Annotated in this window: 36 protein-coding genes and 1 riboswitch; of the genes, 16 read left to right on the forward strand and 20 right to left on the reverse strand. The window is 54.9% G+C overall.

What is annotated here, in order from left to right; all coding sequences use genetic code 11:
• Positions 1-225: 225 nt before the first annotated feature.
• The 3 genes from QEH57_RS23585 to QEH57_RS23595 all read right to left on the reverse strand — a co-directional run bounded on the left by QEH57_RS23585 (position 226) and on the right by QEH57_RS23595 (position 2,002).
• Positions 226-504 carry a type II toxin-antitoxin system RelE/ParE family toxin gene (locus QEH57_RS23585; protein ID WP_309009266.1) on the reverse strand — a complete coding sequence of 93 codons (279 nt, stop codon included), beginning with the start codon at positions 502-504 and terminating at the stop codon, positions 226-228.
• Entirely contained in the window at positions 501-908 is a 408-nt protein-coding gene (locus QEH57_RS23590; protein WP_309009267.1) for a HigA family addiction module antitoxin, read from the reverse strand. Before QEH57_RS23590 ends, QEH57_RS23585 begins: the two co-directional genes overlap by 4 nt.
• Before the next feature lie 239 nt (positions 909-1,147).
• Positions 1,148-2,002: a helix-turn-helix domain-containing protein gene (locus tag QEH57_RS23595; RefSeq protein ID WP_309009268.1), complete on the reverse strand. Its 855-nt coding sequence runs from the start codon at positions 2,000-2,002 to the stop codon at positions 1,148-1,150.
• Positions 2,003-2,229: 227 nt separating this feature from the next.
• Here QEH57_RS23595 and QEH57_RS23600 point away from each other — a divergent pair, with 227 nt between their 5' ends.
• From QEH57_RS23600 to QEH57_RS23615, 4 genes are all read left to right on the forward strand, one after another.
• On the forward strand, positions 2,230-3,219 hold the full coding sequence (locus QEH57_RS23600) for a zinc-dependent alcohol dehydrogenase family protein (protein WP_309009269.1): 990 nt from the start codon (positions 2,230-2,232) through the stop codon (positions 3,217-3,219).
• A 66-nt stretch (positions 3,220-3,285) separates the two neighbouring features.
• The gene (locus QEH57_RS23605) at positions 3,286-4,305 is read left to right on the forward strand and encodes an LLM class oxidoreductase (protein ID WP_309009270.1); all 1,020 of its coding nucleotides are present in this window, start codon (positions 3,286-3,288) and stop codon (positions 4,303-4,305) included.
• Positions 4,302-5,120 (forward strand): SDR family NAD(P)-dependent oxidoreductase, encoded by an 819-nt coding sequence (locus QEH57_RS23610; RefSeq protein ID WP_309009271.1) that lies wholly within the window; start codon positions 4,302-4,304, stop codon positions 5,118-5,120. Before QEH57_RS23605 ends, QEH57_RS23610 begins: the two co-directional genes overlap by 4 nt.
• A gap of 3 nt (positions 5,121-5,123) precedes the next feature.
• Positions 5,124-5,993 (forward strand): DUF4437 domain-containing protein, encoded by an 870-nt coding sequence (locus QEH57_RS23615; protein ID WP_309009272.1) that lies wholly within the window; start codon positions 5,124-5,126, stop codon positions 5,991-5,993.
• A 229-nt stretch (positions 5,994-6,222) separates the two neighbouring features.
• Here the strand turns inward: QEH57_RS23615 and QEH57_RS23620 are convergent, their stop codons facing one another.
• The 4 genes from QEH57_RS23620 to QEH57_RS23635 form a co-directional block, all read right to left on the reverse strand.
• Entirely contained in the window at positions 6,223-7,200 is a 978-nt protein-coding gene (locus QEH57_RS23620; protein ID WP_309009273.1) for an NAD(P)-dependent alcohol dehydrogenase, read from the reverse strand.
• 216 nt (positions 7,201-7,416) lie between these two features.
• Positions 7,417-9,510 carry a TonB-dependent receptor gene (locus tag QEH57_RS23625; protein ID WP_309009274.1) on the reverse strand — a complete coding sequence of 698 codons (2,094 nt, stop codon included), beginning with the start codon at positions 9,508-9,510 and terminating at the stop codon, positions 7,417-7,419.
• A gap of 69 nt (positions 9,511-9,579) precedes the next feature.
• Positions 9,580-9,712, reverse strand: a riboswitch (TPP riboswitch).
• Positions 9,713-9,974: 262 nt separating this feature from the next.
• On the reverse strand, positions 9,975-12,071 hold the full coding sequence (locus QEH57_RS23630; protein WP_309009275.1) for a TonB-dependent receptor: 2,097 nt from the start codon (positions 12,069-12,071) through the stop codon (positions 9,975-9,977).
• Complete coding sequence (locus tag QEH57_RS23635) at positions 12,064-13,182, reverse strand: PepSY-associated TM helix domain-containing protein (protein WP_309009276.1); 1,119 nt, start codon at positions 13,180-13,182, stop codon at positions 12,064-12,066. The genes QEH57_RS23630 and QEH57_RS23635 overlap by 8 nt, the downstream gene beginning before the upstream one ends.
• Positions 13,183-13,315: 133 nt before the next feature.
• Between QEH57_RS23635 and pnuC the strand changes: the two genes are divergently transcribed.
• The 3 genes from pnuC to QEH57_RS23650 all read left to right on the forward strand — a co-directional run bounded on the left by pnuC (position 13,316) and on the right by QEH57_RS23650 (position 14,887).
• Complete coding sequence (gene pnuC, locus QEH57_RS23640; protein ID WP_309009277.1) at positions 13,316-13,930, forward strand: nicotinamide riboside transporter PnuC; 615 nt, start codon at positions 13,316-13,318, stop codon at positions 13,928-13,930.
• A complete protein-coding gene (locus QEH57_RS23645; RefSeq protein ID WP_309009278.1) occupies positions 13,920-14,450 on the forward strand; it encodes an ATP-binding protein in 531 nt (176 codons plus the stop codon). Before pnuC ends, QEH57_RS23645 begins: the two co-directional genes overlap by 11 nt.
• 62 nt (positions 14,451-14,512) lie before the next feature.
• Positions 14,513-14,887, forward strand: a complete 375-nt coding sequence (locus QEH57_RS23650) for a hypothetical protein (RefSeq protein WP_309009279.1) — start codon at positions 14,513-14,515, stop codon at positions 14,885-14,887.
• 29 nt (positions 14,888-14,916) lie between these two features.
• Here the strand turns inward: QEH57_RS23650 and QEH57_RS23655 are convergent, their stop codons facing one another.
• Positions 14,917-16,230 carry a DUF2254 domain-containing protein gene (locus QEH57_RS23655; RefSeq protein ID WP_309009280.1) on the reverse strand — a complete coding sequence of 438 codons (1,314 nt, stop codon included), beginning with the start codon at positions 16,228-16,230 and terminating at the stop codon, positions 14,917-14,919.
• A gap of 182 nt (positions 16,231-16,412) precedes the next feature.
• On the opposite strand from QEH57_RS23655, the gene QEH57_RS23660 reads away from it, so the two are divergent.
• Positions 16,413-17,489, forward strand: a complete 1,077-nt coding sequence (locus QEH57_RS23660; protein WP_309009281.1) for a PAS domain-containing sensor histidine kinase — start codon at positions 16,413-16,415, stop codon at positions 17,487-17,489.
• Positions 17,490-17,536: 47 nt separating this feature from the next.
• Here QEH57_RS23660 and QEH57_RS23665 read toward each other — a convergent pair whose 3' ends face one another.
• Positions 17,537-17,920 carry a group III truncated hemoglobin gene (locus QEH57_RS23665; RefSeq protein WP_309009282.1) on the reverse strand — a complete coding sequence of 128 codons (384 nt, stop codon included), beginning with the start codon at positions 17,918-17,920 and terminating at the stop codon, positions 17,537-17,539.
• A gap of 25 nt (positions 17,921-17,945) precedes the next feature.
• A complete protein-coding gene (locus tag QEH57_RS23670; RefSeq protein WP_309009283.1) occupies positions 17,946-19,640 on the reverse strand; it encodes an NAD-dependent malic enzyme in 1,695 nt (564 codons plus the stop codon).
• A gap of 177 nt (positions 19,641-19,817) precedes the next feature.
• Here QEH57_RS23670 and QEH57_RS23675 point away from each other — a divergent pair, with 177 nt between their 5' ends.
• Entirely contained in the window at positions 19,818-20,297 is a 480-nt protein-coding gene (locus QEH57_RS23675) for a hypothetical protein (protein WP_309009284.1), read from the forward strand.
• Positions 20,298-20,728: 431 nt separating this feature from the next.
• Positions 20,729-21,334 carry a hypothetical protein gene (locus QEH57_RS23680; protein ID WP_309009285.1) on the forward strand — a complete coding sequence of 202 codons (606 nt, stop codon included), beginning with the start codon at positions 20,729-20,731 and terminating at the stop codon, positions 21,332-21,334.
• Between the two features lie 327 nt (positions 21,335-21,661).
• On the opposite strand, the gene QEH57_RS23685 is transcribed toward QEH57_RS23680, so the two are convergent.
• The 10 genes from QEH57_RS23685 to QEH57_RS23730 form a co-directional block, all read right to left on the reverse strand.
• Positions 21,662-23,500, reverse strand: a complete 1,839-nt coding sequence (locus QEH57_RS23685) for a right-handed parallel beta-helix repeat-containing protein (protein ID WP_309009286.1) — start codon at positions 23,498-23,500, stop codon at positions 21,662-21,664.
• 45 nt (positions 23,501-23,545) lie between these two features.
• Positions 23,546-24,778, reverse strand: coding sequence for a hypothetical protein (locus QEH57_RS23690; protein ID WP_309009287.1), 1,233 nt, complete (start codon positions 24,776-24,778; stop codon positions 23,546-23,548).
• A complete protein-coding gene (locus QEH57_RS23695) occupies positions 24,775-25,800 on the reverse strand; it encodes a glycosyltransferase (protein ID WP_309009288.1) in 1,026 nt (341 codons plus the stop codon). The genes QEH57_RS23690 and QEH57_RS23695 overlap by 4 nt, the downstream gene beginning before the upstream one ends.
• A gap of 95 nt (positions 25,801-25,895) precedes the next feature.
• The gene (locus QEH57_RS23700; protein WP_309009289.1) at positions 25,896-26,954 is read right to left on the reverse strand and encodes a glycosyltransferase family 1 protein; all 1,059 of its coding nucleotides are present in this window, start codon (positions 26,952-26,954) and stop codon (positions 25,896-25,898) included.
• Positions 26,951-27,868: a glycosyltransferase gene (locus tag QEH57_RS23705; RefSeq protein ID WP_309009290.1), complete on the reverse strand. Its 918-nt coding sequence runs from the start codon at positions 27,866-27,868 to the stop codon at positions 26,951-26,953. Before QEH57_RS23705 ends, QEH57_RS23700 begins: the two co-directional genes overlap by 4 nt.
• Positions 27,869-27,871: 3 nt before the next feature.
• Positions 27,872-28,858: a glycosyltransferase family 2 protein gene (locus QEH57_RS23710; protein ID WP_309009291.1), complete on the reverse strand. Its 987-nt coding sequence runs from the start codon at positions 28,856-28,858 to the stop codon at positions 27,872-27,874.
• A 2-nt stretch (positions 28,859-28,860) separates the two neighbouring features.
• On the reverse strand, positions 28,861-29,856 hold the full coding sequence (locus QEH57_RS23715; RefSeq protein ID WP_309009292.1) for a hypothetical protein: 996 nt from the start codon (positions 29,854-29,856) through the stop codon (positions 28,861-28,863).
• Between the two features lie 48 nt (positions 29,857-29,904).
• Positions 29,905-31,152, reverse strand: coding sequence for an oligosaccharide flippase family protein (locus QEH57_RS23720; protein ID WP_309009293.1), 1,248 nt, complete (start codon positions 31,150-31,152; stop codon positions 29,905-29,907).
• A 16-nt stretch (positions 31,153-31,168) separates the two neighbouring features.
• On the reverse strand, positions 31,169-31,423 hold the full coding sequence (locus tag QEH57_RS23725; RefSeq protein WP_309009294.1) for a hypothetical protein: 255 nt from the start codon (positions 31,421-31,423) through the stop codon (positions 31,169-31,171).
• Between the two features lie 570 nt (positions 31,424-31,993).
• Entirely contained in the window at positions 31,994-33,421 is a 1,428-nt protein-coding gene (locus QEH57_RS23730) for a sugar transferase (protein ID WP_309009295.1), read from the reverse strand.
• A 662-nt stretch (positions 33,422-34,083) separates the two neighbouring features.
• Here QEH57_RS23730 and QEH57_RS23735 point away from each other — a divergent pair.
• The 6 genes from QEH57_RS23735 (at position 34,084) to QEH57_RS23760 (ending at position 43,694) form a co-directional block, all read left to right on the forward strand.
• Positions 34,084-35,265: a hypothetical protein gene (locus QEH57_RS23735; RefSeq protein WP_309009296.1), complete on the forward strand. Its 1,182-nt coding sequence runs from the start codon at positions 34,084-34,086 to the stop codon at positions 35,263-35,265.
• Positions 35,266-35,327: 62 nt separating this feature from the next.
• Positions 35,328-35,936 (forward strand): polysaccharide biosynthesis/export family protein, encoded by a 609-nt coding sequence (locus QEH57_RS23740; protein WP_309009297.1) that lies wholly within the window; start codon positions 35,328-35,330, stop codon positions 35,934-35,936.
• A gap of 50 nt (positions 35,937-35,986) precedes the next feature.
• Entirely contained in the window at positions 35,987-38,158 is a 2,172-nt protein-coding gene (locus tag QEH57_RS23745; RefSeq protein WP_309009298.1) for a GNVR domain-containing protein, read from the forward strand.
• Positions 38,159-38,195: 37 nt separating this feature from the next.
• A complete protein-coding gene (locus QEH57_RS23750; protein ID WP_309009299.1) occupies positions 38,196-40,463 on the forward strand; it encodes a hypothetical protein in 2,268 nt (755 codons plus the stop codon).
• Entirely contained in the window at positions 40,429-42,057 is a 1,629-nt protein-coding gene (locus tag QEH57_RS23755) for an exosortase/archaeosortase family protein (RefSeq protein ID WP_309009300.1), read from the forward strand. The genes QEH57_RS23750 and QEH57_RS23755 overlap by 35 nt, the downstream gene beginning before the upstream one ends.
• A gap of 140 nt (positions 42,058-42,197) precedes the next feature.
• Positions 42,198-43,694, forward strand: coding sequence for a hypothetical protein (locus tag QEH57_RS23760; RefSeq protein WP_309009301.1), 1,497 nt, complete (start codon positions 42,198-42,200; stop codon positions 43,692-43,694).
• The last annotated feature ends 675 nt before the right edge of the window (positions 43,695-44,369 follow it).

A 44,369-nucleotide genomic window follows, 5' to 3' on the forward strand; every position in this document is an offset into this window, starting at 1 on the left:
CCCCAAGGCTTCCCCACCCATTGCACCCCCCCCTTTTGAAAATATGAAATAATCAGATCCAACGCGACTTGACAATTTAACCCATAGCAGGGGTCAGACCGTAATACTTTAACTCGGAGGGGAACTAAAGGGGTAGAGGGGAACTAAAGGGGTCAGACCGTAATACTTTAACTCGGGGAGTGCAAATGGAATCAAACGTCGGAAGTCAAATTCACTCAACATCCATTAGTGGTAGTCGACTATTTCGACGTTCACTGGACCTTCGTCTGTCCAAGAAAAGCAAATACGATATTGCCGATTAACGCGCATCGAATGCTGCCCTTCTCGGTCGCCGCTGAGTGATTCGAGGTGGTTGCCCGGAGGCACGCGTAGATCGTCCAACGACTCCGCGGCGTTTAGCTGAATGAGGCGTCGCAAAGCGACTCGGGCAACGGAAGCGAAGCGCCGCGATTTCTCGTTCTCCCAAAGTTCACGCGTCGCTTTGTCGGAAAAGGAACGGATCATCTCTTGCCGTATTCAGTTGAGGATTCAGCAACCGACTCCATGGGCTTGATATGCGCGGTGAGTTTTTTCTGCTCTCGCATGGCATTGCGAATGTCACACTCGGTCTGGATATTCAGCCAGAAGCGAGGCGACTGCCGGAAATAAGCGCCCAGACGAATCGACATCTGGGCGGTAATCGAGCGTCGCCCATGCACGATCTCATTGATCGCCCGAGGCGAAACGCCAAGCGCCCGCCCCAACGCGTTCTGAGAAATCTCGAGCGGATCGAGGTAGTCGTCCTTCAGAATCTCCCCAGGTGTAATCGGCTCCACGCCATAACGCATAGCGTTATAGGCAACACAGTCAACTGCAAACTTTTCACACGACGAGAGCGCAAAACGGGTCAATCTTTGTTGGGGATCCATAGCAGGGTCAGCTCTTAAATCTTAACAGTCTACACAGCAAAGAATATTGGGATCCGTATTTGGCAGGACAATTCAGTGTCACTCCTTGCCCCTTCCTTGCGGTTAGTGGGGAGTCAAAAACGAGTCACGCGGAGGAGGTCTGGGCTTCAAGGATTGGCGACGGCAAAACATAAACCAATCCGTACTGAAGCTCGAGAAAGGAACGACAACGGGGCCGCTCCCCAAAAGCCCCTAGGGTCTCAGCGACACGGAACCTTGCCGGCCTGCTTGAACTCCGAAACGGTCATCCCGTAGGTCTTCTTGAAGGTTTTCGCCAAGTGGCTGCTGTCGGTGAAGCCGAGCTGGTACGCGACTTCCTTGAGCGACAAGTCCGTATGCAAGACCTTCGTTTCCACCACCCGCAGCTTCGCCTCCATGATGTAGTCCTTCAGGCTAACCCCGGCGTTTTTCTTGAAGTATTCGGAAAAGTATGACGGCGAAATTCCAAAGCGATCCGCCAGAGCCTGGGCCTTGAGCTTGTTCGAGTCGCCGATATTCGTATTGATAAAGCGCAGGACTTCGCCAAAGCGATTGTCGACCGAGTTGGCCTGATCGACGTAGCGCTTCTCGATGCTGCGGGCTAAGAGGTTCAGTATGGATGCGACCGTGCCGGTGATGATCGACTCCGAGTAACCGTCCGCCGTGAGGTACTCCTGGTAGATGGACTTGATACTGTCTATGATGAACTTGCGCTCTCGCTCAGATGCGATGATGTCGCCCGGCACCTTGTTGTAGTTGGCGAGTATATACGCCACGCGATCAAACCAAGCGTTGTAGTCGGTCAGGCCTTCGCTGTTCAAAAAGTAGTGGTCCGTGAAGCGTACGAAGTAGAAGCGCGACGGCTCCTTGATGCGGAACGAATGGCAGTCCAACGGAGGCAGCAAGAAGATGTTCCCCTCGCGATACTCGAACTCGTGGTGATTGATGCATTGGAAACCCGAGCCCTTCTCCACGTAGACGATTTCGAAGAAGTTGTGCTTGTGCGGGCGCTTGCCCCACTCCGTGAGCTCTTCCACGTGGATCTCGAATACTTTGCGTGCGGTTTCAGTGATCATTGTAATTTTGCTGGTTCTTTCTGGCGAACAGGTCGCCCGTTTCGCCTAAAACTCCCATCTCACCCCGAAATAATCCAGCCTAGACTCTAGAAACCCGCCAAATCTACCAGACAAACCAATTTTCATACAACCCATTCAAATTGCGAACCGAGGCTGCCTGCCTCTTCATTTCAACCATCGAGTCACTCACTCAACCTTTCGAAACACTCAGAAACGAATACACCATTATGAAAGCAATGCTCCTACGCTCTTACGGCGAAAACTCAGAATTCGAAGCGACAGACGTCTCAACTCCCGAGGTCAAGCCAGGGCACGTCCTCGTTAAGATCGCTGCCTCCAGCGTGAACACGGTGGACACCATGATCCGCAACATGGGAAAAGACCTCCCCCTCTCCCCCGATACGCCCGCAATCCTCGGCATGGACTTCGCCGGGACCATCGAGGCGATCGGAGAAGGCGTCGACTCTTTCGCAGTTGGCGACGAAGTCTATGGATGCGCCGGCGGACTCGCCGACCTCCCGGGAACGCTGGCCGAGAACATCGTGGCCGACGCTAAACTCATCGCCCGCAAGCCCAAGAACCTGTCGATGCGCGAAGCCGCTGCCATCCCGCTGGTTGGAATCACAGCCTACGAAGGCCTCAAGCGAGCTGCGATCAAGGCGGGCCAAAAGGTTCTCGTACACGGCGGCTCCGGTGGCGTGGGACACCTCGCCATCCAACTGGCAAAGCACTTCGGAGCGGACGTCTACTCTACCGGTGGCGGCGAAAAGCAGAAGGCGCTCATCGAGGGATTCGGCGCCACCTTCATCAACTACAAGACCGAAAGCGTGGAAGACTACGTGGCCAAGCACACCGACGGAGCGGGCTTCGACCTGGTCTTCGATACGGTTGGCGGAGCCAACATGCTCAATTCGTTCAACGCCGCCGCTCTGAACGGACAAATCGCGTCTACCGTCTCCATGTGCGAGATCGACCTTTCCGTCGTCCACTTCAAGGGACTCTCGCTGCATGTAGTCTTTATGCTAATACCGATGTTGCACGACTACCGCAGAGAAGAGCACGCCCACATCCTCAGCGAGCTAGCCAAAATAGCCGAGTCCGGCGAGCTCAAGCCAGTACTGGACGAAACCAACTTCTCGCTCGAGGAGGCTGGCTTGGCCCACGCGCGCCTGGAAAGCGGCCAAGCCATGGGCAAGGTCGTCATCGAAAATAGATAAGCGATCGGAGGCCGCCCACGCTACAAGCGTGGGTGGACTCTCCCTTCACTCAAACCACGAACGAAAATGCCCACCACCGCGCCCACAACAGAGCCGACTCGCGACGATCCCTCAGAACGCCCCGAAGCCTTCCAGAAGCTCAACCGCGCCTACAACTCCGTTTTCAAACCGGATCGCTTGAGCGTCGGCTTGGTCGTTCCCCTCGAAAGCTATGGGCACGGTCCGGTTCCCAGCATGGAAGGCCATCTCCAACGCGTGCAGCTCGCCGAATCGCTGGGCTTCGCCGCGGTGTGGCTACGGGACGTTCCCTTCAACGTTCCTTCGTTTGGCGATGCCGGACAGCTATTCGATCCCTTCGCCTACTTGGGCTACCTGGCGGCGAGCACCCAAGGCATCGGCTTGGGCGTAGCCAGCATCGTGCTCCCGTTGCGCCATCCCGCCCACGTCGCCAAAGCGGCGGCAAGCGTCGACCAGTTGTCCAACGGGCGCCTCCTGCTCGGCGTCGCGTCTGGCGATCAACCCGAAGAGTATGCGGCCTTGAACCTGCCGTTCGAAAACCGCGGCGAACGCTTTCGCCAAAGCTTCGAATACATCCGGCGCCTGAGCGAATTCGCCCCTCAATTCGAAAACGCGTTCGGCGCCCTCGGGGCCGGAATGGACCTGCTCCCGAAACCGACTTCCGGAAAACTACCGCTGCTGATCACGGGAGGAAGCCAGCAATCGCCCGAGTGGCTCGCCAGGCATGGCGACGGCTGGATGACCTACCCTCGCCCGCTAGCGGTACAGGCAAAGTTGATCCAAGATTGGCGCCTGAGGACTCAACAATCCGGAAGGCCCGTTCAACCGGTCATGCAACCGCTCTACATCGACCTCGCCAGCGATCCCGACGCAGCGCCGCAGCCCATCCATCTCGGCCTCAGACTGGGCCTCAACCGCCTCAACGACCACCTGAAATCCTTAGAGGAGATCGGAATCAACCACATCGCCTTGAACCTCCGTTTCAACCAAAGCCCCGTGGAAGCGACACTCGAAAAACTCGCCAACCACACGCTGCCACACTTCAACCACAGGGACTCCAACCCATGAAAAAGACGATTCTCATAACCGGATCCACCGACGGCATCGGCCTGGCGGCCGCCAAAACGCTGTATTCACAGGGTCACCACATCCTCCTCCATGGTCGAAGCCAAACCAAGCTCGAAAGCGCCAAGGAGGAACTGAAAGCGGCCGGAGGCAACGGCGAAGCCCAAGGATTCCTGGCCGATCTTTCCCAGCTCTCCGACGTTGAACGCTTAGCGAATTCCGTACCCGAAACCATCGGAAGGCTCGACGTTCTAATCAACAACGCGGGAGTCCTAAGCGTAGCGGACAGCTCTACGAGCGTCGGCTTGGACATCCGCTTTCTGGTCAATACCATCGCTCCCTTTTTGCTCACCCGAAAACTCCGCCCACTGCTCGGCAACCACGGACGCGTGATAAGCCTCTCGTCCGCCGCCCAATCGCCGGTCAACCTGCAAGCGCTTGAACGGCGTATTCAACTCTCGGATATGGAAGCCTACGCCCAGAGCAAGCTGGCATTAACCATGTGGACGCGTCACCTAGCCCAGACCGCAGGCGACAACGGCCCAGCTTTTATCGCGGTCAACCCCGGCTCCTTGCTCGGAACAAAAATGGTTCAGCAAGGGTTTGGAGTCAGCGGAAAAGACATCGGCATCGGAGCTGATATTTTGGCGAGGGCCGCAGTCTCGGAAGAATTCTCAAACGCCTCCGGGCTCTATTTCGACAACGATGTCGGCAAGTTCTCATCGCCTCACTCCGATGCTCTCGACGCCGAAAAATGCGCGTCGCTTGCGCAACGCATCGAAACCACCCTTTCCAAGCTCAACCATTCTGAGAACTAAATCATGAACATCCTCGTAAAAGCTAAACGAACTTCAAGCATTCTCCTTTTATCGCTTACCGTATTCCTCAGCCAACTACAGGGACAAGAGGTCATAATCACCCAAGCATCCGAAGTCGAATGGACCCATCTCAATCCGAAGCGCGGCGATCTCGCCCCGAAGGCGGGCACGCTCTGGGGCGACCGCAATAGCGACCAGCCAACCGGCTTCCTGCTCAAACCCTCCGACGGCTTCGAATCGCCGCCGCACATCCACAACGTATCCTACCGCGGCGTCGTCATAAGTGGTCTCATACACAACGACGATCCCGAAGCCGCCGAGATGTGGATGCCAGCTGGCTCCTTCTGGACCCAGCCCAAGGGCGAGGTCCACATCACCGCCGCTCAAGGCACGAACTCCCTTGCCTACATTGAAATCGAAGAAGGCCCCTACCTGGTGCATCCCTCCGAACAAGCCTTCGACAGCGGCGAGCGCCCAGTCACCGTCGATCCTTCAAACATCGTCTGGCTCACGCCCTCGGATTTGACCTGGATCTCCCAAAGCAAACAAAGCCGCGCAAACGCAAGCGCCCCCGCGATCGCCTACCTCTGGGGAAGCACGGGGCCGGGCGAACTCAACGGCTCCTTTCTCAAGCTGCCAGCCGGATTCTCAGGCACGCTCAGCGCCAACAGCGCCAACCTGCGAGCCGTCGTCGTCAAAGGCCAGCTCACCCACCAAGTGAACGGGAAAACCAACGCCTCCCAGCTCGCTCCTGGCAGCTACTTCAGCTCCACAGGCCAAACCGAGCACAGCCTCACAAGCAAAACGGAAACCACCCTCTACCTCCGCACCGAAGGAAAGTACCGCGTGAGCGCCGACGAGCGATCCGACTAGAGCATTTTTCGTTTGATCATTCGCATAAGGTAGGGCGGGACCGCCGGACACGCCGCGTTTCCCTCATCACACAGTACGACTAACTAGACGAAAAACGCTCTAGCTTGGCCTCACACCAGTAGAATACGGCGATCCGGGCTTACCCATGCGAGCATAGGCAGGATCGCCATCACCAAAAAACGGATACTTTTTCCAAATTCGAATTCGCGCGGACCGACAGGCTCATTCCTCAGGAGATCGAGAGAACCACGTTTCCTCGCTTGCGTCCACTTTCTGAATACTCGTAGGCCGCCACAATATCATCGATGGGGAAGCAGCGGTCGATGACCGGCTTCAAAACGCCGGAAGACAACAAGTTGGCGAGATACTCGAGATCCGCCTTCTTCTCCCCTGCCATTCCAGCGGACACCCTTCGGCCGCTACCGAACTTCGACCTTCCGATTTTCAAGTAGTCCGGGATGCCCGCTACCGTCAAAAGAAAGGTCCCACCCCGCTTCGTTAGATTCATTCCATTCTCAAATCCAAGCTTCCCGACCGTATCGAACACGACGTCGTAGCGACCTTCGAACCGACTCATATCTTGGGTTTGATAATCGACCACATTCGCGGCGCCCAAGGACCTCACGAGTTCGCTATTTCTACCGCTGCACACGCCCGTCACCGTCGCCCCCATGGATGAGGCCAGCTGCACCGAAGCAGCCCCCACCGCGCCGGACGCTCCGTAGACCAAAACCGACTGCCCCGAGCGAAGCTTCGCCTGGTCCCTTAGAAACGACAAGGCGGTCAAATAGCCAAACGGAAACGCCGCCGCCGATTCGTAGGAAATCCCCTCCGGCTTCCTTACAATCGCGGAACGAGCCGGGACCCGCACAAACTCCGCGTGGCAGCCCATCCGTATCCCGGTGCTGCCCAAAACCGGATCCCCCACTTCAAAGCCCTCCACCTTCGGACCCACTGCTTCAACGACCCCCGAAAAATCCACTCCGAGCACAGGGTTCCTCGGCCGCGCAAACCCGAGCGCCATCCGCATCAAAAGCGAAAATCCGGTAGGGACATTGAGAGACCGGATCCGACAATCCGCCGACGTGACCGAGCTCGCCTTGACCGCAACCAAGAGCTCGTTCCCCTTCGGGGTCGGTCTATCTCTTTCACCGATCCGGACCACCTTGGCAGCCGGACCATACTTTTCGCATACAACCGCTTTCATTCCTTCGACCTTCGAACATCAAAACAGCACCCATGGCGCCAATCTGCGATGCCATTTTTCACCAATCGCTACCAAGCGAGACGGTGAGCAAAACGGGCAGCGCCCCAGAATACCTTCGAAAAGGGTCTCGAGCCTAAACCCGCGCCCTACCCTCACAAAAAAAGGATCCCCCGAAGCGGGGATCCTTTGTATTAGAAAAGTGGTTACGCTAAGAGCTTAAAACGCGTACCGCACGGTCGCGCCGAGCTGGCGGGGATCCGCTGGATCTTCGTAGCGAGTCGGAGTCCAGTCGGGCTGGGCGTTGCCAAAGTAGAAGAGGCGCTTCTGGTAGTTCTCGTCGAAGACGTTCTTGGCCCAGATGGAGAAGCTCCACGCTTCGTATTGGTAGCCGATCGTGGCGTTCACCAGCGAATAGGCGTCGCGTTGCTCGTCGTTGCCTGAGCTGTTGGACTCGTAGTACTCGTCGCGGCCGCTCAGCTGCAGATTGCCAAACACGCCGTTGTTTCCGCTGTAGCTCAAACCGGCATTATAGGTGTAGCTAGGCGAGTTCGAGAGTTCGCGGCCCGTGGCGGCGTGCTCCGTATCGAGCAAACCAATACCGGCGTTCAGAGTCCAGTTTTCGGATACATACCAGCGTGTTTCGGCTTCGAGGCCGATATGCTCGGCGTCGCCCTGATTGGACGTGAAGTAGCGGAAGAAGCCGCCAGCGCCAGCCGAGTCGCGCAGCTGAGCGTCGCGGCGGTCGAGGTAGAAGGCGGTCACCGAGGAAGTCAGCTTCCCGTCGAGCCAGTTGCTGCGCAAGCCGAGCTCGTAGTTCCAAAGGGTCTCGTCGCCGTAGGTCAGCGGATCGCCTTCTTCGAGGAAGGCAGCGATGTTAGCTCCACCCGCCTTGTAGCCGCGGGCAAGGGTGGCGAAGAACAGGTGGTTCTCGGCGAAGTCGCTCTCGAAGGTCAGGTTTCCGCCAAACACCGTGCCGGACTCCTTGCCTGTTCCGCTCGGAAGTGGAGAACCGTAGTAAAGCCCTTCCGAAGCGGCTTCGATGGAGTAGTACTCGCTGCGCAGCCCGAGGATGAGGCGCGAGGTTTCCGACAGGGATTTTTCGACCTGGCCGAACAGGGCGAAGTTTTCGCTCTCGTAGCTGGAGTCGGCCAAGACGGGCCACTCCGGACTGCTCCACATGTCGCGGTACTCGATGTCGCTCGTCTCGTCGAGCAAGCCGACGTAGCCGCCGAGCGTCCAGCGATCGATGGCCCCGGAAGCAAGCGAGTCGTAGCGAAACTCTTGGGAGAAGGCTTCGCGCTCGCGAGCGATCTCCATGTAAGCGTCGTAGGAACGCGGGTCTTCGCTATTGAGCGTGGTCCAGTCGGAGTCGTAGCTGTAGTAGGAATCGCTGGCGCTGAAGCTGGTGATCGTGGTGAAGCTGGCATCCTCCGACTGCTTCCAAGTGCCGCGAAGGCTGCTCGCGAATGACTCCTGCTCGTCGCGGCCGGGCTCGTCGGAGTAGACCTCGAAACCGGTGTTGTCCAGGGACCACTCGTCGTAGCCGTTGTTCGCGTCGGCATAGAAAAGCGTGCCGTCCCAGGTCCAAGCGTCCGAGGCGAGCCAGCGGAGCTTCAACCGGGAGGTGAGCTCGTCGCGTTCGTTGGTGTCGTCGCGATCGAGGGTCTTGTTCAAGCGCCAGCCGTCCTGGGAGAGCTGGTGAACGGAGATGCGGTAGGTCAGCTCCTCGCCTGCCAGAGCTCCGCCGAAGGCGACGCCGCCGGAAAGGAGATTGTCCTCGCCGATGCTGGTTTCGACCAGACCAGACTGGTAGGGAGTCGGGTCCGCGGAAACGAGCTTGATAACGCCCCCCGCCGCATTGAGGCCGAAGGAACCGGCTTGCGGGCCGCGCAGCACTTCCACCTGCTGCATGTCGAAGAGGCTGCCGATGGTGCCGAGGCCCGTGAAGTCGAGGTCGTCGACCACGAAGCGGACCGAAGAGTCCGGAGTCTCGCCCTCGAATTGGGAATTCTCGCCGATACCGCGAATCTGCAGGTAGCGGGGACGCGAAGTGCCGCCCGTCCAGGTCAGGTTCGGGATGGCGTCGATCAGGTTTTCGAAGTGCTGGGAACCGTCGCCGGAAAAGCGAGCAGCATCGAGCACGGTTACGCTAGCGGTCGTGTCCAGCAGTTCGGACTGCCAGAGCGAGCCGGTCACGAAGAGCTCGGGAAGCTCTACTACGGCCATGGGTTCAGCGTCGCGCGTCCAAGCGCTGCTGCCGAGGCTGGCCGCCGCGAGGGCCAGCATGAGTTTGTTTCTACGTTGTGACATTTTGGATCTCAATAGTTTGCGTTTGAGATCCGGCCATGAGCGAAGAAAAGCGAGTCTCCCTCTCCTCAGAGGTCGGCCCTTACCTTTTCCTACGCCGGTATTAACCGGATCAGGTTCAAAGGGACCGCATCTGCGCCGACAGCTATTCACCGCCGGCAAGGAAGCATCTCAGACCCATGCCAGGTCGCCCCTAAGGATGGCTTCCGGAGTAGACGGCGGATTGCCCTTGTCAACAACAAGCCGAAGGCCCGCGCTCACTTCCGCGGTCGACGGCGACCCGTCGGCCCGCTTCTGAGCGCAAATCCCCAAACACGGGCTCGCGCCGCCCCAACGGGGCAAGCTTCTCTCTCGGAGCAGCTTGCCCTCGCCAGCACGGCCGCCTTCCCCGCGGTCGCCCCACAAAAAAGACGCCCGGGAAATCCCGGACGACTTTGAGAAGGAAAATTCGGCTTGGCTACTAAACCTTAAAACTCGAACGAGTACTTCGCAGTGAGCGTCCGGCCTCGACCCGCGAAGTATCGACTGTCGTTTCCAACGGTCTGGGAATAGTAGGTAATGTATTGCTTATCGAATACGTTTTCGAAACCGACGGTCAGCAGCCCCTCGTTCAGCTCGTAGGAGAGCAGGAAGTCGAAGAGAGTGTACCCGCTGAAGCCACGGCTATCGCTGTCAAAATAGTTGGATGCCTGCAGGCGCGAGCGCAGGCCCTCGCTCCAGTCGCGATTCCAGTAAAGGTTCAAGCGAGCAGGTGGAATATTCGCTCCGTCCAAGCGCGTATCCACCGATCCATCGCCATCGGTATCGGACTTTCCGTCCACCCAAGCGAAAACGCCGCCTAGCTCGTCGTACTCTCCGAGAGAGCGTTCGAGTTCCGCTTCCGCGCCCCAGATTTCCGTCTGCTCGCGACGAACCGTGTAGATGCCGTCCTCGTTCGCCTGCAAACGGCTGCCGAGATCCGAGGTCGACCAATAAGCGCTCAGCGACGCCTTCCACCCTTCGGATACCCAGCGGGCACCGAGCTCGTAGTTGTCCGTCACGACCGGTTCGAGATCGAGAAAATCGTCCACGTCCTGGTCCGGTATATTGATGCCTCGCAGCACGCGACCGACGTCTGCCATGCCAAACCCTTGCGTATAGCTGGCGAACACCGTCAAAGGATCGTTCACTCGGTACGTCGTTCCCAGGTTGAAAAGAACCTCCTCGAAATCTGGGCTGCCGCCAGCGACGTCATGGCTTCCGTAGGATTCGAGCGTAGTGAAATCGCCGACTTCGAGCTTCGCGTTCTCGAAGCGTATTCCCGAAGTCACTACAAAATCGCCTACGAGGCGATCGAATTGCAAGTACGGAGCCCAGCTCTTGTAGGTCGTCTCGGGAACCCACTGGCGATTCGTCTGCACCAAGACTTGCTGGGTGGTGTCCTCGAAGAAGTCGATTCCCGTCACCATGCCCAAGTCGCCGAGGTAATCCAAATCGCGAACGAAGGTTACCTTCGCGCCCTTCTTATCGGACTGGTTCTCCGACTGGTCGAAGATCAGCTCGCCTTCGTAACGGAAGGTTCCGAAGGCGCCGCCCCCGTAGGTAGCGGCGAAATCGTTGGCGAACAAGTCGACCGAAAGCTTACCGCCGCCCAAGTCGTTGTGGCGATAGCTCGCCGAAATGGTTTCGACGTCATTCTGCGTCGCCTTGCCTGGAGTTTCCCCTTTGATCGAAGTGGTCGGAACTCCTTCGGAGCTGTCGCCTGCCACCTGAACGTATTCAAGATCTTGTTTCATCTCGAACTTGTTCACCATCACTCGGATCTCCTGGTTCTGATCCAGATTGTAGGTAACCTTTCCATACAAGTCCAAAGAGCTGGAGTTCATGGTATCGCCTTGAGTGTTGTCGATCCCCACGAGATTCCCTTCCGCATCGAAGGACATAGGCCGCCACTCGTAGGTGACTCCTCCGACGAAGCCAAACGCACCCTCGCGATAGCCAACGCCGTAGGCGGAACGATAGCCCACGCCTGCCGACTCACGCTCTTCGCTGGTATTGACGCCGAATTCAGCCCACTGGCGCAATCCGTCCATCGCGGGAGCGCGCTTGGTGACGTAATTGATGATGCCGCCCGTCGCTCCCATTCCTTGAGCCGCGGAAGCGCCGTGCACCAGCTCGACTCGCTCGATCATCGCAGGATCGATCGTGTAGCCATCACGACTTCCGTCGCGCAGGGGATTCGACTGCGGCACGCCATCGATCATGAAAAGCGGGCTGCGACCGCGGAAGGTCTCCCCGGCTCCCGTCATCTTGCCGCGACTCGGAGAGTAGCTCGGCGCCATCTGGGAAAGAGCGGAAATCAAATCGCTCGAAATCGAAAGCTGGTCCTGTAGGGACTGCTCGGATACGATCGAAACGCTTTGCGGAATCGAGCTAATCTGCTTCTCCACCCGAGTCGCAGTCGTCACCGTAAACGCGTCGAGCTCATGGGCAGCGCCGAGATCCTCCTGGGCCGAGAGAGACAGCGCTCCCACGGCAGCGAGTGCGACCGTGCAAGTCGCTTTGATGTTAGTTCGCTTATTCATCATTATTCGTAGTTTCAAATTTTGCAGCTCGAGCTTTTCGCTTCCGGGCTAAGTAGAGGTAGAGCCCCGTCCCGAAGAAAAAGGGCATCGTGAGCGATCCGAAAAACGCCACCGTCTGCCCCGCCACTCCAGCGATCCGTCCCGTATGCAGCGGATACGCCCAGCGCACCAATTGCTCCCCTGCGCTGAACTCCTCCCACGGATGCTCCTCAATCACGTATCCAGATCCTGGATCTAGGAATAGCTTCGATCGCATGGCAAACGAGGCGACTCCCTCCGGACTCCATTCGAAGCGGACCGGCTGCCCGGGCTTCGTCGGCATCATCAGCCGCATCGTGGTCTGGCTTGGCACCTTCTCCAGGCAGCGCTGCCAGATTTCGTCCCAGGCCACGCTCTCCTGCTCGAGATTCGACGCCAAGCTCGGATAGCTGGGAAACCGCGGCGGACCGCCGAGATGCTTCAGAAAGCCAGCATAGGCGTCAAAGCTCCAAACCATTCCCGTCAAGGGCATCAGCAAAAACCAAGGCGTCGCCCACGCTCCCACCATGCGATGCAGAAAGCGCCACCGCACTCGCGGCGCCTTAGCGCGAGACTCGCTCTTCGCGGGTATCCAAACCCGCTTGGCGTCACGCCAACGGCGTACCGCGATAAACAACCCGCTCAAGGTCAACACAAGCAACGACGCGGCGGATGCTCCCACGATCTTCGTGCCGGCCTCGCCTAGCGTGAGGGTTCGATGGATGGACAGAACGCCGTGGAAAAATGCTCGGGCCTGCTCCGCCCGAGGCAAGCGCCGCCCCGTGAGCGCGTCCAACATGAAGTCCTGCCGGGCGCCCGATTCCTCTCGCCAAATAACCCACACCGGCGCCTCGGCGCTCTCCGGCCAGCGAAAGGCCGTCGCCTCGCCTTCCCAACCCCAGGAGCGAATCCTCTCGCTCAAGTCTCGGGGACTCAACGCCGTCGCGGGCTCCCACGCCTCGACTTCCTCGCTCCACCACTGCCGCAGTTGCGGCTCGTAGGCATAGAGCGCTCCCGTGATCGCCACCACGCTCAACAGAACGCCGCCGACCAGCCCGAGATACAGATGGATTTTTATGAGAATGAGTCGCAAGTGCGTTACCGATAGGCCCGGCCGCCCTCAGGTCAAGCCTGTTCTTGAGACTCGTTTTCACTAGAGGATCCCTCTCCGGGCGCGGCAAGAGTCGACAGCCCGCCCGAACTCGGTTTTGAAACCAAAGCTCTAAATGGATCTCTTCATCGAACAAATCCGGCAAACGTCCCTCGTGGAGTGGCTTGGCACCGCCACCGGCCTCGCAGGCGTCTACCTCAGCATCAAGGAAAAGGCCCTGGCCTGGCCCTTCTACATCCTCTGCTACCTCCTCTACGCCTACCTGAGCTTCTCGGCCGGACTGTACGCCGCCATGGCCCTCAACGCCTGCTTCATCCCCATCTCCCTCTACGGCTGGCGGCAATGGACCCGCTCCCAAAGCCTCGCCGCAGGAGCCGACGCCCCCGAGGAGCTGCGCATCAGTCGACTGCGAGGTCCCGCCCTCGCTTGGACAATCGCAATCGGCGTCGCCGGCACGCTCGCCATCGGGACCCTGCTCTCCCGCTACACGGAAGGCTCCGCCCCCTTCCTCGACGCCTTCGCCACCACCCTCTCCTTCCTAGCCCAATGGATGCTCGGCAGGAAGCTCCTGGAAAACTGGCTGGCCTGGATCGTGGCCGACCTCGCCTTCGTCATCCTCTGGGGCAGCCAAGGCTATTGGGTCGCGGTCGCCATGTTCATCGTTTTCACCGCCCTCGCCGTCATGGGCTACGCAAGTTGGAAGAAGGAGCTCGAGCCCCGTGGACGCTAAGCAAGACGCCCCGCGCCGCATCGTCTTCACCGGCGCCGAGTGCACCGGCAAAACCACCCTCATTCGAGCGATCTCCGAAGCCTTGGACGAACCTTACTCCCTGGAATACGTGCGCGAATACGTAGACTCCATCCAACGGCCGCTCGAAGCCCGGGACCTCGACCCCATCGCCCGCGGACAGCTCCAGGGCGAGGACGAGGCCTTCGCTAAGGCCAAGCGCTTCGCCCTGCACGACACCAACCTGCTCTCCTCCATCCTCTACGCGGAACACTACTTCGACACCCATATCCCATGGGTCGACCAACGCTTCCTCGAGCGCGACTACGCCCGCTACTTCTTCTGCCTGCCCGACATCCCATGGGAGGCCGATCCCGGCCAACGCGTCAGCGCCTCAGAACGCGACCACCTGCACTCCCGCTTCCAAGAAATGCTCGCTCGCTACGACATCCGCCCGATCCTCTTGAGCGGCCCTCTCGAGCGACGTATCCAAACCGTACTGACAGACCTGCAGCAGCTCTGACCGAAAGACGCCCCGCGTCTACCTCCGCCGGCTTTCCACAGGGCAAACCGCATACCGCGACGATGCGCTCTGCATACTCCAAGCTCTCGATGTCGGGAATCGACCTGCGAGATCCGCCGAAAGCTCCGCTCTTCACGCAAGCGGTACGCTTTGAGCTAAGCGAAACTATGAACGAGCTACCAGCAGTCTACTTACCGGAAACGGAATCCAACGAAAACGCCGTGACGAAATTCCTGGAGAACCACGGCATCGCCTATCGCGATCGATCCGGAGCCACCGCCGAAGAAATCGCCCAGGAAACCGGGATCCCCGAGAGCGAGGCAAGCGGGCAAAGCCCCATCGTCAAATGGACCGACGGCACCGTCCTGAAAAGCTGCGACACCGACCGGCTGATACGCTTTCTCCGCGAACAAGGCTACGAGTTCGAAGATAGCTAAGCGCGAAACGCCAAGCGTAAACGCAACCGTTAGCCGCCCACGCTTCGCCGCGCCGCGAGAGCGCTCTTGCAACTGTCCAAGCTGCGGACCACATCCGCCCTGTCCTTGCTCGAATCCTTATCGCAGGTATCGTGCCCTTCCGCCAGCTGCTCCCATTGCCGCTGCAAGGCCGCCAAACGTACGTCGCCCTCCGGCAACGAACGCGCGATCGATTCCAGCGACTCGATCAGCCGAATCACGATTTCCGGATAGCTCCTGCCCGATTGCCTCAATTGATCGAAGACGCCGTTCACCAAGCCATCGTAATCGGTCTGCGGACAATAGACCCGCTCCGCGTCTTCCGTATCCAAATAATAACACGGCGGCAGATCTCGCTCGCTCAGCTGACGCATCGCGGCAGCGAGGTAATCGATGCAAACTAGGGCCGTATTGGGATCGTTAATACCGGGAGAAATCGCCCGCAGGGCAACTTCAACCAACTGGTCCACCAGAAACTCCAAATCCTGCTCCGGCGTCCGCTTCTCGCCGACGAATACCCATTCCCTCACCATCTTGGCGGCGGCCTTGGGTTCCGACTCACCGAACACCGCAGCAAGAGGCTCCCCCTTGGCGACGAACTTGCCCGCCCGCTTGAAAAAGCGCACCCGCAGGTTCCGCTGCGAAGCCCCCTCCAAAGCGCCCTCGCAATCAATGGCCGTGACGTAGCCAGAACGCTCCGCCTTCACTTCCACGCTCCTCCCGTTCCATTCCGGCGTGTCGACCTTTGGCCGCTTGTTCTCACGTTTCCCCAGCTTCTCGATGCGGCATTCCAGTTCCCGGTAGACCACCGACACCAAGCTATCCGCCTGGATCGACGTTGCCACGTGATGGATGTAGTAAACGATCATGCAGACGCAAAAGCAGGCCAGGGCGATCATCAAGCTCACTGACGGGTGAGCCTCGCTCGCCACCCAATGCTCGTCGATTCCCGGCATAATCAAAATGCCGTAGACGAAGGACCCCACCAACGCACCCAGGGTGAACTGCGAAGCCCTGCTCTGCAGAAAATTCCTCAGGAGCCGGGGCCCGAACTGCGACGAAGCCAAGGTCAAGGAAACGATCGTGATCGAGAACGTTACGCCGGCCACCGTGATCAAGGATCCCACGATCGCGCTCACGATCGCCAGCGAAGCTTCCCGCCCGCTGCGCAGCACGAAAGGGAAGTCCTTCCAATCCGAATCGATCGTCCCTTCCCACTGCAACATGGCGTACGCCATAAAGACAGCCAGCGAGATAGACAGGGCCGGCATCAGCCAGAGGCTTTGGCTAACGCTTTCGAATAGGTTTCGCAAATAGGTTTTCATAGTTCCGTCCTTAAGATTGGGGCAGCATTCACGCCCCGACAGTCACCCTCGAATCCGGTGAAACAGCAACCGTTTTCGCCTTCCCCACCTGCCCTAATCCCGATCGCAAACTTACTCCTTTTTGACGAGGAGAGGACGACTATTCGGTTGCGTTGGCTTGAGGGGAACAGAGAGTTTTTCCGATGCCTGCTTCGTCGCCTTCCGATTTTTCGCTCCTCCCTTTCTTCGAGTCTTCGCACGATCTGTTCTGCATCGCTGGCTTCGACGGCTACTTCAAGCAAGTCAACCCCGCCGTCATCGACTTGCTCGGCTACAGCTGGGAAGAGCTGCAAGCCGTCCCCATCAACCAATTCGTCCATCCCGACGATCGAGACATTACCCAAAAACACCGCGGCAACCTCTGGGAAGGCAAGCCCTTGCTGCGTTTCGAAAACCGCTACCTGAGCAAAGACGGCAAGGTGATCTGGCTCTCCTGGACCTCCATCCCAAAGACGGAAGAAGGCCTCGTCTACGCTATCGCCAAAGACATCACCCACGTCAAAGAGCAGGAAAAGCAGCGCAACCAACTCCTAGCCGACCTCACCGCCGCCAACGACTGCCTCAAAAAACTCAACTACGCCACCTCCCACGACATCCGCTCCCCGATCGGAAATCTACTCTCCGTGCTGAGCATGTGGAACACCTCCGCGATCACCGACCCAGAAACCCTCAGCTTCGTCGAGCTGCTCAATACCACTAGCCAACGCCTCAAGGAAAGCATGGATCGGCACCTCGAAGGCCTGCAAGCAAACGACCCCCTCTACGTCGACCTCACCGAAATCAACCTGCGCAAGGCAATCGACACCGTTCTCGATTCGGTAAGCCGACTCCTCCTGGACTCAAACGCCACCGTCAGCATCGACCTCAAGGACTTCTCGTATGTACGCTTCAACTACAACTATCTCGAAAGCGTCCTGCTCAACTTGCTAACGAACTCGCTCAAATACGCCCACCCTGACCGGGCTCCAGAGATACGCATCGCATCCCATCGCTCGGGAAACAAGAAAATCATAACCTTCTCGGACAACGGCCTGGGCTTCGACAGCGAAAAGCACAAAGACCAGGTCTTTGGCCTGCGCCAGACCTTCCACCAGCACAGCGACAGCAGAGGCATCGGCCTCTACCTCGTGCACAACCACATCTCGAGCCTAGGAGGAACGATCACCGTGCAAAGCGAGGTCAACGTCGGCACCACCTTCCGCATCGAGCTGCACGCCTGAGCTCCAGAGCTACGAGCTCCGCTCCAAGCGAACCCGCCGCCATCGAGCTACGCCGAAAAAGGGTCGATCCCCTTCCTCACCTGGAAACTGTGGGCGATGCTTTTAGCCGCGTTCAAGGCCTGCTCGGAAACCGGTCCCCGAAACAACTCCGCCACCGTCGCCTCAAAAAGCTGCAGCCACCTCACGAAATGCTCCCGTCCCACGTCCAGCGAAGCGTGCTTAGCGAACGGGTTTCCGCGATAGTCCCCCCTCCGGAAAATCAGATTCGTCCAAAACGCGTACATCGTCGGCAAATGCTCGTCCCAGTCATGCACCACCGCATCGAAAACCGGGCCGATCAAAGCATCCTGCCGAACCTTCCCATAAAAGGTGTCGACCATAAGTTTGATCGACGCCTCGTCCACGATATCGTCCTTAACGTTTTGATACACGGCTTCCCTCGTTCCTAAAAATTCACTACAGCGACGTTCGCTGATAGCTCCTGTATTGCGGTTCCCAATACACCTTATCGATGGCCTTCTCCAGCGCCAGTTCCGTCATCTCGCGAGCAACGCCATCCACCATGGCCTGCCGCGCCACCCTACGAGCGATCAGGCGACTCAAGTTGCGGATCTCGTCCAAGGCCGGCAAGAGCGGGGCCCCGACGCTCGAGCGATCCGGCGAGCTTTCCGCCAACGTGCGGCTGGCAGCGATCAGCATCCCTTCCGTAACTCGCCGGGCCCGGCTCGCCAAGACGCCCAAGCCCACGCCCGGAAAGATATAGCTGTTGTTGCACTGCGATACATGGTGAACCTTCCCCTTGTAGTTGACCGGAGCAAACGGGCTTCCCGTGGCCAAGATCGCCTTCCCATCCGTCCACTCAATCACATCCTGCGGCGTCGCTTCCGCCAAGCTAGTCGGGTTCGACAGCGGCAAAATGATCGGCTGAGCGACCTGGCTCGCCATGAGACGAATCTGCTCCTCCTTGAAAAGCCCGAACTGTCCGGACACGCCCACCAGCACGGTCGGTTTCGCGTTTCCGATAACGTTTACCAAAGGCACCAAGCCCTTCTCGTCGCGCCAGGAATCCACCGAGGCCGCGTCGCAGGCCAGCTCCCGCTGGAAATCGCGCAGCCCCCCCATGTCGGAGGTCAGCAAGCCATCCTTGTCGACCATGAAGATACGAGACTTCGCATCCGCTTCCGACAAGCCTTCAGCCTGCAAATGCGCCACCAAATGCTCGGCGATGCCGCAGCCAGCCGAGCCAGCCCCAACGAAACAAATACGCTGCTCCGCGAGGGACTCTCTCTTGCGCGCGACCGCCGCCAACAACGTTCCCGCCGTCACGGCAGCCGTCCCTTGAATGTCGTCGTTGAAGCAACACAGCTCGTCCCGATAGCGCTTGAGCAGCGGCATCGCGTTAGGCTGGGCGAAGTCCTCGAACTGTAGCAGCACGTCCGGCCACAGGTCCGTCACCGCCTTGATGAACTTGTCTACGAACTCGAAATAAGCTTCGCCCCGGATACGCGGAGAGCGCTTGCCCATGTACATCGGATCGTTGACCAGAGCCTCGTTGTCGCAACCCACGTCCAGCGTGATCGGCAATGTATTCGCTGGGCTGATACCGCCGCAGGCCGAATAAAGTGCCAGCTTGCCAATCGGAATTCCCATTCCCCCGATCCCCTGGTCTCCCAGACCCAAGATGCGCTCGCCATCCGTCACCACGATTACGCTCACCCGCTTGCGCGTCGCGTTGCGCAGGATGCGGTCGATCTTGTCGCGGTCCTCGTAGCTGATGAACAAGCCCCGCTTGCGGCGATAGATCTGCGAAAACTTTTGGCAGGCCTCACCCACGGTCGGAGTGTAGATCAGCGGCAGCATCTCCTCCAGATAGCGCGTCAGCAGCGAGTAGTAGAGGGTCTCGTTGGTGTCCTGGATGCTGCGCAAGTAGATGTGCTTCTCCATGCGAGACGTCAACTCGCTGAACTGCAGGTAAGCGCGGTCCCGCTGCTCCTCGATCGTCTCGATGCAATGCGGCAGCAATCCCTCAAGGTTAAACTCCCGACGCTCCCGCGCGGTGAAGGCGCTCCCCTTGTTAAGCAGCGGAGTCTCCAACAAGATGGGTCCCGCATAAGGAATGTAAAGTGGCCGCTTCGACTCTGCTTCAGGCATGCTCTCGTTAGAAGCAACGCTTATGCCCATAGCAAGGCGATAGTGTTGCCTCCTTTCCTGAAGCGATAACTTAAAGCCTATCGACCTCCAATAGTTCAAACCTCTCAATAAGCGTTCAAACTTAGCCTAGTGGCAAATCCTTGACGCAACCAGAGTCCTCGATTCAGCTACAAAGCCATGCTTGAGCCAATCAAAGCTCTAATATTCAAGTTCAGCAAAAGAGAGGAACAAAGCCTCCCCCCACAGGAGAGCCTCCTCCAACAAGAAGGTTGGATTGGTGTAGATTTGGACGGCACCCTAGCCGAGTACGCAAGCTGGCAAGGCATTACCCAGATTGGACGTCCAGTCCCGCTGATGCTCAAACGGGTGCGTGTTTGGATCGCCGCCGGCTATCAAATAAAAATAATGACAGCTCGAGCTGGATTGCCAGAAGGAGTCGACTCGGTTAAAAGTTGGTTAGCGAAGCACGGACTCCCCGAACTTGAGGTCACAAACCAAAAAGATTTCGATATGATCGAACTGTGGGACGACCGGGCAATCCAAGTTGTACCCAATTCCGGTATACCAGTGCTCAGGATGAGCCAGAACTCCCGACCCAAAGCTCCGCTGCTGCCTGAGGAGAAGAACGAGGAGACTTGCGAGGTTCCTCCGAGATGATGAGCGAGTTTTACTCCTCCTCTAATCACCGTATCACGGCTGGGTAGTCGAACTTCAGACTACCCCATTGTACATGGCGAACACAGAAATCGCTATATCGCAAAGAAAGCCATAAAATGAGCAATACGATCACTCTCGATTGTACATTTTCGCTCAACCGCTCTCCTTACTCAAGCTAATTTTTACAAATTGGGCACGCTTTCAAGGCAACCGATAGGCGTTTTGCAACCGAAATGCCAATTGGGCACCAAACCTATGCTGGTATCTACGCAAGCGCTAAGAATACGCTCTCAATATCATTGCTACTTCGCACATCAAAACCACGCTTTAATTCGATACATCATCGTTCGTTTTTCATAACCACAGAGTTGGAATGAGATGTGCTCGATGAATGTTTGAACTGGAATTAGAACAACCAATCTAACTAATCCATGAAACTGCTGAGAAAGCTAATAATCGCGACGGTCTCATTGACTATCGCTGGAGTCGCCTATGCGGTTCCCTCGACGGCGTTCACTATCGATTTCGACTTCGAGACCGATGGTGTATCAAGTGCATCAACAACCTCTGGAACTGGCGATTTCGCATCGATCGGAGCATTTTCGGGAGGTTCGGTATCTGGCGGCAGCTTGACAAGCGGCGGCCTAACGAACTTCGCGTTTAACTTCGACATTGCTCCTGGCTTTGTAGCAACGATCACAAAGATCATTGCAACTACAACTTACCAGGGACCGATGCTCGCACTCCACCTAACAACCGTAAACTCGACTCCCGCTCTATTTGGTGCGACATCTCCTGTCGGAACTGGTGAATTCACCACGTCCCCAGGATACTCGTACGAAATTGGCGACGGAGGATCTGCTGCATTCAATGTATACGCATTGAGCCTCGGCTCTTTCTCCCTCGAGAACTTCACGGTCGAAGGTACGATTGCGGCAGTTCCAGAAACATCAACAATGCTCCTCGGAGGACTAGGGTCTATCTTGGTCTTCGCCCTAGGATACAAGCGACGCAAAGATGCTGCCGTAGCGGCCTAGCTTCTAAACGTTAGGAACTTATTGGAACCCCGCAAGTGACCTTGCGGGGTTCCTCTGCTAACAGGCATCTGCCTGCTAAGCTATAAACATGATCAAACAATTGCTATGACCCCCCTTAAACATCTAACAAGGCCGAGGAAGTAACCTTCATCCCCGCAGCAGCCTCCCATGCGGCTTCCACAGAAGCAACTCTTGGACACAAGCAGCGTAGGCGATCAGAAAGCTCCGCATGACCTTGAGCGACAAAACGTAATCGATCCTGCTATTTTAAAAGCAGGACTTACTTTCCGCCGTTCGAAGTGATAGTTCCAACGCGAAGCCGGTACGTTAACGCCACAGAATAGATTTGACTGAATCCGGTACACCCAAATCAAACTCGTTTCCTTCGATCGTAACCAAATTCATATCGTGTGAAATTTCCAAAAAACGTTCCGGAAACCTTAACGAAACCTTTGGGGGAATTTTCGACTCATCCATTGAAACGCGGTTGTTCACAATTCCCACAATACAGTCCGAATCATCTGGAGCGGAAAGGGCAACCACATCGCCATACGCATCCAGCAAGCTAACGTTCACGAATTGATTCGAATACAAGAAGACGCTTCCCTGAGGACTCACTATTGTTACGCACGTTTTCTTCGTGTTTACGATCGTGTTTCTCTCAATCGTAAGGTTTTTAACGCGACTCGCATACACAGCAAAGTCCCTAAGACAATTCTCGATCGTATTCTCACGGATAACAATCTCGCTGACCGCATTGTCATTACTCGCGATGTAATTCATAACAGCAATCGCTGATCGCCTCGGATTGCGAACCGTATTTCCGATTAACTCCACTTGATCGATAATTCGGTTTCCCGTCGTCACGGTAATCGCCGCATGGGAGGAAGACTTGCAATCCACAATCAAATTTTGGCGGACGGAGACATTCGTGACCTCCAAGGTACCATATGATTTCTCAGAGGTCACTAAGATGCCGGCCGACGGAGAATCGCTAACGATATTGCTAACGATTTCAATATCGCGTCCACCCGATACAGCGATCCCCCTCCCCCAAGTCTGACCTGAAATATGGTTCGAAACGACCGTGACACCAGAACAAGGAGCAGCCTTTCCCAAATCCCCATACGAAACCACCGCAATTCCGTCGTCACCGCACTCTGACACGCGATTCCTTCTGATCACGATATCGCTGGAAGGAGCCCCCCCTTCGGACTGCGTAATGTGAATACCGTCTGCCAAGCACCTGCTGACAAAGCTGTCGCTGACCAAGCCATTGCTTGATCCTTGTACGAAGATGCCAGCCCCACTCCCCCCACTCACGTCAACATGGTCTATTGCAAATCGTTCCGCCTCCGCGACGTACAACAAGGTCATTTCTGGAGTTCGGGTCCGATTTTCCTGATGGCTCGCGACTTCAATCGTCAAATGGGATACGATAGAGCCTTCACCGCCAATACGAAACGCGGTCTTTCCAACCGTCCCGAACGCGTTATCAACATGCCTGATCACAGAAGAAACACCAGCCCCTACCAGTTCTACACTTTCTATCGGAACAACTCGGCTTTCGCTCGGACAAGCAATATCGTAAATCCCCGGAGGCAAATGGAAAGTGCGCCGCGTACCAGAACTCTCCTTCAAGGTTTCGAATAAATATAGATACCTCTCTTGAGGCGTGTTGCCGACAACATCCAATACTTCCGCATCACTTGGAATCTGGTGAAATTCGAACCGCAACTCGTCGTCCTCCCCTTCGAACCCAATTTCCGAAATGGACGAAATGTCCTCAGACTCGAACGTTGCCACAAACGATTCATCGCTATGGATTGTCAGTCGATCCAGCTCTGGCTCTATATAAAACCCCAAGTCACTACCTTCGACGACAACCGACCGCCCTCCCTCGCCAATAAGACGAATCCCACTCGACACGATTTCGAAATCAAAGACTAACGAGCCATCCTCTTTACGGAACAGCAAGCGGCCCGCTTCCCCTTGCCTGAAATCCCACAAGCTTAAGCAACTACGCAACACAGGATCAACATCGTAGCCGCTCTCGATTCCGGAACTCCCTTGTGGGCCAACATAAAGCCCTTCCGGCGAAACAGGCGGCTCCTCCGCAGCATCAGAAGCGAGCGTGACAACGATAAACGTTAGAACCAACGGCACCCTCAAAAGGTATCGCTTCTCCCTAATGAACCCAAAAACCATATGTCAGTAAGCAAGCGTCTCCTTGCGCTCCACCAAAACCTTTGCCAGCAGCAGCAACACCAGAGGAAAGAGGATTTGGCTTCCGGCCAAAAGGTTGACTCGACTCGCAGCATCAACCAAGCCAGCGATGAAAACTCCTAGGGCCGCTATAGAAAAGATCGACTGCGAGCGCATGGCGCTTCGGTGAATGGCAGCCCCGACAAATCCAGCGATCATCCAGTAGAAGAAGCCGACGATTCGCCCTTCCAAATAGGGCGTCACCAATCCCCACTTGTTGTTGAATTCCGGATTGTACATGCCACCTTCTGCCATTTCTCTCCCCACGTCTTTGGTAATCGGCTTTTCGCCCGGAAGATAAATTCCGGGTGGAAACAAGCGTCGCGTAATGTCCGAAAGCGGTCCCACAGTCCCTCCAAATACTGGATAGGACTCCCCAGTATCCTCTACGAGCTCGTAGAGTAAACCACCCGAGTTAACGGAAAGCGCATAATAGAGCTGAATTCGCTCGAAGGAGTAGCTGAGCAAGCCAGCCTCAATATGCCCGTCCTTAATTCGCGACTTGTAGGACCGGCCATACTCCATGGCAGCGAACGCTCCGAAGAACAGCACCGGCACCAGCGGCACTGCGATCGCATGCCACAAGCGAAACCTAATTTGCCGTAAGACCATCCAAGCGACCAGCCCACCCAGGAGAGGTACGAACAGAGCTAATCGCTCCGCGCCCAACACCGAACGGAAAGCGAGCGTGCCTAGCACTACCACTCCCCCAACAATTTTCCAAGGAGTGCACAGCCCGACCGATTTCAACAAAAGACACAAAACGACGGTAGCAGTACCGAAGTGCACCCAGGTCGTGATGCCAGTAACATAATATTCCCGCGACGTGTAAGGGTCTAACAAAGCGCCCACCCCTCCTCGCACGATCGCGTTCAATACGAAAAACGCGAAAGAAAAGACAGAGAGCCCAACCGAGACCCAATAGACTTGATCGAGGCGCCGCACATCCAGGCTCGCCACTCTCCCCTCTCCTTGAAAAACGACCAAGGCCGCGATCGTTCCGATCACGAATGACATTCCCGTAACCGCCCAGATCCCCAGCAACAGCACGCGATCCGCCAAATGCACGACTCCCCATCTCGCGAACAGATCAAACGGCGTCAAAAACCAGTTCAATAAGGCAAACGTGGATACGCCGAAAAAGACGATGAGCGGATGTAGCAACAACGAATATTTCATGCGAGTCCCCCGCTCGCTTTCTCCTTCAAGAACCGATCCAGCTCCTCGCGGAAACGCTCTTCACTGAACCGCTCAGCATTTATCCGACACAGAGCAGGAGATCTAGCAGATTCAGTCTCTTCGAGCGTTTCGATCGCTTCGAGTAGCGACACCGCATTTTGTTTGCGGAAGAACACTCCCGTCTCGTTTTCAACGACTGTTTCCAGTGCCCCCCCTTCCCCATAGGCAATTACAGGCGTACCGGAAGCCTGAGCTTCCAGAGGCGTTATGCCGAAGTCCTCGATTCCGGGGAATATGAATGCCCTCGCTCTCGCGTAGTGGTCAACCAATGACGCGAACGGTTGCCGTCCCAAAAACTCAATGTTATCCTTCGCTATCGACTCCAGTCGAGCTCGTTCACTACCATCTCCAATGACCAGCAATCGCTTGCCACTCCGGTTAAAGGCTTCGATCGCAATGTCGATTCGCTTGTAGGGGACTAATTCGGAAACGACCAAATAGAAATCCTCCTTCTGTTCCTGATAGCGAAAGTCCTGTACCGCCACGGGTGGATAAATCACGGTCGATTCGCGCCCATAGCAGCGCCGAATCCGCTGAGCCACGAATTCCGAATTGGCTATGAAGTGGTCCACCCGTTGAGCTGCCTTTTGATCGAAGCGACGTACGTACGGCGTTACCAATTTGAAGACCAGCCTGCCGATAGTTCCCAAGTCTCCGCTTTGCTTGATATAGGTATCCTGCATCTCCCAAAGGTAGCGCGGAGGCGAATGGCAATAGCATACGTGCATAGCTCCTTTGGGTACCCTCAGTCCCTTGATCACCGAGGCATCGGTCGAAAGGACCAACTTCGCCCCGCGAGCCGCTCTCAAGGTCTGCCCCACTGCAAACGGAAAAAACGGCAGCAAAGCCTTGTATCGCCGGGCGCTTCCCGGAAAACGCTGGAGGATCGAGGTGCTCACCTCATGCTGCCGCAGCCAATCCGGCCACTTTCCCTCATCCTTCACCAAAGTCGCGATGGGCACAGAAGGAAAGAGCCGACAAAACTGCTCCAAAACTTTCTCGCCTCCACGGACACCGACTAACCAATGATGGGCCAGAGCCACACTGCTGTTCACTCTCATCTTATCATGCCCCTTTCAAGCTCCCGGAAATAATTCGCGTGCTCCTGAGCTGACTTCTCCCAGGTGAATTGCTGCACATGGGCCAGCCCGCGCCGCACCGCCTCGTTGCGATTCGCTTCCTTTTCCGCGGCCATCTCCACGAGGACCTTGGCGATCGAGCGGGTGTCCAGCGGGTCGAAGTACATCGCGACGTCCCCACAGACCTCCCTGAGCACCGGGATATCCGAAATGCCAAGCCGAGCCCCGCAGGCCATCGCCTCCAGAGGCGGAAGGCCAAAGCCCTCGTAGAGCGACGGATACACGAACCCATAAGCCCCGCTCAGCAAGGCCACTAGCTCCTCGTCGCTTATCCTCCCCACCGCCCGGCAGCCAGCTGGCAAGCGATCGCAGCCGCCGCCCGAGAACACTTTCCCGGCAGATCCCGCTACGATCAGTTGAAAGCCCGGCCCCAAAGACGCCTCCTCCCACGCGTTCATCAGACGGGACAGGTTCTTACGCGGCTCCAGAGAGCCCACATACGCGAAATACCGGCTTTGCGGACGAATGCCGTACCGTGCCCTCAATTCAGCCACGTCTTCACTTCGCGCGGGTTTCAGCGCCTGAGAGACGCCGTTCCAAATGACCTTCACCTTTTCCTCCGGCACCCCGAGATGATTAACCAACCTCCTCTTAGCGTCGTGCGAAACCGTCACGACTCCCCGGCAACGCCTGGCTAGGAGCGGCAACAGAAATCGATACCACCTCGAAAACAAACCTTTGAACCACTCGGGGTGATCGAAGGTAGCAGCATCGTGGATAGTGACCACTTGCCGGCTGACGCACAAGGGACCGACATTTGCCGGCGACCAAAGCAATTCTCCCGATCGCAGCTTCCATGGCAGCAGGAACTGCTCCCAAAGCTGCCCGCCAACCGCCCCCAGAGTCGCGGCCGGTCGAGTGTTCCGAGTCGCAATGTAAGGTTCCAGACGCTGGAAAACCTCCAAGGCATAGCGCTGGACTCCCGTCAAGGAAGACAAGGTCGAACGCAGGTTTACGTTGAGGGAAAGCGCTTTCATGAAAATTCTAAGATGCGCCCAGGATGGCACCTTCCCGTCAATATATCCCTCACCGCATAGGCCCTTCCCTTCAGTCTTCCCAAGAAATCCATTCCTAGAGAACCACCTCCGCAGACCCACTGCCTAACTCCTTGCAACAAATCGCAAGCGCCCTCCTTCAGAACGATAACGACCACCAAGCGCACGTACCCAAGGGACACGGGAACATGGCAGACGCCGCTCTTCAAGAAATGGAGATTGTTGGCGACCATACTGTACCCGCGGCGAAACTCGGAAACGCGACCGCCCTCATGCTTTAAGTGTATCAACCTCGCTCCTTCGAATCGCCCCACCTTGCCGAATCGTGCCAGTCTAATAGAGATATCATAGTCCTCCCCGTACGAATAAAGCGGCAACTCCTCGTTAAAGGGGCATTTCCGCAAGGTCTCTCCCCTGATAACCATATTGCACCCGTACAGTATCCAATGCTTACCTGTATTGCGGAAGCTATCACTCTCGTCGGCTCGCGACATCTCCATTTCAACACGAGCGGAACGCCGGTCGATTCCACCGTCCGCAATAACCTTGCAGGAAAATGCGACAACGTCTTCCGCGCTCCGCATAAACCGAGATACATCGCTAAAAAATCGCCGCTCCAACTCGACATCGTCGTCGAAGAAGCAGACGAGCGATCTGTCGATCCGATCTGACAAGGACTCAATTGCGTAGTTTCTTTGAGCGCACAGTCCCTTCCTAGGACTAATCAAAACCTCTACTCCAGTAAGCATGCGAGTTTCCAGCAGGACATCGTCCTCCTTCACAACGCAAAGCAAAACCTTATCGAAGGACTTCTCCTGCCTCAACACCGATAAGACAGTCTCGTGCAAGACCTGAGCACGCCCAACGGAACATATTATAGCATATACAAAGTCCATGGCTTAAAGAACCCCTTCCAGCAATTTTCTCCTCACTCCGAAATGCTCTAAATAAGTCACCGCAACAAACCACCCCATCGCCAAGATCTTGAAGTTCGCCGCGTAAGAAGGATTCTGCATCACCCTACCGCAGCTAGCCCACAGCACCCGCTTACGATACCACCCCTCCCGCACTGCGCACACCGCCACTAATCTCTTGAGATCGCTCACCATTCGCGAGCGACCGATGCGGCTAGGCTCGCCTCTCGCCTTGAACATTTTCGAGACAACACGATTCCTAGCGCTCACTAGACGCTTCAAATACCAGTAGTGCTTCCAAACCGCCGGAGAAAGATCGCTCTCAAAGCTCATCCGACTATCGCCCGAACAATGACTCCGATATTCGCCACAAACCAGCGGAGTCGACCAAACCTCTCCAAACATAGGAGCCGACACATAAAGGGGTGCATCCGCCGCTGTCCTCTCCTCGAACTCTCGACTAAAGTAAGGAAGCACTTCCTCAAGATAAGACCTTCTATAAACTGCCCCACTCCCCGGAGGAGAAATATATTCTCCATATTCATTAATCATTACCTTAAAGTCGACAGACCGCATCGCGCCTCTAGGTACAACCCTTCCCGTCGGATTCCCCTTACCGTCGATCACCCGCAGCGGATACTGCAGCTTCACAACTTTATCGCCTACTCCTCTCGCCAGCAGTTTAAAGAGTTCCTCGCAATAGATACGGTCGTCTGCGTCAAGAAAGATGCACCACTCGCCTCGAGCCCGCTCAAAACCCTCCGCGTAGGCAGACATCTGGCCTCCATTCTCCTTGAATACAGAATTCACCCGATCCCTCCAGGCTTCGATCACGGAACGCGAGTTGTCCTTCGATCCGTCATCGACGACTATCACCTCCACGCTTTCCGAGCGATACGCCGTCGCGCTCGACAAGCAATCATCCAAATACCGGCCGTAGTTATAATTGTTTATAATAATAGACAGCAACATAGCTAAACTCGAACTATAAACTCTTTTTCCTTGTCCATAAACCGCTCCATCCTGTCGCGAATCTCGTCACATCGCTCACGAACGACGTCATCCCTAGCCAGCAAGAACTCCTTGCCCAAAGCATCCTCCAGATGCGCAAGCGCCCTGCGACTCGCGTCACCGGTAAAGCTTGCGAACTTCAAAGCCTGCCTTATCAGGCCCTTGCCCGCCCGGCCAATTAAGGTCGACCTTTTAGCGGCGCGCTTTGCATGACTTCTGTCTCTCAATTCAGCGACCGCTCGTTCGACCTCTCCTGGTGCAAGCACTCCCTTGAAAGCCCCTTCCGCGTCCAACTGATTGCGCCTGCTTAACTTTACCCGCTGCACGCTGTCCAGCACCGGTAACCGCACGGGAGCGTATTCGTGACCGACGGAGCGGCACCAATCGAACCACTTCAACGAGCCTAGCTCAGGCGAGATGGATACCGGCAACCAAGGGATCCTTAGACTCTCGCAAAAGATAGCGCCGTGCATCGCCTCCGTAACGACGCGCTCACAGGTTATCAAGTCCTGTATAACACAGCGAGAAGGTCTCCTAGGGTCTATATAAACAAGGCCCAGCTTTTCCGCTACCTTCTGGTATCCGTCAGACCTGGAAGTCGACAAATGCGGCACGAAACCAACCCTCCCCTTTCGGCAGGGCCTTTCCACTTTTTCAATTTTAGCTTGCCCAAGCAAAATAGCCGGGTCGCAGCAAGCATGCTCCCGCCCGATAGACATTATGTCGCACGAAACCGTTCCTCGCACCCAATATATCTCGAATGCCAAAGGCTCCTCGAGAAACCGCCGAGGCAGAGGAGCCAGACCAGCCCCCGATCCGAGCACCACCACATTCCTCGCATCAGGCATATCATCCGACAAGATCGATCCAATCCCAGTGTACAATTTATTGCCCGAAAAACGTTTTATAGAAAACAGCTCCCTCCAGAACCACGAGTTCAACTCGTCACCGAAGTTCATTTTCTCATTCCAATAGTACATAATATATTCAAAAATAATGACTACATCCTAGGCAACTCGTTCGCACTGAACCCAGCTCTTCCTAAACTCCAACCTTCGAAACAAAGTGGCAAAAAGCAGCAGGCAACTTAACAAGTTGGCCCCAATCGAGGCAAACACCACGTACTCAATTCCACGTCCCACCAAAACGATGATCGCCAAAACGCTCACGGCGGCTTCTCCCACCGATATAAGGCTCAACGAGCTCGCCGTACCTAAAACAACATGACAGGACCGAAAGACCACGTTCATGGCCTTTACGCAAAAAACAAGCCCCAGCAAAGGCATCAAGCGATAAGCCTCCTCCCAATCGCTTCCAGCTCCAAACTGAACCGATTCGATCCAAGCGAACGCTCCTAAGAAAAACACCATCCCCGCAAGGGCCACCAAAATGGCGCTTACGCACGTATACCGCATAAAGAAGTCTCTCTCCTCCCCGCTACCTCTCTTCACCAAGTACGGAACGAGCACGGAAGAGCAGACCGAATTAAGCACCTGAGCTCCCACGTCGAAGGGCTTCTTAGCGTAGTTGTAAAGCCCTAGGACAAGCGTTCCCAGAACGGTACCCACCATCGCCTGCTGAAATTGCAGCTCCACCAACCAAGCCACGTTAAGAGAAAGACAGACAGGGGCCCCAAACTTAAGAAACTCCCTAGCGACGCCACCTGAAAACAGGAGTCGAGGTTTCCAGCTCGCCACCCAAAAGGCGAGGCCCGTCACAATCGCCACCGAGACCACATGCCTCCACACCAGACTCCACGCCCCATAGCCTTCCTTCGCCAAATAGATGCCTACCGCCCCGGACAAACACACTGCCATCAAATCGATCAGGGCCAGCTTGCGAAGAGCTAGCCGCCTCGTGAGCATCAGCACCGGCACCATCTGAACCGCTCGGAATAGAAACACCAAACCGAGCGCACGCACCATCCACACTAGAGCCTCCGCTTCAAACGCCTTCGCCACCCATGGAGCTCCCAGATACAGGACGAGACACCAAATCACCGCCTGCCCCATCAGCGACCAAAAAAGCGTGCTAGCCTCCCGGTCAGCTAGCGTCTCCCTTCGCAGGGCCGCTACGTTCATCCCCATCCCGAACACCCCGTCAGCGATAGCGACCAGAACCCAGGCTAAGCCCATTATCCCAAGCTCTTCCGGCCCCGACAAGGTCGAGATCACATAGAAAACGCCTAGACCGATCAGACGCGTCCCGAATTGGCGCAAAACGACCCAGAAACCACCTTGTAGGAATTTCTTCATTCTTACCAATGCCGGACTAAACTGACACAGTCGCCGTCGCTAGGAGCCCAGAGGGCTCCTCGTGGAAGCTAACCCGGCTTTTGATGCCAAGCATGGAGGATTCGTAAATCGCTTTACTCTTCCAATAACTCCCCGCAATCAAATCAACTCGCTTCCCCATCAGCGAGGCGACGATCGATACATGCAGACGATCGGTGATGATCCGTTCAAAAGGCTCCAAGGCCGCGAAGAATGCATCCACATCGGAGTCTGAATCTGCTTCCTTGCTCAAGTCGCGATTGTTCGCGGGGGGATCCCAATCACCTCCAGATTCCCGATCCGTCCTGAGAAACACTCCCGTTCCGCAACCAGGCCTAGAGGGAAGATCGCCTAGATAAAAGGCCATGTCGTGGCAGAATCGAGAGGAAGGGTTATATTTCGTACTCTGAAATCTATCACGCCTCCAATACTCGACCTTGTCGGACTCCAGAAAAAACTCATACGAGCTCGGAAGCACAACTACTTCGCTGGAAAAGAGACAGGCCTTCTTTACGATATCCGAAGCGAACGGCCAAGCGCGACACCACGCCCCACCACCACCATATATCAATAGATTGTCGCGACCTAGCAAGGGAAGCCATTCCAGCTTTCGCTTTATGTTTAGTTCCTTGAAAGGAATCCCTAAATCCCTCAAGAAGAGCAAAGTTGCGTGTCGTATCACCCCGTCTCCCCAGTTTCCTGGATTGGCTAAATAATACACGTTACGGTGTCGCGCCGCTGCCCCCGTTAGCGCAGAAGCGAGATCATCAAACGCGTCCCGATGCTCCAGACGCAGCCTGCTATTAAGATTATGAATCATTCTCTAACAAGCTCCTTTATAGTTAAAGAAAGTTTTAATTTGAATCGAGAGATCCATCCAAATACTCCACTTCTCGATGTATTGCAAATCATGGCGTATCCTATCAGGGATGCTGGTATCCCCCCTCAGTCCATTCACTTGCGCCCAACCCGTCATTCCAGGCTTAACCGAATGTCGACTCTGGTAGTAGGGTATCTCCTTCAGAAATCCGTTTATCAACTCGGGACGTTCGGGCCGCGGCCCCACCAAGCTCATATCCCCAATCAGCACATTCCAAAACTGTGGCAGCTCATCAAGATTCCACTTTCGCATGAAGCTCCCTATTTTTGTTCTCCTCGGATCGTCAAGTGTGCTCCACCCAGGGCTACCAGAGGCTTCCGCATCTACTTTCATAGAACGAAGCTTTATAATCTTAAACTCCTTACCACCTTGCCCAACTCTTATTTGCTTATAAAATACCGGACCAGGAGATTCCCTCCTCATCATCGGAATCAGCACCAAGAAAACCGGGGCGCAAATCATCAGGCCCACAACTGAACCCAGAATATCGACCCCCCTCTTAATTGCCCGATTGATCGACCGGTTCTGAGGCAACTCCATTAACGACATCAAGGGGACGCCACCCAGGTTGACCACCTCTAGACAAGAGGAAAAGACCTCAAAGCTCTTGGGCAAAGCTTTGAAATCGATAAAGTTCATCTCGCAAAGCTTGGCGATTCCGACCAAGTCCCGCCTTGGCAAATCAACGTCCGCCACCGCTATGCTATCGAAGCCCCCCACCGCCATCAGGTTCTCGAGATCTTCTACGCTTCCCAGCAAAGTATCGCCAACCGCCGCCCCGTCAACAGACTGGTGGTTTAGAGTAGAAATGTAGCCTGAGAAACGATAAAGGCCGCACTTGCCGGAGCGCAATCGTTCCGCAAGTACCTGAGCGTCCGCTCCCGTACCAACTATCGCCATTGACTTCCCGCAACTGCCAAACAGTCGCGTCCGGTGCAGGACCCAATGCATGCAAAATCTCCAGACTGGAAGCAGTACGACCATCCCAACTGCGCTACCAATCATAAAATAACGAGAGACAGGAGGCCACATCGCGATGGTGAGCGCCACTCCGAGCACCAGGAACGCCCACAACACAGAAATCTTTACTGCGATTATGATCGTTCTCGCTCTAGAAAGTATAACATCCCACCGAAACAACTTTTGGTTGTGGGCCAGCATCGTATATATTAGCAGCCCCAAACAATAATGACTCCAGTAGTCTAGGACTTCCGGAAAGGAATTCGTAAAGCCGTACTCCGGCACAAATTCGAACACCCACAATTGCCCTAGCAACATCGCCAAAAGGACAAAAAATAGATCTCCTAAGAAAACGAGCCCTACGAAGCGAGCTCGGCTCTTTTCATAACGTGTCTGCTTTGAAATAGTCACAAGAAAGAAGGATTCAGGATTAAGAGTTACTCCTCACGGCCCTACCATTCGGTAGCTAGCCTCTGCGGTCGAATGCTTGCAATGAGTGAGCATAACACCTGCCAACGTAATTTTAGCCTAGTTATTTTTGGATCAAATCACTCAGCAGCCTACAGCTATAATACTACAACATTCAACGAGTCGATGAGAGTCATAAGAACTCATGCATCGGTGGATTCGATTCCCCATAAGGCTGCCCAAATCACTGGAATCAAGTTCAAATACCCCTCGTAACCCAATTTCCTCAAAAACGCCGTAACCCCCCGTATATCATTTTTGACCAGTTGAAACGCAATTCAACCAAACTGCCCAAAACAAATCACACCCCTGCTTCCCCAGCCGTTTCCTGCGGTATTTTGAGCAAAAAAAAGCCTTCACCTCCCCTACGTAATGATCCCTTTTTTGAGCAACGCCTAGGTCGCTTCCACAAAATCGAGAAAAGTCCCTTGCCAAAGCGAATTTGGCGAACCACATGCTTTACTCGCCTAGAATTTAACACAAATCTAGTATCCACCAAACGTATACGTCACAGCCCTTACGGAAGCGATATCGTAACGGAAAGAGTCTTGTTCGACGTGCTCGATACTTGCTATTAACTATCTATAAATTCAACACATTCATTTATGGGTAAATGGCTATGGCTTCTCTCGCTAAGCACCATCAACTTGCAAACGTTTCTTTACTCTGACGCTGAATCGCTCAGCGAATGGGTTTCGTTTGAACCAATTAAAATACAACTATCGGGAGAGGGAAGCGTCATGTATTTTTCAAATCCGTTCCTACTACCAAAAGAGGAATCCGATCAGGATGAAATTCCAAACACCTTCGGAACCGATTTCACTCCGAGCGTCCTAGTCGAGCTAGGATCGAGCGACAAAGACTTCTACCTGAAAGGCGAATATAGCTACAGCATGCGAAAAATGGAATCCATCGACGTGCTCGACTCAAATGACAAGAACTACCGTATCCACGCGCGAAAACGGTACAACCGCCTTCAATGGCAGGCAGAGGCCCAGAGCTCGGATTTCTCCCTTCCAAGCCATGAATCCAGGCACCTCACCACCGTTCCCAGCGGCTCGAGCGCGTCGCAATCCTTCAATATTGACTATCAATTCAGTCACCGCACAGAGGTACACGGCGGTGTCACATTTGGGGAACGTAAGTATGACAACACCAATGCTGGAACGTTTAGCGACCAATCTTCGTTTTCCGTTCCGCTTCACTATCTCTATGGTATAACAGAGAACTTAGACATAGGCTTGGGTACTCTCTACAGGGTGCGGAAATCGACCATCAGGCCGACGACCAAGGACTTCGCCTTGCACCTCAACCTACAGGGCGAGCTGACTCCTCGCCTAAGCGCTGATGTAAAGATCGGTAACCTCCACAGCAATCCCGACCAAGATCTAGCTGGGGGCGAGATCCCAACAGCCGACAGTCTATTCCTCTCGTCCACAATCGCCTGGAAAGCCTCCAAAAACGTTAATGTCGTTTTAGAATCGGCCAGCGACAGACAAGCAAACGCCTTCAGTGAGGACACAAGTAAAAGGTCCCACTCCATAAGCGCCTACTGGGAACCGAGCAGACGTACAACAGTGGCGGCTAAGCTTAGAACACAACAAGATACCTATTTGGATTCTGAACGCGAGGAAGAGCGGCTAGGATTTGAACTCAGCGTATTCCATAGAATAAGCGAAAGCCAACAACTTAGCTTTCACCTGAACAGATCGAACAACGATTCCAGCTCTCCATACTACGACTACGAAAGTACCTTTTCTTCAACGAGTTGGAATATCCAATTTTAAGAGTATCCACACACAAAAACGTTACAGAGCCTTATCGCACCCTAACTAATCAATTAAAACTCATGACAACCAAGAAGATGCATAAGGTCATTCCAGTCCGTATAGCGATCCTCGCTGCAGTAGCATGCACAGCGATCCCTCCTATCCAAAGCCAGAGCGAAAACCCAGACTACCTGCTAAAACCGGGAGACACAATTTCAATGAAGGTTTTTGACGAGCCAGAAATGGATACGATCTCCCGAATCACCCCTGAAGGATCGATCCAATTCCCTTTCATAGGAAACATACACCTTACCGGCAAAACACTCACTCAAATTAGGGAAGAGATTTACCGACAATATGACGCCGACTACTTGGTCGATCCTCAAATATCCTTTCAGGTACTCGAATACGCCCCAATTAACATAAAAATAAGAGGGCGGGTAAACCGACCTGGATTCGTCACAATTCCACCCGAAGAAAATTACAATATATTGGACGTAATCGCTGCTGCTGGCGACATCACCCCTGAGGGCAACGAGAAGCGAGTTGAGATTCACAGAAAGGCCAACGACGGATCCCCGAATATCATCATCGTTGACCTATCGAAGAAAGGAACCACCACGCCCGACCCCAGTAAGGTCTTCATCCAGCCCAATGACGTAATCGTCGTACCCGAAAGTATATTCTGAGGCACGACCCATCATAATTCCCAGCAGAGATTTCAGGCAATCAAACAATAATGAACAACACAACGCCGTTCAACGCCCAATCAGCGAGCCTCATCCAGCCAAAGGTTCAATCAAGTTCTCCTAGCTCGGATATCGACGTGGCCAAACACTTGGCAGCGTTTAGGGACCGAATTTGGCTCTTTCTTCTCATAGCGATTGTGGCCGCAGCCGCTATCTACTATTTTGTCTCAAGCTCGCAGCCGCTCTACGAAGCCCACTCTGTGGTTCAAATTCTACGCGAAGAGGAATCGCGTACCGACTTCAACAAGGTATCCGACGAGACAATACGATCTACGGAAGACATAAATACGCAGGTCAGGTTGCTCAGCAGCTTGAAGATAGTCGATGCGGTGGCCCGTAGAATCGAGGAATCCTTCAAGGCGGAATTTATAAAGCCCTACTTGGAAATCGATCAACAAGGAGACGACCTTTCGCTGATTTCCATTTTAGCGGAAAATCGAAAGATCACGCCCGCTCGTTTGAGCCTCATTGTCTCGGTGAGCTACACCCATCCCTCTCCCGAGATCGCAGCTCGGGTCGCTAATTTGTTCAGCGAGGAAATGGCAACCTACTACACCACACTTCGCAGCGAGGTCGTTACCCGTGCGGTGCAAGATCTCCGAGAACAGGCCGAGATCCAAAGGCGAAAGGTCGAAAACATAGAAAAGCAACTGGTCGACTACAAAGAGGATCTCAAAACAATATCCTTCGACCAGCGCTTGGACATCGACCAACAGGAAATGGTCGCCCTGAAAACCTTTTCTACTCAAAAAGCTGAGCAGTACGACCGGCTCAAGTCCCAGTGGCAGATGCTGCAATCAAAGCGGGAAGCAGGAGAGAAACTAGAAAGTCTATCCTTCATCGCAAACTCAGCGCGGGTCAGCACCCTGATGAACAGCCTAGCGGAGCGGAAGATCGACGTCGCCAGACTTTCTGAACGCTACCGCCACAGGCATCCGCGTATGATCGAAGGTCAGGAAGCCCTCAAGGCAGTCCAGTCCGAACTCGACAGAGCGACCGAAAGCGAAGCAAACCTGTTACTCAACCAACTCACCCTTGCAGAGCGAGACCTCCAGAAGGCGCAGGCGAACGTCGACTCCAAGAAGCAGGAGATCATTGGAATGCAGCGCCACAAAGCCCTCTACGACTCCAAGGCTAGGGAGTTAGCGGTCAATCAAAACCTCTATCAATACCTATATAACCGCATCCAGGAAACCGAAGCGCAGAAACGGGACGATATCGACAAGATTAGAATAATCGACCCTGCCTCACTCCCCCTCGTTCCATCGTCGCCAAACAAAAAGATGGGAGCCTTGGCCGCGGTCGCGGGAGGCGGCTTCATCGCTTTCGCTCTCGTTTTTGCCCTCGTAATGTCAGACGATCATGTAAAAACGCACAAAGACGTGGAGAAGAAACTCGGCCTTCCCATTCTCGGCATGCTGGGCTTGATCAAAGGCTCTCCTCAAACGATCCACGACCTCGCACTAGGAACGGCGACCGATCCTCAAAACTCCGAAATGCTCAATTCTATCGTCGCTTCGCTTCGGCTTTCTCCTGAGTCAGCACACGCAAAGACAATTCTCGTCACGAGCACAATCAGCAACGAAGGGAAGTCTTACATCTCTTCTATCATTGCGTCGACATTCCAACGTTTCGGAGAGCGTTCTATTATTATAAATTGCGATCTCAGAGCGCGCGAGGACCGCTTGCAACTCTTGACTGGGCAAGGACTGCTTCCCTACCTCGAAGATGATTCAAAGACCCTCGACGAATCCATCTACCACAGCAAGGACCTCGATTGCGACGTAATGCCCGCTGGCGGCTACCATGACCAACCATACCGATTGTACAGCTCAGAACGTTTCAGGGAGATGCTTTCAGAGTTAAGGAAAAAGTACGACCGTATCATTATAGACACACCGCCTTCCCATCTATTTGGCGACTCGCTCAGCCTTCTTTCTATGTGCGAGGGACAAATATTCGTGAGTGGCTTTGCCCGCGTCCGCATGAGCATCGCCGTGAAGACTGTCAAACGCCTAAAGAACACTCGCTGCCCCATTTTCGGTGCGATCATAAACGGTGTGAAAACGCACCAAGCGAAGGCGTACTATCCAGCCCACTATGCAGCCTCCAAAACCTATTCGGGATACGAGAGCGCTCGCGTTCGCCCAGCTCGAGTCTAAAACCGAGTAACGATACCACCAGAATCCGATTTCCCGTATGGCCAGTCCTCTAATAAAGAAGAACGGATATGGGTACCACTACGGCTACGGGTACGGTGCCCCGATTCCATTGCTTCCATCTGGAAAGAAAACCTTAATAGGGGCCATCCTGATCCTCGTTACCGGAGTATTGTGGATCTTCTTAAAGCTCTTCATATGGAACGAAAACCGCAACCTCACTGCCTCCCGAGTCGCATGGTTCGACAACGAGCCAGTCCTAGCGCTGCAAAGATTCCAGAAAGTGAACAAGTGGGCCGTCAGCGACGAAGCCTACGCCGCCCTACAAGCGACGATCCTTCTCGAGCATGACCCCGCTCGAGCTCTAGCGCTGTTAAGCGAACTGGAGAATAACGAAAAATCTAGCGACTGGCGCTCACTCGAACAACTCAAACGAATTCGTCTTGAAGCCGCCGCTCGGTCGCAAGACTGGAAGGCTCTCCAGCTTGAGATCGACAGCTTCGCAGTCCAAGCCTCACATCATGACGTCGACTTATTGGTTGCCAAAGCAAACCAATCTCTCAATCAAGGGAAGTATGAAGAGGGCTTTCAACTATTGGAATCAGCCTTGCGAAAAAACCCATTTCACGCGCAGGCCCTCTTCCTCAAAGCTGAGATTCAAGCCCTGTCGGGAGACCTGATTCAACGCAATCAAGCCCGGGTCAGCCTAAGTAGAATAGCAAAGACTGGGGGTCCTGAAGCCTTTCGCGCTAAATTGCAGCTGATCGGGAATAGCTTGCTGGAACCAGAAAGCAAGGAGTGGCGTTCTACCGTAAACTCGCTCGAACACAGCCCGTATCTAAATTTCCACTACTTAACGCACAGAGATTCGGTCCTGCACGCCACGCTCGCCACACTCGGCGAACAAGCCCCAAGCCTTAGCTACAAGCTAACGAAAAATCTCCTGCAACAAGAGTCAGCAACGGCGCAAGACCTAGCCAAAGCCATCTATTTTGCTCAGGAATCCGGTCTGGCGGCTGAGGCGACTGAACACCTGGAAAGTCCCCTTGCCAACGGACTCCCCCGACACGACAGGCTCTGGCTCTACGCGAGGCAAAATTTCATTGAAGGAGCGCATCGCCCCGCCTTCGAACGGAGCAAGACCGGGATCGAAGAAAACGGCGACAAGAGACTCATCGCCTTAATCGCTAAAATCGCTGAGGGAACAGCATCCAGCGTGCCCGCCGAAATTCGCGTAGATGCAGCTCGTTTCCTGTTCAACAGGAGCGACCTGCAAGCTTCCCAATGGGCCTTCGCCGCTAACAAACTTTGGGAGCTGCAGCCAGTCGACACGCAGGCACTCGTTTCCAAGGCAAAACGATACGCAAAAGAGAAGCCCCTCGAAATAGCAGCGTTCCTTCTAAGCAAGAACCTTCCCGAATCCTGCCTGGAAGCTCTACAGCACGCCCCTCCTCCATCCGAAAACGTTTACGCCGCAAGCCTCAGGTTCCAGGCCCTTATCGCTTCCAATCAACTCGACCTCGCGCAATCGCTTCTCGAGAACACACCCGCTGTCTCCCCAATGACAAAAGGGACCGGACTCTTGATGATATCCTTTTTGCGCTCCAACTCAGAAGAGCAGGAGCAGAAGTGGCAGGACGCATGGAGGGCTGCCACGATCGCGGATACTCCCCGAGCTTACGCCTCGCTTGGAGATCTTTGTTTCGAATTTGGCCAGGACGATTGGGCGAATAGCGCCTACCAGGCAGCCGAGCAAAAAGACCCGCGACTCGCTATTGGCCAAGAGAGTCTGCAACGCTACTCCAAGCTGCTGGTTCGACAGGGCAAGACCAAGCAGGCTCACGACGTGCTTGCTCGCGCCCTCAAACATTCGCCCCCGACCAAAGGACACGAACTGAGCAATAATTGGGCTTACCTTTCACTACTCATCAACGGCGATGTGCTCGCTGCCAAAGATACCTTGAACGACACTCGGGATTCGCTGGCCAATACCCAAACGTGGGCCCGGGCCATGGCCTTGGCGCTGCTCAAGACGGGACAAGGCAAAAGCGCTCTCGAAACCCTGCGATCTCTCGCCAACCACGAACCGAACTCCCTCGAGAATTCCACCTTAGCAGTCTACTACGCCGCCGCTTCCGCAAACGACGAGGACGAAGTAGCCGAATCGCTCATGGCGAAGATCGAGCGTTCCAAGCTGCTTCCCGAAGAAATCGCCCTCATCGAAGAATTCACGCCTATCACAGTGGAGAAAATTACGCTTCCACAAATCAACGATGACGAAAGACTCTACCAACCAGGCCGCTCCTGAGACCGCTTCTTTCGAAAGCACGCACCCAGAACGACGAAACCGAAACCTGTGGATCGCGGTTGCTGGCGTCGGCGTACTTTGGCTTCAGTTTCTAGCGTACCTAAGATACAACTGGTCCCCAGAATCTTCGTACAACTACGGCTGGCTCGTGCCGCCTCTGGCCATCCTCTTGCTCTACACTCGAGTGCAAGAGCCCCATCCCGCAGGTAAGGATCAACAACATATTCGCCGCACCCATACCTCCTACCTCATTCTGGCCATCGCTATCCTGCTCTTTGCCTTATCGTGCATAGCAATAGAACTAAATCCCTACTGGCGCCTTCCACTCTGGATAGCGGGTATAGCTCTCGTCACCGCTAGCCTAACCGTCCCCTTCCAAGCCGGAGGATTTCCCCTCGTCCGCAAATCAGCATTCCCTCTCGTCTTCGCGCTCACTATGATTCCATGGCCTCGTGGATTCGAGAAGTCAGTCATCGATACATTTACAGGATTCGTAACCAACGTATCCGTCGCTTCCCTACAGATCATCGGTCAACCAGCCGAAAAGTTTGGCCACATCATCCAAATCGGAGCGACTAGCGTAGGAGTCGAGGAGGCCTGCAGTGGAATCCGATCGCTCCAGGGACTCGCCATGCTGGCTCTTTTCATCGGCGGTTTTCTCAACCTCAAAACCAGCGGACGCATCTGGCTACTGGCACTCTCCCTCTGCCTTGCTATCTTTTTCAACTTGATCCGCTCCGTTACCCTCTCTCTCATCGCAATCAACGGCGGAGATGAATCCTTCGACTCCTGGCACGATAAGCTCGGCTACCTCGCATTTGGCATAGGTCTCCTCACCCTCCTTGGCGTAGCAAGCCAAATGAGCACAAAACGGCGAGCTGTTTCCCCACTCCCAGCCGCTGCGAAGCCAGGCCTCCCCGCGCACTACTCCTACGCCACGCTCGCTTTCGCATTCGCTCCCATTCTGATCGTCAAGACTTGGTACGCCGAACCTCCTCAGGACGACGCATCAAAAACTAGCTGGATCGTGGACGTGGAGGGATACGCAACCGATGCTGTCGATGTCGTTAAACTACCAATACATAAACGTATCGAAGAGGCGCTTGGATATGACTACGGACATCACTTCGCGGCGACCAACTCTCGAAATAACATTGCCACCGAAGTATGGTATTACGGATACCACGAGGACTCGAAAGGCAAAAGCTTAAGCGCCTACGGTCACTCCCCGCTCTTTTGCATGACCGCGTCAGGAGCATCCCTACTGGAAAAGCAAAGCCCGCTTCTCGTCGACCTCGGAGCCCTTACCATTCCCTTTCACCATTTTGTATTCAGACTTCCCAACGGACAGCAAAGCCAGGTTTTCTGGTGCCTCTGGGACGACCTTCTCAAAGGAGCCCCAGAGTCCGCAACCAGCCAATTCCGACTCTCTCAACTGTATTCTGTCCTTGAGAGAAAACGCAGTTTCAAGCGAAAAGTAGCTTTGCTGGGAGTACCGACCGACGATCCAATTCTCGCCAGAAACGAAATCCGAACTCTAGCCCGTGACCTCTTCCTGCTACAAAAGGATGACAAAACATTTCGCTTTCGATAATCACCATGCGCGACCGAATCATAGTTTTTCTGAATAATCGCAGAGCCGCCACCCTCGTTATAGCGGCAACTTTTACGCTTTCGCTAGTCGTAGCCCGCCCCAGCTTTCAAGCCTTTAAAAGCTGGCGAGCAAGCAACCTTTTGGCAGAGTCCAAACAACTCCTTGCGGAAGAAGCCTTTCAAGACTCCTTCCTCAAAGCCCATGCCGCCGTACTGTTGGACCGCGACAACATCGAAGCCTCTCGCCACCTCGCAAAACTAGCTCTCCGGTTCAACCATCCACAAGCCCAACGCTTCTGGGAAACGGTGGTAAACCACAGAGATTTCCTAACCCAAGATTGGAAGAACGCCATCGACGCCTGCTTTGCCAAAGAGGACTACCAAACGGCTTTCAAATATTTGAATGCATGGGAAAACTCAGGTGTGGACTCTCAGGAAGAATTCGAGCTCCGCAAGGTTCAAGCCTACGCCCTTTCGGAGAATTTCCAACTTGCTTTGCAAGCTGCCTCCGAAGCGACTAAAAAATTTCCCGACTCAATGGAACTCCACAAGCAGTTCCTCGAAGTTCTCAAAATTGCCGCTCCCGCTGACGTTCAAGCAAGAACAGCCCAGACCATACTCTCGAACGCCAGAAGCTCCTACGATCTGGAATGGACTGCCCGGAACACGCATCTCACTCGGGACCTCAGACTAGCGGCCCTCGAGCGACTCATAGATTCACCGAAAACAGCAGTTAACCGCCAGCTCGCCTACCTCAAGTACGCCGCCGATCTGGGCTGGAACCAAGCGATCCAGCGCACCGAAGACATCGTAAAACGTATTGATATTACAGATACAGAAACACTCGAAAGCTTAACCACTCTTCTCTGTTCGATCGGCAACTACGGCGAAGTCCTGAAACTTATTGATAGCGAGACCGCCAGCCAAAGCCGAATCCTCCTGCGAAACCTACTCATCTCTCAGATCAGCGAAGGAGATGTCGACGACGCGTTCGACCTAACCTCCCAACAGCGAAACGAACGCCTAACTTCGATCGCAGAGGAAACGCTCCTGCGAGCTCTCGCTTTCCAACAAACAGGCGATGTCGCCAAGTTTAGAAACAATCTCAACCAAGCTGTCACCTCTGCCGAAAGCGACGATCTCGCCTTCCTAGAACAGCAGCTCGAACGACTCGACGAAACGGAGCCACTGCTAAGGCTGTACCAAAAAGTCAGCGACTCGCGTAAATTTGGCCCCCAGGCACGCTACCTCTGGATGCGACGCGCAGTCGATATCGGCGCCGAGACAGAAATCCAAAACGCACTCTCTGGAAAGTCCGACTGGATATCTCAGCTGAGCAATCCTTCGCAAAAAGCAGACGCCATTTACTACAGCCTTATTTACAACATTCAAAAAGAGAATGCCTTACAACAAGCCCAAGAGCTTCTCGCTTCCTACGGTTCCGACTCTAGCTTCCGCGACTTGCTAGGGCTCGCCTACTTACGAAACGACAACCCAAAACTCGCAAGAGCATTTGCATCCGAGAAGCCAGATAGCAGCCGCCCTCGCAGCTCTCTCATCGCCGCCGCGGTACACGGTAAAAAGCTGCAAGGGGAGCAGACCTTGCTCCTAGCAGAAAAGGAGTTGCTCAAGCTCTAAAAAACCCCGGCGAAAAGACCGATTCCGTTTAAATTCCCGCCCACGCAATAGGACACATTTCCGCGAAGTTTAGAGACACTCCCTCACTCCCTTTCCGTAAGGATTACCGCTGCCCAACAGAGTAATCGCTTCAGCGTCGCAAAGATCTGTGGGCCGTAATCCATGGATTGGAACTATCAAGCCCTGGATCCAAGTTCAATACCATGTCCGCCAAGGGAGTATCCTGATCATCTAAGATGACGCCCCCCCGCGACATCGATGCAAATAATATAAGCTCGATGCCTGTCGCTAAGTTCGAATCTCAACACTTCGTTGACAAGCATCGTCAAACTCTAAGACCGGAAACACTCCCCTTGCGGAAGCCTACACGAGCCATGTCCCGATTCGTCGGCGACTCAGCATTGAAGAATGGACAACAAAGGCAGAACAAGAGCTAGGAGTAAACGCACGCCACCGTTTCCGGAGAACCTCAAAAACGCGCATAGACCGCTTATGTTACAATTAGGTACTACAAAAAACAAAAGGTCCCGAAACCTTGCGGCTTCGGGACCTCAATACTCCTAAACGTAGCTATGAAAAATTAGTACTCCCCAAAGACCTCCACCTCGACGTAGTGGTTCATCTCGTTGCTGGTGTTGCCGTCGGAGTAGAGGCGCACGTAGCGGGCCTTCGTCT

Source organism: Pelagicoccus sp. SDUM812005, from assembly GCF_031127875.1.
Lineage (GTDB): Bacteria > Verrucomicrobiota > Verrucomicrobiia > Opitutales > Opitutaceae > Pelagicoccus.

Excerpts from the sequence above, each read along its gene's own strand:
- QEH57_RS23585 (WP_309009266.1), bottom strand. The coding sequence starts at position 504 with ATGATCCGTTCCTTTTCCGACAAAGCGACGCGTGAACTTTGGGAGAAC.
- QEH57_RS23750 (WP_309009299.1), top strand. The coding sequence starts at position 38,196 with ATGGCCAGTCCTCTAATAAAGAAGAACGGATATGGGTACCACTACGGC.
- QEH57_RS23690 (WP_309009287.1), bottom strand. The coding sequence starts at position 24,778 with ATGAAATATTCGTTGTTGCTACATCCGCTCATCGTCTTTTTCGGCGTA.
- QEH57_RS23710 (WP_309009291.1), bottom strand. The coding sequence starts at position 28,858 with ATGTTGCTGTCTATTATTATAAACAATTATAACTACGGCCGGTATTTG.
- QEH57_RS23605 (WP_309009270.1), top strand. The coding sequence starts at position 3,286 with ATGCCCACCACCGCGCCCACAACAGAGCCGACTCGCGACGATCCCTCA.
- QEH57_RS23675 (WP_309009284.1), top strand. The coding sequence starts at position 19,818 with ATGCTTGAGCCAATCAAAGCTCTAATATTCAAGTTCAGCAAAAGAGAG.
- QEH57_RS23625 (WP_309009274.1), bottom strand. The coding sequence starts at position 9,510 with ATGTCACAACGTAGAAACAAACTCATGCTGGCCCTCGCGGCGGCCAGC.
- QEH57_RS23705 (WP_309009290.1), bottom strand. The coding sequence starts at position 27,868 with ATGGACTTTGTATATGCTATAATATGTTCCGTTGGGCGTGCTCAGGTC.
- QEH57_RS23660 (WP_309009281.1), top strand. The coding sequence starts at position 16,413 with ATGCCTGCTTCGTCGCCTTCCGATTTTTCGCTCCTCCCTTTCTTCGAG.
- QEH57_RS23595 (WP_309009268.1), bottom strand. The coding sequence starts at position 2,002 with ATGATCACTGAAACCGCACGCAAAGTATTCGAGATCCACGTGGAAGAG.
- QEH57_RS23610 (WP_309009271.1), top strand. The coding sequence starts at position 4,302 with ATGAAAAAGACGATTCTCATAACCGGATCCACCGACGGCATCGGCCTG.
- pnuC (WP_309009277.1), top strand. The coding sequence starts at position 13,316 with ATGGATCTCTTCATCGAACAAATCCGGCAAACGTCCCTCGTGGAGTGG.
- QEH57_RS23745 (WP_309009298.1), top strand. The coding sequence starts at position 35,987 with ATGAACAACACAACGCCGTTCAACGCCCAATCAGCGAGCCTCATCCAG.
- QEH57_RS23735 (WP_309009296.1), top strand. The coding sequence starts at position 34,084 with ATGGGTAAATGGCTATGGCTTCTCTCGCTAAGCACCATCAACTTGCAA.
- QEH57_RS23740 (WP_309009297.1), top strand. The coding sequence starts at position 35,328 with ATGACAACCAAGAAGATGCATAAGGTCATTCCAGTCCGTATAGCGATC.
- QEH57_RS23620 (WP_309009273.1), bottom strand. The coding sequence starts at position 7,200 with ATGAAAGCGGTTGTATGCGAAAAGTATGGTCCGGCTGCCAAGGTGGTC.
- QEH57_RS23615 (WP_309009272.1), top strand. The coding sequence starts at position 5,124 with ATGAACATCCTCGTAAAAGCTAAACGAACTTCAAGCATTCTCCTTTTA.
- QEH57_RS23630 (WP_309009275.1), bottom strand. The coding sequence starts at position 12,071 with ATGAATAAGCGAACTAACATCAAAGCGACTTGCACGGTCGCACTCGCT.
- QEH57_RS23700 (WP_309009289.1), bottom strand. The coding sequence starts at position 26,954 with ATGAAAGCGCTTTCCCTCAACGTAAACCTGCGTTCGACCTTGTCTTCC.
- QEH57_RS23670 (WP_309009283.1), bottom strand. The coding sequence starts at position 19,640 with ATGCCTGAAGCAGAGTCGAAGCGGCCACTTTACATTCCTTATGCGGGA.
- QEH57_RS23715 (WP_309009292.1), bottom strand. The coding sequence starts at position 29,856 with ATGAACTTCGGTGACGAGTTGAACTCGTGGTTCTGGAGGGAGCTGTTT.
- QEH57_RS23590 (WP_309009267.1), bottom strand. The coding sequence starts at position 908 with ATGGATCCCCAACAAAGATTGACCCGTTTTGCGCTCTCGTCGTGTGAA.
- QEH57_RS23720 (WP_309009293.1), bottom strand. The coding sequence starts at position 31,152 with ATGAAGAAATTCCTACAAGGTGGTTTCTGGGTCGTTTTGCGCCAATTC.
- QEH57_RS23655 (WP_309009280.1), bottom strand. The coding sequence starts at position 16,230 with ATGAAAACCTATTTGCGAAACCTATTCGAAAGCGTTAGCCAAAGCCTC.
- QEH57_RS23650 (WP_309009279.1), top strand. The coding sequence starts at position 14,513 with ATGCGCTCTGCATACTCCAAGCTCTCGATGTCGGGAATCGACCTGCGA.
- QEH57_RS23600 (WP_309009269.1), top strand. The coding sequence starts at position 2,230 with ATGAAAGCAATGCTCCTACGCTCTTACGGCGAAAACTCAGAATTCGAA.
- QEH57_RS23755 (WP_309009300.1), top strand. The coding sequence starts at position 40,429 with ATGACGAAAGACTCTACCAACCAGGCCGCTCCTGAGACCGCTTCTTTC.
- QEH57_RS23680 (WP_309009285.1), top strand. The coding sequence starts at position 20,729 with ATGAAACTGCTGAGAAAGCTAATAATCGCGACGGTCTCATTGACTATC.